The following is a 42561-nucleotide window of genomic DNA, read 5'->3' on the forward strand; positions in this document are numbered from 1 at the left end:
TTTGTATCTGTTGTTTTTGTACTTGAAGTACTTGTTCCAGTTGTTGGTGTAACAACTCCAGCTAATTCACGAGCTTCTTTCATAATTGCATCAACTTCAGCTCTAGATTTAGCATCTTTAGTTACTTGTTGTTTAAATTCTAAGAAATCTTTTTCTTTTAATTTACCAGTATTGTATAAATCTTCTAATTCTCTTACTGCAGATTTTCTAGCTTTTGGTAAATCTTTAGCAGTTTCAACGATACCATCAATTGTTTTTGCATCAGTAGCTTTATCAATTAATTCATTGAAGTGAGCTGTATCTGCAGGTGAAATTTTATGGTCGTTTAATAATTTAAGGACTTCTTTTTTAGCTTCAATACGTAATGAATTAATACTAGCTCTTTCTTTTGCATCTTTAACTAAAGCATTAACTTCATCAATTGATTTTGCAGCATCAATTTTAGCATCAATGTCTCTTGCTTCATTTGCACTTAAACCAGTTTTTTTCAATTCAGCAATTACTTTATGAGCTTCTTTTTTAGCAGTAATTAATTCATCTTCCGCTCTTGCTTCTGCAAGAAGTTTAGCAACTTTATCAAGAGTATCTACTCTTCCTTGATTTATTGCAGCTATGTATTCTCCTTTACGTCCAGAATTTAAACCTTCCATAGCATTGATTTCTGCAATTGCAGCTACTTTAGCTTCTGATAAGCTTACAGTTTCATTTAATGTTGCCATGATAGCATCAAGTTCTGCAGCTGATTTAGCTTTATTTAATTTTGTTGTAACTTCTGAATGTTTATTATCATCGATCATTCCTTTTGCTTTTAAAGAATCAACGAAAGCAATTTTTTCAAGTTTTGAAGGTCTGATTGCAGCATAAGTATCAGCTTGGGCAACCGCAGAATCAACATCCGCAATAGTTTTCGCTCTTGATAATCTTGTGTTTACATCATTGTATTCAGATTGGCTGATTTTTCCATTATTAAGTAAACTTAAGTTATGGTTAACAGCTTCTTGAACAGCTTCTTCTAAAGTACGTTTAGCAGATGCTTTCGCAACAATAGCACTAACTTCTTCTAATGATTTAGCTTTAGCAATTTCTTGATCAAGTTCAGCTTTAGTAAGACCAGCAGGTAATTTATTATCTGTATCTAACTTAGCAATTACTGCATAAGCATCAGTTTTTGCATCAGATAATGCGATTGCATAATCTACTTTTGCTTCAACAGCTTTTAAACCTGCCATTGTAGTCGCAGCACCAGCTTCAGCATATAGTGCATCGATTTCTGTTTGAGCTCCTAATTTAGCAGAATTAGAAACAATTTTAGCTTGTAATTTAGCTTTTGCAGCTACTAAGTCTTTATTTGCTTGTGCATCTGCTTCAACTTTATCTAACTCAGCCATAATTTCAACCATTCTAGGTTGACTAGCATATAGTGCTTCTGCAATCAATTCAGCTTTTTTTGGAACAGCAATTCCTTTTGCTTCAATTTGAGCAATTCTGTCAATAACATCTTGTTGAATTAAAGTTTTTTCTGGTGCAGCTGCTTTTTCAGCTTTTTCAGCTTTTTCAGCTTTTTCAGCTACTACTGAAACTTCTTCAGTTTTTGCAGTTGCTTCTTCTTTAACTACTGTAGAAGCTTCAGTTGCTTCAGTTGCAACAACTGGAGTTGCAGCTGCTGCTGGTAATACTGTTTCTTCACCTAATGGTGTTTTTGAATCTTCAGCGTTTACTGCTGGGGAAGCCACGATAGCACCTGCTAGTAATGCTAAAGTAACTGTTGTTAATTTAACGTTTTTCATTGTTAACATCTCTCCTTATAAAATATACGATTATTTTTAGATATCCTCATCTGTTGTTCTGATTATTCTTCATTTAAATACGAACCCACAAATAAGTATTTGGTCGAAAATTAATACCAACAACATAATCCGACATCCTTAGTTATATATTATACTATGGGTTATCTCATTGTCAATATTCTTAATAACGTTTTTTATTTAATATTTTTCGTCATTTGTAAGCGCTATAACGTTGATTTGTAACGTTTCTAACACTTTAAACACCCGTTTTTTTCATAATTTTTTTCTTTATTTTAATCTTTTTGAAACATTTATGTCATCTTTTTCTATATTTTATTACTTTTTTTATAATTATATTGCTTTTTTTTAGTCTTTTTTCATTTTACCCCTCTTTTTGATGAATTCCGTGTTCATTATTCTGTTATAAATTGACTTTAGTTTTTAGATGTAATAAAGTAATAAGTAATTAATATTATATTTTTTACTATTTTGTAAACACAGTAAAAGTGAGTCACTGTTTTTAGAAAGCTAAGGGTTGCTGAAACTTAGTACACACTCTTCCTTTGAATTACATTTACATTTTATTCATTATAATAGTAGAAACTGACTAATTAGTCGTAAGAGGCATTGTTTAGTGATGAATGATGCAATTTGGGTGGTACCGCGAAATCAATGATTCGTCCCAACAAACCATTTGGTTTGTTGGGACTTTTTTTATATTAAAGGAGGAAAAATAAATGAGTACTAATATTATTGATGAATTACTATGGCGTGATGCGATCAATCAGCAAACAGATGCTGAAGGTTTGAGAGATTACGTCGAAAACAACAAGATTTCTTTATATTGTGGGGTTGATCCCACTGGAGACAGTATGCATATTGGACACTTGATTCCATTCATGATGCTTAAAAGATTCCAACAATTTGGTCATCATCCTTATATCCTAATCGGTGGTGCAACAGGAACAATTGGTGACCCTAGTGGTCGGACGTCAGAACGTCAACTCCAAACAATGGAACAAGTCCAACATAATGTAGATTGTCTAACGCAACAAATGAAGAATTTATTCTTTGATGAAGCCAATGAACATGAACTAACTATGGTTAACAACTACGACTGGACTCATGATTTATCATTACTTGATTTTTTACGGGACTTTGGTAAAAGTTTCAATATCAATACGATGTTAGCTAAAGATATCGTTTCTAGCCGTTTAGACTCTGGTATTTCGTTTACTGAGTTTACTTACCAAATCTTACAATCAATGGACTTCTTACATCTCTTCACTGAACATGATGTTCGTCTTCAGATTGGCGGCGCTGATCAATGGGGAAACATTACAGCTGGTCTTGACTTGATTCGTAAGAAAGCAGGACATGAAGCAAAAGCTTTCGGTTTAACGATTCCGTTAATGTTGAAAGCAGATGGTACTAAGTTTGGTAAAACTGCTGGTGGTGCGATTTGGCTTGATCCTAAGAAAACGTCGCCTTACGAATTCTACCAATTTTGGTTGAATCAAGATGATCGTGATGTCATCAAATACTTAAAATTCTTTACTTTCCTATCACAGAAACAAATTAAAGTTTTGGAAGAAAAAGTAGCGAATGAACCACATAAACGTGAAGCTCAAAAAACATTAGCCAAAGAAATGACACTCTTCGTTCATGGCGAAGAAGCATTAGCAGATGCTCTTACAATCACTGATGCGCTCTTCTCAGGTGACGTGAAGCAATTAACTGCTAAACAAATTGAGGATGGCTTTAGCAACATGCCTTCTAGTGAGATTGGGAAAGCTGACATGAATTTGATCGATTGGTTAATCGAAACAAAAATCGAACCTTCTAAACGTCAAGCCCGTGAAGATGTGACGAATGGTGCAATTTACATTAATGGTGAACGTGTTCAAGACACTGACTTTGTTGTCACTTCACACAATTCATTCGAAGAACGTTTTATTATCGTTCGTAAAGGCAAGAAAAAATATACACTTGTCCATCTTGTCTAAATTAAATTTTACTATAAAAAAAAGTGATGATCCATTTCATCACTTTTTTTGTATTATACTATAGGTTTTATCCCCTCAGATTCTTTTTTTCGAATTGTATTAATAAAAGTTATTATATCTAATTTATGAACATAACCCTTAATTTTATTTATCAAAAACTAGTAATATTTCAAAATACCAGTTAAGATAGTTAATGACTATATATTAAAAGAGGTAACTATGAAAATATTAATTATCTTAGCGCTAAGCTTAACAATGATCACAACGATTCTCATCATTTTATTGCCTTTGAAAACAAAATGGCATTATTCTTTAAATAAAACTTATCGCCAAAAAGTCTCGATGATTTTTGGTACTTTTTTAGTCGACGGCAACTATCGTAAATTTATGCTAAAGTCGCGAATGATGATTGCATTACCGATGCGTAAAAGTATGCTTTATTATTTAGAAATGATTGATATCAATAAGCATCTCTTTTTCAAAAGATTACAAGAAGCAAACAGAAGCTATCAAGAGTTCTTCAAGGACACGCATCTTGATAAAAAAATTAGTCGCCAATTGAAAGCACGGAGTGAGTATGCCCTGTTTCAATCACTAGAAGTCATTGATCAACTTGACTTACTTAACTATAACCAAATATTACTTCATAATTTTGAGTCTTATACTAATCGGAGTCAGTTTTTTATTTCGACTATTTTTTCTGAGCAAGATGACCCAATTAATCCTTTGATTATTTCAAAAAGTGACGGTCATCATACCTCTGACAATTCTGCGATGATTGGAGACGCTCAATAATGCTAGAAGATATCTTTTTATTTTTTGCAATTATCGTCAATTGGTTTTTATTTCTATTATATTGCATGCAACTGTTTCTCTTCCGAGTTGAATTAAAAAAAACTGAGAAAACAAATATTGTTTTGAAGAATACGCTTCTGAAAAATCCTTCTGAAAAATTTGAAGCCTTACATCAACCACTAACAATTATCGTGCCTGCTTATAATGAAGAAAAAACAATTACTAAATCAATTGAAAGTTTATTAAAACAGTCGTATCAAAATTTAACAATCTATATTATCAACGATGGATCTGCTGACGATACATTATTAACTTGTCTCCAAAGATTCAACATGGCTGCTATTCCAGACCTTACTCAGAATACGATGATTCCGACCAAAGAAACCTACCAGTTCTATCAAAGTGTGAACTATCATAATCTTTATTTAATTGATAAAGAAAATGGTGGTAAGTCTGATGCGTTAAATGTCGGCATTAATTATACAAAAACATCTCATATTTCTTTTATTGATGCTGATACATTTTTAGAAGAAGATGCACTGATTAGCTTGATGTCTTCCTTCTACTTCGACCCCAAAATTGTGTCGATTGGTGGTTTGATTCGGCCAATGACAAATAATCGCGTCTTACATGACCCAAAAATTAGAACACTGAATTTACTGAAAGGATTTCAATATCTTGAATATCTACGGAGCGTACTTGTTTTTCGTTCCAGTTTAAGTAGTATCAACAGTACTGTTATTATTTCGGGTGCCTTTGGTGTTTATACAACGGAGATTGTGCGCCAAATTGCCGGCTTTGAGACAACCTCAATTGGCGAGGATTTTGATCTGACTTTAAAGATTCGAAAATATCTTAATGACAACAAGATTGATAAATCGCAAATCTTTTTATCAAATTCTGTCTGTTGGACCCAGCCACCTGCTAGAGTAATTGAATTTGTTAAACAGCGCTCTCGTTGGCAGATTGGCTTTTTACAAACGATTATCAAACAACGGAAAATGGTTTTCAGGCCGCGTTACCGTGGTGTTGGTATGTTTAGTTTGCCAGTCTTTATTTTTACTGAACTGATTAGTTTAATCATTGAAGTGACCGGAATTTTAATTGCGCTAGGTTTACTCATGTTTAATTTGATTACTTGGAAAAAACTATTACTTATTTTCCTACTCTCTAGTTCAATCAATTTATTCTTTTCTTTGATTGTCATTCTACAAAATTCTAAATTACAAAAACTAGCTTATCGTGATACGCTTTATTTAACTTTTCTTGCATACATTGAAGCTTTTTCATTTCATTGGCTCTCAAGCTACTGTAAATTAAAAGGCGCCATTCTATTTCTTAAAGCACCACGCAAGAAACATCAATGGGGCGATATGCAACGTGAGGAAGTTCGCTAATAAAAGCAACCACCCTTTTCAGCTTTCTCATTGAGAGCTTGGAAAAGGGTGGTTTTAATTTTTCATTAATAGATTTGATAAAACAATTGATACAGGTGTCCCAAACGATTCTTAATGACTTCCTCAATAAAAAGGAGGACATCCTCTAAAATTTGTGGTGCAAAAACTAAGAACAGGATTGTCTGTAAGATGACGCCTAATGTCAAAACAATCATCATTAAATACACACCATTAATTTTCCCTTGATGTCTTGGCGCCGTCCAAACATTCCCAACAAATGAAAACTTAACTAATGTCAAGGTTAGGATAATGAGGATTAAGTAAATAATAAAAATTAACTTACTCGTCTCGCCACCGAGATTGTGTGCCAACATTAAAAGTAAGACACTAAAATAAAATGTCACACTGATTGGATGAAATAGCTTACTAAAGGCATGCCAAATAGATAATTCTTCTTTTAACAAGATGCGATATAAAAAATAAATCAACACAACATCCACTAAAAAACCTAACGCAAGCCACAATAGAAACTCTTTAAGCAATGGAAACGAACGACCATGAATAATAAATCCAAGTCCTGTTAAACCACTACTCAAACCAAAACCTGTTAATAGTACCACCATCACGTAGGTAATAATACCGTAATATTTTTCGCCAAACACTCGTGTTGGTAAGACTGGATGCTTAGTATTTTGATACATAAAGATAAAATAATTAGTTAAACGATCTAGCCAATTCAGTGTTTTCTCATTTGTTTCGTTCATTATTACAACTTGCTTTTCACCACAATAGGGACAATATTCAAAATCAGTTTCAATTTCTCTTTGACACCCTTCACATTTTTTCATCCCAACACTCCTCAATATTTTCTAACGTAACTTATAGTAAGCAAAGCCCCCGACTAAACATAAAGTTAAAACCACGATCACAATGACTTTAAATGGACTCTTCCTTTGTAGCTCTTGTTGTTCCGCGCCAATTTCAATGGGTACAAACTGTGCTTCCAATGTCTCAATTTCCTCTTCAGAATAATTTATTTGCCGTAAGTGGCCAACGGCGACGTCAAATTCAATCTGTGTCCGAGCACGATTAGCTTGGAACCAAGCATCTTGGCGTTCATTTTCTTTCCTGACTTTTGCATAGCGGATTTCGGCTTGCTTGATTTGTTCTAACTTTTCAGGAACATCTAAGTAATAAGGTATTTTTGATAATAGTGTAATTGCTGCACCAAAGTCGCCTGAACTAAATGCTTCGAGACCTTCTTGATAGAGACTTTCTTGATCGCGTCCTTGATTTTGGGCAATGAAATTGGTTACCATTGTTAATTTTTCGGCTGCATCAGCATAATCGCCCAATGCTTTAAATTGATGTTGAGCTAAACTTAGTTTGCCATCTGACATATTTTCAATGGCTGCATGATAAATTTTTTCTTGCCGAACGATTGAATCCTTAACGCCCTGATTTGCCATCAATTCTTGAACTTGTGCTAGTTTTTCAGGAGCATCTTCAAAATCTTTTAATTGTGTCAAAAGCATCTCTGCTTCGGCAAATTGTTCATACCGCATTAAAACGATTGCTCGTTCATAATTTGCTTCCAAAAGACTGATTTGGGCTGCTTCTCTAGCTTCGTTTATTTTTCTCAGTTCTTCTTGCGCCTCTTCTTCATCACTATACTTTTGATATAATTTCTTAGCTTCGATTAATTGGCCTTTCTCAACTAACTGACGTCCCGTTTCAAAATCCGTTTGGCGGTCCGGGTCCGTTTCAGTTAGATCTTGTGTCATTTTTTCATTTAATGATGCATCACATGATTGACAAAACAAATTTTCTAATGGGTTTTGAGAGCCGCAATTTTCACATGTTTTTACTTGTGCCATCTCACTAACATCCTCTTCTTTTTTTATATCACACCGTTTTTTATATTATCTCAGATTAGTCTCATTATGAAAAGATGTTTTATTCAAAATATCACGATGTTGTTTTTTAAGTTTTAAAAAAGGAAATTAACTACGCATCGTTAATTTCCTTGTACTTAATTTTTATTTTACATTACCCATCAATTCTTGAATTGGTTTGCGGATAAAGAGCAACAAAATTCCGGCAACAACTGCGACCAGTCCAACAACACCGAAATACGCTGACTCGGTTGCTGGTGTATAGAACCTGGCAATTTGAGCGTTAATCACCTGACTAGTTGCGTCAGCAAGTAACCAGATTGCTAATGTTTGAGATTCAAACGCCCGTGGTGCTAATTTTGTTGTCACCGATAAACCAACTGGTGATAAACACATTTCCCCAATAATCATAATGAAGAAACTAATAATTAACCACCATGGACTCACGCGACCTTCTGTTCCATAAAGGATACCTGGTAGCATCATCATCACAAATGATAGGCCTGCTGTTACCAAACCGATTGAGAATTTGACAACAGTTGAAGGTTGACGTTTACCCATTTTCGTCCATAACCAAACAAAGAATGGTGTTAGGGCGACAATAAAGACTGGGTTTAAAACTTGATACCAACTTGCTGGAACGTGAAAACCGAAGAAAACATCTTTCGTTCGATTTTGGGCGAATACCGCAAGGATAGACGCACCTTGTTCTTCAAGTGACCAGAAAATAATACTCCCAAGAAACAATGGAATGTATGCTCGGACTTTCTTCCGTTCTTCCAAACTTACATCTGGTGAGGTTAACATTCTCCAGAAATAATAAACTGGTAAACCAATACCTAAAACACTAGTAAAGTTTATAAAGAAGTCAATATCTAATCGACCTGCAAAGCCGGCCCAAACGAAAATAATGGCTACAACAACTGCAAAACCTAATAATGATTTAACAATTTTGCTACCTTCGCCTTTTTTAATTGGATTACTTGGTTTAGTTCCAACTGATTTTAAGGTGCTTTTTCCTTGAATCACATAAACAATAAGTCCAAGCAACATCCCAACTGCAGCTAAGCCGAATCCTAAATGATAGTTTACTTTTTGACCGACTGTCCCAATGATAACTGGGGCTAATAAACTACCGATGTTGATTCCCATGTAAAAGATTGAGAATCCAGCATCACGTCGATCGTCTTCTTCAGCGTAAAGATTACCCACCATGCTTGACACGTTTGCTTTTAACATCCCTGTTCCGATAATAATCAGAATCATAGATACAAATAACGTTAAGATTCCTGATGGTATGCCTAAAACAATATGACCAAACATGATCAAAATACCACCATAAAGCACAGTTTGACGCGAACCTAACAAACGATCCGCAATCCAACCACCGACAATCGAAGACATAAATACAAGTGCACCATACACTGACATGATAGCAAGAGCTGTTGTTTCACTTAAACCTAACCCGCCATTCGCAATTTCGTCGTACATATAGTACAGCAAAATCGCTCGCATGCCATAATAACTAAATCTTTCCCACATTTCCGTAAAAAATAACGTTGCTAGTCCAAAAGGTTGACCAAAGAACGTCTTTTTCTGGGTTTCCATAATAAACCACCTTAACAGTTTTTTCATAGATTACTTGCTCTGAAAATCTACCCACACTGCTTTTAAATAGTATCCAACTGTTTATAAGTAACAAGAAAACTTGAATAAACTTACAAAACAAATAAAAAATGATTTTTTTAACACTCTATAGTTTATCAAGTTAATTTTTAAGATACAATAATTGCTTAAAAGAAGGTTAAGTTTATTAGAATTTAATTAGAGAGGTTCTTGTTGTGTGATACAGTGAATATTTCCACCTCCATAAACAACTTCTAGTGTATCGACACCTACTACTTCGTGTTTAGGAAATAAAGCTTGAATTTGCTTAAGTGCCAATCCATCATGTTCATCACGATATTGTGGCACAATTACCCCTTGGTTCGTGATTAAAAAATTCAAATAAGAGGCAATACAAATATCACCAGGAATTCTTGGCATAGTTCCCTCAATTTTATCGACTTCGATATCATCCGGCAACACGACTGGAATTTTAGGGCAGCAAATTTTATGGACTTTAAGATGACGCCCCTTAGCATCAACCATCGCTGATAATTCTTGATAAGTCGCTTGAGCGACTTGATAAAAGGGATGCGTCTGATCTTCAGTATAGAGACAAGCCACTTCGCCCGGACGAATGAAGCAAGCAATATCATCCACATGGCCACTTGTTTCTTCAGGATCAACCCCATCTTTAAGCCACAATACTTTTTCAACATTTAGAAAGTCTTTCAAATAAGTCTCGATTTCTCCCTTTGTTAAATGTGGATTACGATTTTCATTCAGTAAACACATCTCTGTTGTCAGAACTGTTCCCTCACCATCAACATGAAAAGCACCGCCTTCAAGAACAAAATCATCTGTTCGGTAGCGATCGGTTTCCGTTAATTCACAAATTTTTTGGGCAATTAAATCATCTTGATCCCAAGGAAAGTATAGTCCAGATAAAAGACCACCCCAGGCATTAAACTGCCAATCAACTGCTCTTTTTTCACCCTTTTGATTCACTAGAAAACTTGGGCCCACATCACGCATCCAGGCATCATTTGAAGACATTTCAACAACTTGAATTGTTTCAGGTAACTGCATGCGACAATTTTGGTATTGTTTTTTTGACACCACCATTGTAACAGGTGTGAATCGCTGAATGGCTTTGGCAACATTTACAAAAGCATGTTGGACGGGTTTAGCACCATTTCGCCAATTATCAGGACGCTCTGGCCAGATCATCCATATTCTTTTTTGGGCACTGTACTCTCCTGGCATCCAAAAACCGTCTTGTTTTGGTGTCGTTTCATTGTGTGTTTTTACCATTAATATCACTATCCTTTACTTAGATTTCAATATTCTTTAGCCCCATTCTAACTGAATTTCAAAAACACGTCATCTTTTCAGCTGATTCAAACTAAAATACATTGATAAAATTTACTAAATATTTTATAATTAATTTACTAAACATTTTAACGGAGGGTTCACATGGAAACTTTAGCAATTCATTTTAATGAACTATTTGGCACTGAGGCAACAGGACATTATTTTTCACCTGGACGAATAAATTTAATTGGTGAGCATACTGATTACAATGGCGGCCACGTCTTCCCTGCTTCCATTACATTAGGTACATTCGGCTACGCGAAAAAAAGAAACGACAAAATGGTGCGTCTTTATTCAGAAAACTTCCCTGACAAAGGTATTATTGAATTTTCAATTGAGGATTTAGCCTATAATGATGCGCACTCGTGGGCTAACTATCCCAAAGGTGTCATTAAGTATCTTTTGGATGAAGGACACACCATTGATAGTGGGCTTGAATTAATTATCGAAGGCACAATTCCAAATGGTGCAGGGTTATCTTCTTCTGCTTCTTTAGAATTGTTGACCGGTGTTGTTTTAGAAGATTTATTTAAGCTAAAAATCGAACGCTTAGACTTAATCCTGATTGGTAAACGTGTCGAAAATGAATTTATCGGTGTAAACTCAGGCATTATGGATCAATTTGCAATTGGTATGGGACAAAAGGACAAAGCCATCTTGCTTGATACAAATACGTTAAAATACGAACTGGTTTCAGCAGACTTCGGTGAATATGTGATTGCGATTATGAATACGAATAAACGACGTGAATTAGTTGATTCAAAATATAATGAACGCCGTGCCGAATGCGAAAAAGCTTTGACATTACTTCAAAAAGGATTAGATATTCAATCATTAGGTGATTTATCAACAGAAACATTTAATGCCCATCTTGATTTAATCAATGACCCGACACTCATTAAACGCGCAAAACATGCTGTAACTGAAAACGAAAGAACCTTAGTCGCTAAAAAAGCACTCGAAGACCATAATCTGGTTGAATTTGGACAACTCCTTAATGCTTCACACGATTCACTTCAAACTGATTACGAAGTCACTGGGATTGAACTTGATACACTAGTCAATGCAGCCCGCAAACAAGCTGGTGTCCTTGGCGCTCGGATGACTGGAGCTGGCTTCGGTGGCTGTGCGATTGCATTAGTTAAGGCAAGTGACTGGAAACAGTTTGTTGTCGGGGTCAAAAAAGAGTATCATGAGACTATTGGTTATAATACAGATATCTATCAAGCAAGCATCGGTTCAGGTGCAACTGTATTAACTTAAACTTAGGAGGAAAAAACTATGACAATTCTTGTATTAGGTGGCGCAGGTTATATCGGCTCTCATGCCGTAGATCAATTAATTTCAAAAGCTTCTGATGTTGTTGTTGTTGATAATTTACTAACAGGACACCGTGAAGCAATTCATCCAAAAGCACGTTTTTATGAAGGAGATATTCGCGATAAAGCCTTTTTAACAGATGTTTTTAACAAAGAAAAAATTGATAGTGTGATTCACTTTGCAGCTAGTTCACTTGTTGGTGAATCCGTTGAAAAACCGTTACTTTATTTCAACAATAATGTTTATGGTATGCAAATCTTACTTGAAGTGATGCAAGACTTCGATGTGAAACACATTGTCTTCTCTTCTTCTGCCGCAACATATGGTGATGTTAAAGATCCAATTATTAAAGAGACAACGCCAACAAATCCTGCCAGCCCTTATGGCGCAACCAAACTAATTATGGAAAACATGATGAAATGGTGTGACGGTGCTTATGGTATGAAATTTGTTGCCTTACGTTATTTCAACGTGGCTGGTGCTAAAAGTGATGCTTCAATTGGTGAAGATCATAATCCTGAATCACATCTAGTGCCGATTATCTTACAAGTTGCACTTGGTCAACGCCAAGAGTTAGCAATTTTTGGTGATGATTATGATACTGAGGATGGGACTTGTGTGCGTGACTACGTACATGTTGAAGATTTAATTCAAGCCCATATTCTAGCACTTAATTACTTAAAAGAAGGCAACGAAAGTAATGTCTTTAACTTAGGTAGTTCAACTGGTTATTCAGTTAAAGAAATGCTTGATGCAGCGCGCGAAGTGACTGGTAAAGAAATTCCTGCAAAAATTGCACCTCGTCGTGCAGGTGACCCTGGTACGCTCGTTGCTGCTAGTGATAAAGCTAAAGAAGTTTTAGGTTGGCAACCAAAATATACACAAGTTAAAGATATTATTAAAACTGCTTGGGACTGGCATGTGGGCCATCCAAATGGCTATGATGATTAATACTTAGGGGGAACAATTACATGTCAATCAGTCAAACAATCTATGACTTTACTTCATTTGCACTTAAGTATGGTGAATGGATGGAAATGGATCGCCTATATTTACAAAATCGCTTATTAGCATTGATTGGAGAAGATTCATTAGACGTTGTAACAGCAACTGAAAATTGGGAAAACTTGGATGTTTTAGACCTGTTGGATGCATTAACAAGTGTGGCTTTAGAAAATGAGGTCATCGCTGATTCTTTTTCCGAAAAAGAACAGCTTGAAGCTAAAATTATGGACTTTCTAACACCACCACCTTCAGTCTTAAACGCTTTATTTGCTCAACGTTACGATGATGATCCTGTCACTGCAACGGACTATTTTTATGAACTATCGCGGAAGAATAATTATATTAAAACGCGTGCCATCGCAAAAAATAAAGTTTTTACCGTCGACACAGAATATGGTGCTTTAGATATTACTATAAATTTATCCAAACCGGAAAAAGATCCTAAGCAAATTGCCTTAGAGAAGAGTACCAAAAAAAGTAACTATCCTGCTTGTATGTTATGTATGGAAAATGAAGGGCATGCTGGCAGGGCGAATCATCCAGCTCGTACTAACCACCGTATCATTCGTATGAATCTTAATACTGAAAGCTGGGGCTTACAATATTCACCTTATGCTTACTATAATGAACACTGTATCTTTTTAGCTGAAGAACACCGTCCGATGGTAATTCAACGTGAAGCTTTTGATCGTTTACTAAGTATTGTTGATATTTTCCCCCATTACTTTGTTGGTTCAAATGCAGACTTGCCTATTGTTGGTGGCTCGATTCTTTCTCATGACCATTATCAAGGAGGACGTTATGATTTTGCCATGGCGAAAGCTCCGATTGAAACGACTTTTGACTTGCCTATTTTTCCAAATGTTAACGCAGGAATTGTCAAATGGCCAATGTCTGTCATTCGTTTAAGTGGCAAGAAAAAAGAAGATTTGGTCAATGCAGCTGACTATATTTTGGCTAGTTGGAAAAACTTCTCACTTCCTGAACTAGAGATTGTTGCTGTTTCTGAAGGTGGTACACCGCATCACACAGTGACACCGATTGCGCGAAAAAATAATGGTTTATTCGAGCTTGATTTAGTCCTGCGTGATAATAATGTTTCAGAACAACATCCTGATGGTATTTTCCATCCCCATCAAAAACTTCATCACATCAAGAAAGAAAATATTGGTTTGATTGAAGTGATGGGCTTAGCAATTTTACCACCACGGTTAATTAGTGAAATGAACGAAGTTAAAAATTTCTTATTAGATCTTAGCACAGACGTTGCGCATTATCATTTAGACTGGGCAAAAGAAATCAAAGCAACGCATGACATCCAACCAGACACTGTTGACCAACTTTTAGAACAAGAAATTGGTTTAGTCTTTAAAGAAGTTTTAGAAAATGCGGGTGTCTTTAAGCGTGACGAACAAGGAAAACAAGCTTTTCTATCGTTTGTCGAAGGTCTTTAGAGAGGAGTTAGGGTATGGCAACAATCAAAGATATTGCTGAAAAAGCAGGTGTCTCACCTGCAACAGTATCGCGTGTTCTCAATTATGATGACAGCCTCTCTGTTGGTAAAGACACTAAAAAAAGAATTTTTGAAGTCGCAGAATCTTTAAACTATACAAAATATAAAACGAAACAAAAAGCTCAACAAAAAGCGATTCGCTTGATTCAATGGTATAACGATGAAGAAGAATTAGCGGATATTTATTATCTTGCGATTCGTTTGGGGATTGAACAAAAAGCTCAGGAATTAAATATTCAACTGATTAAAGAATCAATTGGTTCTATAACCGAAACAACAACGGATGGCACCATTGCCTTAGGTAAATTTGATGCTACCCATTTAGAGCAGTTAAAGAATACACCGCAACCATTATTAGTTGTCGACTCAGATGCTTTAGCGTTGGGCATTGATTCCCTAACCGTTGATTTTAACCAAGCCGTTGAACAAGTTCTTGATTTTCTGACACTTGAAGGTCATAGTGAAATTGGTATTCTTTCAGGGATTGAATATACAACTGAAAAACAAGAAATTATTGATCCTCGGTTAGTAGCTTTTCAACAAAGCATGCTCAGTCGTGATTTATATCAACCAAACTTGGTTTATGCTGCACCTTTTAATGTAGAAGCTGGATATGCTGCAACTAAAGCTTTTATAGCCAAAGCAGAAACTTTGCCTAGTGCCTTATTTGCAACCAGTGATGCTCTTGCAATTGGTGCCATGCGTGCTTTTCAAGAACATCAACTTACAGTACCAGATGATATTGCGATTATCGGTTTTAATGATATCAGCATCTCAAAATATGTGACACCGGCTTTAACAACTGTCAATATTCCAACTGAATGGATGGGTGAATTAGCAGTTAAGTTGCTCGTTGACTTAATTGAAGATCCCGCACCACAACCACGAAAAACAACGATTGGCACTAAATTGGTCTGTCGTGATTCAACACGTACAAAAGCATAATATATAGTTAAGAGCCCAACCTCAACAAATCGAGGTTGGGCTCTTATATTTAGATTAAAATTTTCTTATCTTCTGTGTTTTGATTCTTTGGATGAATTGCTTTATAACTTTGAATAAACGCTTGCGAAATCAACAGTCGTTTTGGATAAACCAAGTAACGCGGATACCAATTCGGTTTAAACTTGCTCTTATAGTTCCGCAGACCTTTGAACGAATAAAGACTGGAAGAATTCTGATAAACACTTGTAATGATCGTCGTTAAAAACGTATTGGTTTTTTCAAACGAACTTGATAATGGCGCCATCCCTAAATTAAAGACTACATATTTTTCCTCTTGTGCCCACAGAATAAGATTCAGATATAATAAATCCATCATTGGAATTGCGTCATGTTCTTCCCAACGAATTAAGTCGACAGACATTTTACCATCAATATAAGCGGGCATCAGTGACGCAAAGGCGATTGCGCGGCCTTCTTTTGTTCGAATAGTTGCGATATCTTGTTTCATCAGATAAGTTTCATTAAAATTACCGAGCGAGAAACTCATCTCTTTGCGACCACTTAACCACACATCAGAAATTGGGCGCAATTCTTCTATCAAATCATGTGTCGCTGGTTCAATTTGAAAACTTAATTCCTCATTGGTCTGTTTATTTAACAATTGACGGAATACCTTGCCTTTGTTTCCGGTAATTTTAAAGGCTTGGACATCGACTTCAGCTTCCTCTCCTAAGTTAAACAAACTATAATTTAATTCCGTATAAATATGAATATTTTCAGTTGTCGTTTGATAAACAATGATTTCCTTACCCACTTTAGTTGCATAGTCGTGGACTTCTTTAAAGAACGGGAAGAAATTTTCTACTTTTCCAATTGGGTCTCCCAAAACGAGAATATAATAGCTACATTCTAAGTAGATCAGACCTACTTCTAAATCTTGATCAACTAGAACAGCATTACTTGGTAAAAAACCTAAATTGGCTAGGTTACTGCCTGCATAATTAATCAACAATTCCTCAAAATCTTCACGTTTACCACTCATCTTATTCTCATCCGCTAAGGTCGCAAATGTATATTTATGACGCAAGCGATAACGATTACCCCAGAGATATAAGAACCAAACTAACGAAATGAGAACAAAGGAGATATAAAATGCTCTTACCATTTGCGGATCATATTCAGCCGAGGTTTCAATAATAATTAAATGAATCAAATAGACCATAAAAAATGTTAAGCCCCAGACAACTTTCTCACGCCGATATCTAATCGTCAGATATGTGGTAAAGTTTTTTCGTGAGAGAAAGAGGACTGACACAAAAATTCCCGATATAATAAAACCTTCAACGAAATAAAGATGATCAAATAAAACAATTTGGCAGAGAACACCAATCACAATTAAAATCAATAGATTACGAAACGCTTCCTTTGATTTATAAAACAAGCCAACATAATTTGGAATCATATAAAAAGTTGCCAAGACATACATCACATTAAAAAACACTAAGCGATAGCTGTTGTCTTCAGGGCCGATACTAAATAAACCAACCATGGCATCTTGTGTTAAGAAAAATGACCCAATCACAAAGACTGAAACCATGATCCATTGAATCATCTTTTGCACGCGACGTTTCGTCACATCAATAAAAATTGTTCCAAATTCTTTGGTAAAGATAATCACATTGTCTTTTTCATTTAGTTTTTCTTTTAAGATGAGTTGCATCTCACTAATTGATAAAATCAAACCTAAAAAGAATGGCAAAATGTAATACGTTAAACGATAAAATACTAATGCCAATAAAACGGGGCCACGTTCCAAGCCGAATTGATGGGTCATTCCGAGTAAGAAGACCACATCAAAAGCACCTAAACCACCTGGCACCATACTAATTAAACCAGCAATTGCAGCAATAATAAAGACACTTTCCATCTGCCAAAAATCAACATTTACATCAACAAAGCGAAGTGATAAAAACATCACCAATCCGACAAACATATAGTCAATGACAGACACACACGTATATTTAAAAGTTACCCACCGATCAGTCGGAACAGGTGCTTTAATCGTCGTAATAGCTAAGAAAATCGGTAATAGCCCTGCCAAAATATAAAGCCCAACTTTTAAAATAGGTTTCTTAGCTAAAAGATAGTCAGCTGAGAAAACATTGGCAACAACTAAGAATGACAGAACACCAATTCCTGTCAGCATCGACAATAGCAACAGTGAGATATTCTTTTTCAAGATTGATTTCTCTTCATCTGTTTCGGTAAAGCCTTGAAAATAGTTATAACGTATTGTTGAGCCAATCACACCTCCAAAACCAATGAGTGTGTTTAAAGAATTAATAATCCAACTCATTTTCATTGTTTTTAAGATTGGTACTTTTAATTTCTGTGACCTAATTAAAACCACATCATATAAACTCAAAATCCAGACGCCCAAAAAACTGACTAAAATCAAAGTTGCAATTGATGCTAGCGAACGGTTTTCAACAATTTGAAAGACATCTTTAAAATTAATGGCACTCAATTCTGATTTTAATTTCCAAGCAGATAGCAGAAAGATGCTAAAAGCCACGATAAACTTGATGAATTTTTTCACGCTGCTCACTCCCCCTATTCATGAATAAACGATTCAAATATAGTCTATCACTGTCTCTCAAACAGGCAAAGTAAAAAAAAAGAACTTAAACACGCTCATACAAGGAGTGCATAAAAGTCCTTTTAGTTAATTGCTTAATGATTTGTACATAAACGGTAAATGGCTTCAGCGTAAATTACCATTGTTTGTTCCATTTCAGCTAATTGCCATGTTTCATTTGGTTGGTGCATTGTATCCACAGTATTTTCAAACATTGCGCCAAATGCGACACAGTTATCCATTGTTCTGGCAAATGTTGCCCCACCTGAAACAAGTGGTTCACGCATGTCACCAGTAACATCACGGTAAGCACCTAATAATGATTGAACTAATTCAGAGTCAACTGGTACATAAAGTGATGCTAAGTAGTCAAATTCCGCATATGTTAAACCGTATTCAGCCACTTTTTTCTCTAAGCTAGCGACTACATCATCTTTAGAAACCGTTACTGGTAAACGTAAGTCCAAACCAATTTTTGTTTCTTTTTCATTTATTTCAACTGTTGCAACGTTGAATGTTAATTTTCCAGATGCTTCGTCACTTACTTCACCCACTACGCTCACGCCATTTGCATCAGCTTTGACAAGTTTTCCTAAGAAATCAAGTGCTGGATGATCAATGACTTCACACATTGCTTCAGCTAAACGAGTGTTGGCATTAATTCCTTCTGGTGCATCTTTCGAGTGAATTGATTTTCCGGCTACTACTAAGCCATCATTTGTTTCTTTAAAGTTATAGCCAAGTTTAGTCAACACAGCTTTAATTTCTTCTTGTTTGTCGCCTGTATAGGTTGCAGAATCAGGAACAACGTTTAAAGCACTACCACCTTTAATGGTAAAATCTTTACTACCTGGACCAGTCAAGTGAGCTTGTAATAAGCCTTTTTCCGCAAATGTTAATGGGAAATCTGAGTCAGGTGCAAAACCTAAATCGATTGGTGCTTCGTTCTTTTTATATTGGTCCATACAACGCCATAATGTTTCTTCGTCTGTTCCGAAAATAAAGCGAACTTTTTTATTTAAGGTTGCTCCACTATCTAAAACAGCTTTTAAAGCGTATAGAGACGCAATAGTAGGTCCTTTATCATCTTGAACACCACGTCCAACTAATTTTCCATCTGCATTTGTCGCAGAGAATGGTGGTACATCCCATAGGCTTTCATCACCAGGAGGTACAACGTCTAAGTGACAAAGGATACCGAAAATTTCTTCCCCTTCGCCAATTTCAGCATAACCATAATATCCTTCAGGATCAATGAAAGTTGTAAATCCTTCTTCTTCGAATAGTGTAAGTGTTTCTTTCAAGCAGTCGACAATATCTTGTCCAAATGGTGCACCAGGTACGCCATCTTTTAAATAAGAAGGTACTTTTACGACACGCTGTATCGCTTGAATAGCTTTCTCTTTATGTTGCTCTGTAATAAATTGTTTCATCTTATCACCTTTCTTCTTCGTTGTAGAATTCGTTTTCATCCACCTCTTATTATACACTACTCTTTCAAGTTTGAAAGAGACGAAACAAAAAATCCTAACAAAAAAAGACAATTGTTTCTTTCAAATTTGCAAATGATGACCATAAAAAATTGTTATTTTTGATATTTGACATTTTGAGGGATACGTTTTATTCTAAATGCAACAATTAAACAGTTAACTATGAAGAGTTGAGGTAGTGATACGACACAATGACCTCACGGCAACGTACCATCTTTGGCAACGTGCTCCCGTCGTAAACCATAGTGCGTCTCGGACAGCTCGCATTCATGGTGAGCTGTTTTTTTGTTTAATAAAAACAAAGGACGTGTCAAAATGTATTATTGGTATCAAGAAAAACTAATTAAATTAACGCCTGCAACAAACGAACAGATTGAAGGTAAATTTTATCAACTCCTAGAGAGTGCACAAGAATCCATTCTTTATGAATATGAAATGCGTGAGGCCAGAGAACTATTAGAAATAATCAAAGATCATCCATTATTTCCACAACTTCATTCAGCTTTTGTTGCAACTGAAAAAATTTGCATCGCCAAACGTGAAAAATCACCATATACAGGACCCAAAAATTATGTTGAAGCCATTGCTGCTAAACAAAAATAAACTAACCAAAATATAAATTCAACGTTTTGGTTAGCTTAATTTGTTAATAATAATTAAGATTGTGGACTACTGTTGATAGCTTTTAACATTTTTCGTTCATTCAATGTTTCGGTTCTTTTCATTGCAATTAATATCATTACGGTCATGATTAAGTAGATTGCCCAACTGATTGTACTAGAAAATAAATTCGCACTCCCTAAGAAAATCACTTGACCAATTGGACCTCCAATTAAGACGATTAATTGGAAAATACCACTTGAAATTGCAAGTTTATCCTGTGGAATAATTTTAATCATCATTGCTGAAATACGTGGATTGATTTTACCCATTAGATAACCTGACAATAAGACATTCGCAAAAAGTAACACTCTAGATTGGATGAACAAAATATTGATTGGAAAACACATCATGACGACCAACGCTAACATGATAATACGATGTGGTTCCCAATTTTTGAATAAACCATTAATGGTAAATGAGCCCACTAAAACTCCTACTGAAATGAAGACACTCACGAGTGAAATCGTTTGGGCAAAATTTTGAATCCACATATTTGATAGCGTTAGTAAACTAATATTTAACAAACTACCAAAGGATGACCCTAACAGATTAAAAAATAGGGCAACAATTAATAATAACTTCAAAGCAAAATTTTTATTAATCAATTTTCCAGTAAAGCGGAGACTTTCTTTAAAGCTTAATTTTTCAATCTCAGCGTCATTTGCCTGGGCGTCTTCAGCAACTCCTTTATTAAGGTAGAAATCTTTTTGATGCACAAAAACGACAAAGGCTGCTGCAAAGAAGAAGCAGGCATTAATTAGTCCAAACAGGCTATATTGATAATTCATTTGGACAATAGCCCACCCTGCAATACCTTGAAAAATAAGTTGGACCATGGTCCTTGCAGACATTTGAAATCCCATGACTCCATCTACCTCTTCAGTCGGAATCATAGCTTGAAAATAAGCTAAACACAAGCCGTTTCCGTATTCTCCTAAACAATCAGAGGCGACATTAATCACCAATAAAATTAAGAACAACATCATTGATGAAGGTAACATCACAATTGAAGCAAGGAGGACAAATAGTAGGCCTTGCAAGATGCGCGAATACACCATCCACTTATGTTTGCGAATTGTTTGGTCTGCGAGATGTCCGACCCATGGATCTAGAAAAGCTGGGATAAACATTGTCATTGACGCCAACGTGATGGCTAATTTATTAAAGGGTTGTTGACTTGCATACACGATAAATACGATATTAAATAAACTATTGCCAATGGCTGTTAACATCGTTGCATTGAATAATGCACGGTACCCTTTATTTTTTCGATATTGATTCATTTCACTCACTCCACTTTCTTTTTTAGTACGATTATTAGTGTTCCTCTATGAATTAACTTTACCAAAGGCTATAATTAAGCAAGAGAATTTTACACTATAGTGGAAAGGAATTGAGTGCATGATTCAAGATGGCCCTTTTTTTCGCAGTTTAAGAGAATCTAAAAACATGACCATTCAAAGTGTGGCTGATGATTTGAACAGTGTCTCGTTTATCAGTAAATTTGAAAAAGGCAATTCTAATATTAGTTTGACACGTTTTGAAAGATTATTGGAGAATATCAATGTGTCTCCAGAAGAGTATTTTTATCTAAGAGCAGTAAAAAATGATACGACAATTTCCGAAACTTTTACTGGGCAAGACATGAATTATTTGAGTTCTGATTTTATGGCAACTGTTGCTAAAATTTATCAAATCATGACTTTTCAAGACCTCCAAAGCAGTAATTATCCACAACTTATCGATCAACTAGAATCACTTAAACAAAATCTAATCCCCACTGTTCGCTGGCAACGATACTTAATAATTTACATAAATATCTTAATCTCAACCTGTCGTTCAAATCTCGAAAAGAATCCTAATGATCTAACCATTGATGAGTCAATGCAAATCTTTTATCAACAATCTAAACCCATTGCGACTTATCTTTATTCTGTTGATACATGGACTGCTTTTGAAATCACACTTTTTCGTATTTTCCTTTTTTCATTTCCACTTGATACAGCTTACCAACTTACCAAAACAGCGCTATCACGTTCTGAAAAGCAGCATTCTTTTGATGTGATTCATAAAATGAGAGTTGATATTATGTTTTCTAGTTTTTCGCTCTTTTGTAATTTTAATCAAAAAAAACGTGCCAAAGAAATGCTAGAAATCGCCACTCGTGCATTGGATAATGATCGTGATTTAGAAAATAGTACCGCGCTTCTTTTTTATCAGGGATGGTTCGATATTTATTTTGATAATCGTGAGAATGGCATCATGCAATGTAATCAAGCTATCTCAATTGCTCACATTTTAAAGCAATCCAGTCTTGAAAAAAATTTTCGTTCATCGCTCGAACTTTTAAAAAGTTACACACCTAATCAGCGAAACTTTCTTTTTTTTACCTAAATAAAAAACGCCACTCCTTTGTTTGAAGTGGCATTTTTTTATTTATTCTGTGATTAGTGGTATTAATTCAAAACCAGTATTAATTTTTGAGTAAATCGAACAGACAACGAATAATGATTTACCGGCAAATTCGGTTCTTTTAAAGCGGCTTGATGATGCTGGAATATGATGATGTCCATGAATGGCGCCGATAATATTATACTGTTTAAACAGCGCCTTAATCCGTTCATCTGAACAAACATAATCTTTTTGATAAGAACCGCTTTCTGGTGGTAATAAACTAAGCTCATTAAATAATGGCGCATGTGACACAATAACAGTCGGTATCTCAGTATCTTGGTTTAAAAGTTCTACTAAAGTGGTATAAATAAAACCTTGAACTTCTTTTCTACGTAAAACAAGTGCGACGGGTATTGTCAATCCGATATAGCGAATGCCTTCATGAATAATAGATTCATTATGCAACACAACGACTTTTGGAAAGCGTGTTGCGATTTCTGCCTCAACAACCTGATAAAATGGATGGTTGCCAACAGGCAAAAGCGGCCAAGCTTCGTCAGGATTATCAACTAAACACTTGAACCATTCATATTTCAAGAAAGGTTGCCATTGGGGTTGATTTAACTGGTCAGTCTCTGGGAGAATATCACTTAGCTCATGATTTCCCAAGATATAAATACCTCTAATCAGTGCATCACTCACTTTTGAATCTGAGACATCACCCACTAAAATATTGAAATTCAAATTTCTAAACGGCAGTTTTCCATCTAAGACATGACAATCAGAAATCACATTGACTAAGTTACTATTCTCAATCGTTAAAACATTTTCAAAGTATTGTTCTAATTCTTCTGGTCGACGGCTATGGGCAACATAATTTTTTCTAGTTGCTGTCAAACTTTCTTGCATCTCTGAACGTAACAACGGTCGTAATGCCGCAGCCGTTGCTTGTTCTGATATTGCGACCTCTAAATTAGAACGAACTGGGGCTGGTAACCACATTAATGCTTCACTTAAATCAGAATTTTTATTTAAAAGTAGATGTTTATTTTCTGCTAAAAAGCGCGCTTCACCATCATTTTCTGATAATAGTTGCACTTGTTTGCCATCTGTAAAAATTGGTAGTGCATGTGTCAATTGCACCACGAAATTGACGTACTCTGATAAATAACCAGAAATGCCTGTTTTTAGATTCTCACTATACAAAAATTTTCCAGCTAAATTCGCAGAAAGTGGTCCTGTTTCATCATGTTGTAACATGCGTCCTAAAATCTGCATCTCAAAGAGCGGGTCTTTAAAAATTTGTTGATATGCGGCTTGAACTTCCGCTGAATCTTTCCCGACCTTTTTACCCGTCACTTGAAAAATCGAAAGTGCCAAATACGTTTCTAAATTGGGTTTATGTCCTTCAATGTAGGCGTGTGTGGCATCCGGATGTAATAAGGTTTGCACAGCGGCACGTTGAATATAATTGCGAGCAGTATCATAAGGTATAGCCGAATAAACCAAATCCCCGCGACTTGAAATGACTAAACTTTCATTTCGCATATTTAATGTCAGCTGAAAATATTCATTGTTGAAGAGCGTTTTATTAACAGGACGACGCTTATTTTCAGGATAACTGTCCATACGACTAACAATCGCTGCCGGCAAAGTGCTTCCATTTTGAGCCATTTCATTATTTTGCTTATTCTCTATTTTAGCAACTTGATGCTGAACTTCTTCCTGAGTCACAATGATTCACTTCCTTTAAGACTTTGTTATCTGCATTTTAGCACAGGTCTTCAGAGAAACAAATTCTCAAAAAAACGAGACAGCTTTTGAAGCCGTCTCGTAAGATAAATAGATTATTTTTTATGCTTGGCGTTCCACTAAAGAATAGTAAACTTTAGATGTTTGCCAATACATGAAAAGATAGATGAGTAAGAAAATACCAATCGTCCCCAAACTAACGTATAAAAATAGTTGTGTATTACTTAATCCAAAGAGCATTAGCAATTTATCAATCATTGGAAAAGCAAAAACCAAGTGTATCGCAGCTAATGCGATTGGGAAAAAGAAAACCATGAGAATTTGACCATGAATTGTATTCTTCACTTCTTTATGACTCATACCCACGCGTTGCATAATGCTGAAGCGTTCTTGATCTTGGTACCCTTCCGAGATTTGTTTATAGTAAATAATAATCCCTGTAGCAAGTGTAAAGGTAATGCCAAAAATTAATCCTAAGAACAAGAAACCTCCAATAAACATTTGTGAATCTTTACGGTCAATATCCATTGAAGAAATCGGTTGACTTTGCTCTGTCTCGCGAATGGTACTTTTGAGTTCTTTTGCGGCTGCGAGGCGATTTTCGTCACTACCTTCAATATTCATGAAAACAGTTGTTTCGGCCACCGCTTCTTCTGCCGGAATCTTAAAGTCTTTCACTAATTGGGCAACATCTTCTTTATTCGCCATAACTAGAACATGCATATTCATGATCCCTTCCATTTTAGGTAAGAAATCAACATGCTTAATTTTATTTTGAACGTCGTACTGCAAATCTCCAAACTTGATGGTACTTTCTTCATAAGGGTCACTCATTGAATAAAGAGCAACTTTTGAAGGTGCTAAATTTATTTTTTCAGTCGCATTTTTTTCATATTCAGCTTGCGTCATGACTTCAAAATATTCTGCTTTGCTAAAATCACTCATATTAAAATTACCTTTTTCAAGTAATTCATAGTGTTCACCTTTTTTTATTGCCATGATATTTGCTTCAGTTGTATAATCTTTTAATTCTTTAATCTTCACATTGTGTTTTTTCATCACACTCTCGAATTTAACCCGCATCTCGTCAGAATTTTCTGTTACAGTCGCACTAAAATCATATGGGTTACGATTTCTTAATAAATTATCCATTCCCAAATACAAACTGCCCGTTGTTGATAAGGTCACTAAAACCATTGTACAAAGGATTGAAATACTTGCCAGTCCTGCGGCATTTTGTTTCATACGGTAAATCATGCTTGAAACTGAAATAAAATGATTAGGTTGATAGTAATAGCCCTTTTTATTTTTCAAGAATTTCAAGATCATAATACTACTCGACATGAAAAGTGAATACGTACCAACTATTACTAGAATTACCGCAATAAAGAATAAGTTAATCGCTTTAAGTGGTGACTCAATCGTTACCGAAATAATATAGCCTGCCACAATAAAACCTATACCCAAGATAGCTGAAATCCATTTTGTTTTTGGCTCTTTCTCTCCTTTTTGGCCCCCTTTTAATAAATCAATCGGGTTGACGCGACGAATATGAACCACATTTAATAGGAACAAAACCAAGAAAACACCTGCAAAAAGAAGCACAATTGTCAGGTAACTCTTTACACTGAATTCAAACTTAAAGACTTCTGCCGCTTGAATCATACGACCTAGAACTAAGAAACATAAGCGTGAAAAAATTGTCCCCACAACTAAACCACCCACTAACGTGATCACATATGATAGGAGACTTTCCCAAAATAGGACACGCGTCAATTCGGATTTACCCATCCCTAAAATATTATAGAGACCAAACTCTTTTTTACGTTGCTTCAATAAAAAACTGTTGGTATAAATCGAAAAGATTAACGTGAAAATAATAATCACACGACTACCTAAACCAAACATTACTTTTGCTGAATCAGCACCTTGTAGAGTATCCATCCCTTTATTTTCCAGCAGAACTTGCATGACGACATTCATCACAACTAGAAAAATTATTGATAAAAGAAAAGGGGTGTAGATACGACTATTTTTCTTTAAATTGGTTTTCGCTAATTTAAAATAAAACATGCTTATCGCTCCTCTGTTAATAAGACTGTCATAGTCTCAGAAATTGTCGTTAAAAATTGCTCATTGGTTTGATTACCACGGTATAGTTGATTAAAAACTTGACCATCTTTAATGAATAGAACGCGATTCGCATGACTTGCAGCAACCGTACTGTGAGTTACCATTAAAATCGTTTGACCTTCTTGATTTAGTTGCTGGAATAAAGCCAAAAGTTGTGCTGAAGTTTTGGAGTCTAAAGCTCCCGTTGGTTCGTCAGCTAAGATAAGTTCCGGTTCTGTGATAATCGCGCGGGCAGCTGCGACTCTTTGTTGTTGCCCACCTGAAATTTCATATGGATATTTTTCAAGTAATTCAACTAAACCTAGTTTTGGTGCTAATGCGTCTAATCTTTTTTCCATCTCTACTAATGGCTTTTTAGCCAAAACAAGTGGTAAGAAGATATTATCTTTAACTGAAAAATTATCTAATAAGTTAAAATCTTGGAAGACAAAACCTAGATGATTACGACGGAAAATCGCAGCATCTTGTTCTTTGACTTGATTTAAATCTTGTCCATTCAGTTTAATCGAACCTGATGTCGGTTGATCAAGCGTTGCTAAAAGATTAAGCAAGGTACTTTTTCCTGAACCAGATTCACCCATAATTGCAACATATTCGCCAGGTTCAACCGAAAAAGTAATTTCTTTTAAGGCATCAACTGATGTACCACCCAAACGAGTGTGATAAGTTTTCTTTATATTATTAACTTCTAAACGTTTCATTGTCATCGCTCCAGTTGTTTTTTGATAACTTAATGATACCTAACAAAAATAAAAATGCCTACTTACAATCAAAAAAGCAACCTTACAAAAATGTAAGATTGCCATTATTTACTCATCTCGATATTTGGTTTGACTAAAATCAATTTGGATTTTAGTTCCTTTGCCTACTTCAGAAAAGGCGGTCAAACTTAGATCTAATTTACAACCAATCTCCTGACACAGATGGAGTCCTAAACCTGTTGCTTTTTTATCTTCACGACCATTAAATCCTGTATAACCTTTTTCAAAAATTCGCGGTAAGTCTTGTGCTAAAATCCCAATTCCTGTATCCTCAATGCTCAACCGCTCACCCACTAAACGAACGCTTACACCGCCCTTTTGTGTGTACTTAATACTATTAAAAATAATTTGTTCCAACATAAAAGTAAGCCACTTCTCATCTGTTATCACTTCTTTTTCAAAGGGTTCAATTTTAACACTTAAATTTTTTTGAATAAAAAAGGTTGCATATTTCCGAATCACACTTTTCACGACTTCTCCAAGGTTAACTCGCGTAATCACAAAATCTGTTTCAACATGATTCAATTTTAAATAATGTAACATCATCCCTAAATAGTCATCTACCTTAAAAATTTCATTTTTCATTTGCGTTGTCAATTGTGTCTCAGATTGATTTTGAACTAATAAATCCAGTGCAGCTAAAGGTGTTTTAATTTGATGAGTCCACATACTATAGTAATCAAATAAATATTGATTTTGCTGAGTCAATTCCGTGCGCATTTTTTCCTTATCCGCAACAGCTTCTAAGAATAATTGCTGATAATCTTGTACTAGTAATTTTCCTGGTTGTGGTAATTGTGACACTTGATCAAAATAATAACTTTTTTGATGTAAGAGAAACAACAATTTTTGATGTTCATGATACAATTTAATTCCATCATAAAATGACCATCCAACTAAAATTGTACTCGTGAAAAGACAAGCATCCATTAACAAAGCAATGGGCAACTTATACAAGTAAATCGTTAAAAATAAAACAAACCAAATTAAGATAAAAAGAATATACAGCATCTTTTGGTCTTTCAAATAGCGCCAGACAAAACATATTTTACTTTCAGTCTTCATTTTGCGTCACCTCAAGTAAATAACCTCGACCTTTCACTGTCTGAATAACTTTATCCAAACCAATGACTGATAATTTTTTACGTAAACGCGTCATATTTACCGACAGCGTGTTACCATCGACAAATTCATCACTTTCCCAGAGTTTAGCCATCAGTGCTTCGCGACTGACAATTTGACCTGCTCCTTGAAACAGTAATAACAATAATTTTGTTTCGTTTGGTGTTAAATCAACGGTTCCTTCTGAGCTGCGTATTTGATTTTCATGAGCATCTAATTGATAGTCACCTACTGTTTCTAAATTAGACTGCCCAAACTGATAACTTCTCCTAAGTAGTGCTTGAATCTTAGCAATTAAGACTGAGAAATCAAAAGGTTTTGCAATAAAATCATCAGCCCCCATATTCATCGCCATAACCATATTCATATTTTCATCTGCTGACGATAAAAAAATAATGGGTACTTCCGATGATTTACGGATTGTTTGACACCAATAGAAGCCATTAAAAAAGGGTAAATAAATATCTAATAAAACAAGTTCTGCTTCAAAGATAAGCATCTCTTGTTCAACATTTTGGAAATCTTGAACGATTTGACATGTAAACCCCCACTGGGTTAAATGAGTCTCTAAAGATTGCGCAATTGATGCGTCATCTTCGACAATAAATATTCGCTTCGTCATCTCTTCGCCTCATTTCTATTTCTTTATTTAACTATACCAAGTTCAAAGAAAAATAGAAATTAAAAAAACAAGATACCGCATCCCCCCAGCGTGATATCTTGTTTAACTTGTATGTTACTCGATTAATAGGCCATCGCCCTTCCCCATCTCTTACTATACAGCTTTTTGAGCTTGGAAAATCTTGATGTTTGTCCGATTTCGCGACAATTTAGGAACATGATATAGTTTTTAAAATAGAAAAAAACAAGATATCATCATCCCCCCAACGTGATATCTTGTTTAACTTGTATGTTACTCGATTAATAGGCCATCGCCCTTCCCCATCTCTTACTATACGGCTTTTTGAGCTTGGAAAATCTTGATGTTTGTCCGATTTCGCGACAATTTAGGAACTTCAGTGGATTGGAAAAATGCTAACTTGATGTCTGCCTTTTTTAGATGATTTGGATTTGAGTGACTGATAGCTCGATTGGGTACTAAGCTGGGATTAACGGGATTTTGGGAGCAGAGGTTCGGTCACAAGCCAATCTTACGATTAAATAAAAAACCAATTTATTCGTAAGCTCGTCTTGCGACTCACCTCTAAACGCTCCAAAAATCACCTTGTTTTACAGGATTTTGGGAGCATGGGTTCAGCAACAAGCTCATCCTGGTAATAAATCAAAAACCGATTTTTTCTCAGGCTCATCTTGTTGTTCACCCATAAACGCTCCAAAAATCACCTTCAGCTCTGCGCCACCTTTATTCACGGAGCTCTGAAAGCTGGAGTTCAGCATTAAGCTAATCGTCTGATTCTGACACAAACCGTCAGTATCATACGCTTAGCTTACTCCTCACTCCAAACCGCTTTCTGCGCCACCTTTAGTTTCTGCATGATGTTTTGGTTTTCGCCGAATAGTTTTACGAGGTCTTGGTAGATTTCATATAGTTTATCGTATGTTGTTGCTGATTTTTCGTGATGTTTGTAGGTTTCTAAATACTCATCTAATTTCATTTCGTGTGCGACTTGGTGTAGGGTTAGGCTTGGATCGGTCGCTAAGATTGAGAAGATTGCGGCTCCTTTTGCTCCGGTTTCTAACTCATTTGAAATTGCGATTGGTTTCTTTAATACATCGGCATAGATTTGATTAAGTAACTTATTTTTATGTGGTAAGCCGCCACAAAAGACAAGTTGAGCGACCGCAACACCATTTTCTTCAAAATTCTCAATAATCATTCGTTTTCCAAATGCGGTTGCTTCAATTAAAGCACGATAGATTTCTTCTGGTTTTGTTTGTAAGGTCAGCCCAACAATTAAACCTGTTAAATCTGCATTCATAATCGGGGTACGGCTACCATTCCACCAATCTAAGGCTACTAAACCTGACTCACCTGGAGCTAATGGTGTTGCCAGCTCTTCTAAGTATTGATAAATCGACATATTTTTACTACGAGCTTTGACAAAATAATCTTCTGGAACTTGTGTGTCCACAAACCAACTAAAGATATCGCCAACAGCATTTTGTCCTGTTTCATAAGCGTGAAAGCCTCTAACAGCACCATCTTTAACTAAACCGGCTGTCCCTCTAATTAAATCCGTTTCCCTTGATAAAAGAATATCACAACTTGAGGTGCCAATAATATTTAACATTGTATTTGATTGTGCGACTCCTGTTGAAGCAACACAAACATGTGCATCAATATTATTAACTGCCACGACAACTTTTGAAGATAGCCCCAATTCTTGAGCGAATTCTGGTGTTATAAAGCCTGCAGCTGTCCCTAAATCATAGACTTCAGTCGCCAGTTTATCAGCCACGACTGTTTCAAATTCCGGGTGAACAGCTTTAAAATAATCTGTTGATGGATAGCCACCTAAATGTTCTTGATACATTGCTTTATATCCGGCACAAGATTTACTACGACGTTCTTCACCTGTCAATTGCCAAACTAACCAATCACCAGCTTCGATAAAGCGGTCCATCTCATGATAAAGCTCTGGATCTTCTTCAAGTATCTGTAATAATTTAGGAAACAACCATTCTGACGAGATAGCTTCACCATAATATGGGAACCAAGCTTCTTGCCGTTCACGTGCTACCTCGTTAATACGATTCGCTTGTTTTTGTGCCGCATGATGTTTCCACAACTTAACCCACGCATGAGGATGATCTTTATAGCTTTCTTTCTTTAAAATAGGTTGCCCTAATTTATCCACTGGGAGTACGGTACAACAAGTAAAATCAACACCAATACTCTCGATATTTTCAACAACGATATCAACATCAACTGCTTGCCTCACCAAACTTTTAACGACTGTTTTAAGTCCCGTCAAATAATCATCAGTATGTTGCAGACACCAATCAGTGCCTAATTTTTGTGTCGTTTCTGGCAGATAATCAGTAATGACACCATGTGGATAAGCAAAAGTATCAGATGCCACAACTTCGCCTTTCTTTGTATCGATCAACACACCTCGGACTGAAAGTGTGCCATAGTCTAAGCCAATTGCATATTTCGTCATATTTTTCTCCTTTAATTTGAAAGAAAGTCTAAGAAATGCTAGGGAACATTTCTTAGACTTTACTCTTTTATTCTTTATTTATATAGTGGTCCGAATGTTTCGCAGGCTTTAAAATCAACATACTCTTGATCTTTTGTACCAAAGCCAGTGAAAGCATGTGGTCGGAAAATACGTTCTTTTGGAATATTGTGAAGGGCTACTGGTATTCTTAACATACTTGCTAAAGTTAAGACTTCATCCCCAATATGACCATGGACAGTTGCACCATGATTAGCGCCCCAATTGTCCATTACGGTATAGACATCTTCAAACCCTGGCATGCCTACGCGTGGTGCAAACCAAGTTGTTGGCCATGTGCGGTCCGTACGTTTATCTAAGATATTATGAATGTCATCATCTAAGACACATGTGTAACCTTCTGCCACTTGTAGTGTTGGCCCAACGCCATCCACAATATTGACACGAATCATCGTGACAGGCATTTCAACATCTGTATAGAAGTGAGAAGAGAATCCACCACCACGGAAATATTCGTAGTTTGCACGACACCAATCTGTTTTATCTAAACAAGCTTGAATATCGCCATCTGTCATTTCCCAGAATGCTTTCATTGTTGGCTGGCCTGCTTCATCTTTAACCGCTCCACTCCAATCAAGTGCTGAAGCACCTGAATTGATTAAATGAAGGATGCCATTTTCAGCTTTACCTGTTAATTTTTTACCTGTCACACGTTCAACTGATTCAGGACCCCAATATGTTCTCACATCAGAGAAGATTGGTGACTTATTCGTTAATAATGTTCCGAAGAGCATTGAAACAGCATTCAACGTGTCATTTTCAGTCGCAAAAGCTGTCACTGGACGGGCACCACTCCAGTCAAATGTTGACGCCATGATAGCTTCAGTGAAGTCACCATTCGGTAACCAGTCTGTCCATTGACGTTGTCCTTGGAAACCACCAGAAATTGCATTACGTCCGCGCGCTTCTTCATGCCAACCTAAATCTTTTAAGTTTTCGTTTCCGAAAAGAATGTCGCGAATAACTAAAGCTTGTTTCGCAATAAATTCCCAATCTTCATTGGCAGGTACAACTTTTGATTTGGTAATAATTTCAGGGAAATCTTTACCCGCATTTGGATCAAGTCCTTCTTTACAGTGATCTTTAATCCATTGCAATGCTATTTCATATTCTTTTGGATCATAAATTTCTAAGGTAATACGACGTAGAATTTCTGTCATGTCCACATATTCTAAAGTCATACCTAAATATTTTGTGAACAATTGACTATCCGCTTGCGAACCTGCGATTCCCATACAAGATGAGCCTAAGTTCACGTAAGATTTACCTTTCATTTGACCAACTGCGAAAACGCCTTTGGCAAATGAAAGAATTTTTTGTTTTACATCTTCTGGAATGCTATTGTCATCTAATTCTTGAACTTCTTTACCATAAATTTTAAAAGCTGGATAACCTTTTTGAGCATAACCTGCCATTGCAGCAGCAAGATAGACCGCACCTGGTCGTTCTGTACCGTTAAAGCCCCAAATTGCTTTAATCGTTTGATTATTTAAATCTAGTGTTTCTGTTCCGTAACACCAACTTGGTGTCACAGAAAGCGTACCGATAATATTTTCACCTAAAAATTGATTGTCTACTTCACCAGCATCTCCACGTCCACCAATTGTGCGATCAGCAATCACACATTGTACAGGTGTTCCGTCAGCATAATGTAAGGATGATTCAATCAGCTCTTTGGCAGCTACTGCCATTGCCATTGTTTTTTCTTCTAAACTTTCTCGCACGCCGCCTTGACGTCCATCAATCACTGGTCGAATGCCTAATTTTGGATAATTGATTGCCATTCTCTTGTTCGCTCCTTCAAATTTATAATTGATAATTTATGCTTGATTATTTATAAATGATTAGTCATATAATAATTCTTGAATATCTTTATCGTCGATATTATCTTTTGTATACCATTCTACACCTGTATCGATATCTGCTACCTTTTCACCTTTAGATGCTTGAACAGCTAATTTAACTGCTTCATAACCAATTTTGACAGGGTTTTGTGTCACTGAACCTAAAAATTTACCGTTACGGATTGCATCTTGTTGAAGAGCACCTGAGTCAAAACCAACTGCTAAAATTTTATCTTTGTCAGAACCAATACGTCCGCCTAAACCTTCGTCAGCGTTAATGATTGATTTTGCACCATATTCGTTTGAACCGTAAATCGCCATTAAATCTTTTTTCTCTAATAAAGCTGAAGCTTCTGTTTTACCAGCTGCATCTGTGACTTCTGCCGGGACACGCAATTCAATAATTGCGACTGCATCTTTTTCAGCAACTTTGTTTTTGTATTTATCATGACCAGTTACAGCAACTTTACCTTTACCAACTTTTTCATTGCTTTCAAGTAAAGTTGTCATTTTTTCGATAAAACCGCCTGTACGCTCAGAAATTGATAGTGAGTTTACTTCTTGAGAAACAACACCAATACGCATTGGCTCACCGTCAACTCTTTCTTCCATTGCTTGGTATAATTTTTCAGCTGCAATGGCACCAGCTTTTTTGTTATCTGTTGATGCTGTTGCTTTAACCGCACCTTCAGGAGCACCTGGTACACCTGAGTCAAACCCAATAATTGGAATATCTTTCGATTTTGCTGAATCAATCGCATCAAGTTCAGCTTCTGTATCTAGTGCTGCTAGTGCAATCGCACTTGGTTTTTTATTGATCGCATTGTTTAACATTTCTAATTGCTCTGCGATAGCGGTTTCATCTTTTGGTCCAACAAAGTTCATTGTCACGCCTTCTTCTTTAGCCGCTTTTTTAGCGCCTGATTGAACAGCTTTCCAGAAGTCATGTTGGAATCCTTTGGCAACGACTTCAACTGTGCCATTTCCACCTTTTTCTCCGCTTGCTTCTTCTTTTTCTTTACTGCCACATCCTGTTAAAACTAATGTTGCAAGTGCTGATACAGCTAATAAACTCAATACTTTTTTCTTCATTCTCTTATTCTCCTCTATTTAACTAATTTTTTATTTCTATAAATATCAATATAGACAGCTAAAATCACGACAAAACCAGTAATGAAAATTTGGTAATGTGGTTGTAAATCAATATATGGTAAACCAACTTTAAGAACTGTCATGATAAAGACACCAATTACCGTTCCTAAAATTGAGCCAACTCCACCAGCAAGTGACGTACCACCTACGACAACAGCGGCAATTGCATCTAACTCAAATCCAGCTCCGCCACCAGGCATTACAGTTGTATACGTTGCAGCATAAGCAATGGCTGCTAAACCTGCAAAGAATCCTGCAATCACATACGTTGCAGCTTCGACACGCACGATATTAATTCCTGAAAGACGTGTTGCTTCGCGGTTACTACCAACTGCAAAAATGTAACGACCTAATTTCGTTTTTGTTAACACAATTGTTGCGAGTACCGCCATCACAATTAATAAAATAATCCCTGTTGGGAAATTACCTGTTGTTCTAAATAAACTTTTATACCAGCCATCAGCACTGTCACGAAGTGGAAATGTTTCGGTCTGGACATTTGAAACAATCGAACTTAGACCACGTGTAATCATCATTGTTCCTAATGTTGCAATAAACGCTGGTAATCTTAATTTAGCAACTAAAATACCATTGATAAAACCAAAGAACGTTGACATTGATAAAATTGCGATTAAAGCAACCCATAATGGTAAATGCAATTGATTATATAGCACACCACCAGTAATTGCGGCACACATCATGTTCGTTCCAATTGATAAATCAATTCCGCCTGTAATGATGACAAATGTGACACCTAACGCCAAGAAACCAACGTAATATGATGCATCTAAAATACTTGTTAAGGTTGATGAACTACGAAAGGCTGGACTCATTGCTGAGAAAAACCCATAGATTAAAAATAAAACAATTAAAATTATCAGCTGTTGTAAGCCAACTTTTGTTTTAATTTTAGAAAGTAAACCTTCTTTTGGCTGTGTGACTGCCTTCTTTTCTAATGTATTTTCCATTTATACAACCGCCTCTCTCATTGTGGCAAAGTGTAGAATTTTTTCTTGTGTTGCCTCAGAAATATCTAACTCACCTGTTTTACGACCTTCACACATCACCATGATCCGATCACTCATTCTTAAAATTTCCGTTAATTCAGAGGAAATCATAATAATCGATTTACCCATCTTCGTTAACTCTGTCATCAATTCATATATTTCACTTTTGGCACCAACATCAATTCCGCGTGTTGGTTCATCAAAAATTAAAATATCACTATTTTGTTCTAACCACTTGGCAATCACGACTTTCTGCTGATTTCCACCTGAAAGGTTACGAATCAATTGTTTACCAGATGGTGTCTTAATGCCTAAAGTATCGATAAATTTATCACTTGTTTGATGAATTTTTTGGTCATTAATCAAACCACCTTTAACATAGTTTTTCAGATTGGTCATAACAATATTATTTTCAACTGACATCCCAACGATGACACCATATTGTTTACGGTCTTCAGAAAGATAACCAATACCATGTTCAACTGCATCTTTTGGTTGCGTAATCTCTACTTTTTGTTGATGTACATAAATATCACCCGAATCCTTTTGATCGGCACCAAAAATCAAGCGAGCCATCTCGGTTCGACCAGCACCCATCAAACCAGAAACGCCAAGAATTTCACCGCGTTTTAATTCAAAGTTTAAGTCAACGACTTTCTTACCATAATTCAAATCTTTCACTGCTAAAACAACCTCAGCATCAGGCGCTACTTCAGAATGTTGTTTGGGTTCTTCAAAAATCACCCGACCAACCATCATATCAATGATTTCGTCTTTCGTTGATTTTTCAGTATCCAGTGTGCCAACATATTCGCCGTCACGCATAACCGTTACCCGGTCAGTAATTAATTTAATTTCATCCATTCGGTGAGAAATATAGACAATGCCTATATTCTCTTTCTTTAATTCGGCAATTATTTTGAAAAGTTCTTTAATTTCAGCTTCCGTTAATGCGGCAGTTGGTTCATCAAAAACAACAATTTTAGCGTTCATCGAAATCGCTTTGGCAATTTCGACCATTTGCATTTTACCTACTGTTAAATTTCCAACTTTTTCTTTAGGATTGACTTCCATATTTAATTTTGCGAAAAGTTGGCATGTTTTCTCATTAATGGCATGATCATCTGTAAAGAAACCTTTCATTGACTCACGGCCAATAAATATATTCTGAGCGACTGTTAGGTGCTGAATCATATTTAATTCTTGATGAACAATCACAATTCCCGCATCCATCGCTTCTTTGGGACTCTTAAATTCAACCGGTTGACCATCATAAATAATTTCGCCTTCGTCTTTTTCGTAAATACCAGTTAGAATTTTCATCAACGTTGATTTACCCGCTCCATTTTCACCCATCAGAGCGTGAACTTCGCCTGGACGCAAGTTGAGATTGGTCGCCTTAAGCGCTTGAACGGCACCAAATCTTTTAGAAATCCCTTTCATTTCTAAAATTGCTTCACTCATTCGTTATTGACCTCCTTGTTAATTCACAACACCTTTTTTAAGTAAGATGTTGGCATATATTTGTTCTTCACCTGTTGCGACAATTGCATAAGCCTGCTTGCCTTTTTCATAAAAAGCCTGACGCTCAATCATCTCTATCTTGTCATTTTCAGTTGCCGCTTCCTCAATAATTGTTTGATACGTTTCCCAAATGACTGGCACTGTATCATCACCAGGTGCAACTGCCATTAAACCAATCGCATATTCTTGATAGGTATCTAATGGTAAAAGTTCTAAAATGCTTTTAAGTAATTCTGGAACACCCAAACCATCACAGCGAACCAAACGTTTTGCATGTGATGCTGCTGGATAATTACCGTCTGCGATGACAATTTCATCACCGTGGCCCATCTCCAAAAGCACTTTTACGAGTTCTGGAGATAAATTTTTAGGTATATTTTTTAACATCATGAAACCTCCACTTTTGTTTGATTTAGTAACTGTTGATATCTTGAAAAATGTTGATCCCAATCATAGCGCTCTTCAGGATAAAAATAGCGCACATTGGCAAACTTTTTAATCCATTCGCGCGCTTCGTAAACGGATACCAAAGCGCCGTGGGTAATGAGTTGTTGTATTAAATTACCTAAGGCTGTTGCTTCAACTGGTCCAGCACAAACACGCATCCCTGAAGCATTAGCAACCATTTGACAAAGAATAGCCGATTTTGAACCGCCACCGACAATATTCACTGTATCAAACTCACGACCGACAGCATCTGTGATTTCAAAAAATGTATATTTGTATTTAAATGCCAAACTTTCATACACACAGCGAAAAAATTCTCCCGGGGTCTCAGGAATCGATTGCCCTGTTTGAGTGGCATAGTCTTGAATTTTTTGCTTCATAGCGCCTGGTTTTCCAAATCTGGCATCATCAGTATCAATCAAACATTTAAAATGTTCTGCAAGTTCGCTCATTTTACTGATTTCTTCATAGTTATAAGTTGTGCCTGCTAATTCATATTCACGCTTTAATTCTTGAATGATCCAAAGTCCGGTACAATTTTTTAAGAATCGAGTTGTGCGTTGATTGCCACTTTCGTTTGTTAAATTATACTCTTGTGCTTTTTCTGTCATCACTGGACTTGTTAGCTCAGTGCCAACTAATGACCATGTACCACAGGAAATAAATAAGAAATTTTGATTTGATGGTACGCTGAGAACAGCACTCGCCGTGTCATGCTCACAAACATTAATCACTTGAATCGGTGGGACACCTAATGCTGATTTAACTGTTCCTAAGAGATGTCCTTCTGGAACAAGTTCAGGAAATAGTGTCTCAGGAATACCCAAAACATGCATCAAGTCTGTATCCCATTCTTTATTTCGTGGATTCATTAGTTGTGTCGTTGAAGCAATACTTTGTTCCGCACGCATCTCACCTGTTAACAAATAATTAAGTAAGTCTGGCATTAGAAGAATTTTGGCAACCTGATTAAATTTCTTTGTTTCTTTCATTTTGACGGTCAACAATTGAAATAATGTATTTATTTCCATTATTTGATTACCCGTACGTTGATACAATTCATCAATTGAAATTCGCGGATAAATATAATCAACACTACCTTGTGTGCGTTTGTCACGATAATGAACTGGATTTTGAATAAGTTCTCCTTGTTCATTCAACATGCCAAAATCAACACCCCAAGTATCAATGCCTAAACTTTTAATTTCATATTTTGCGGTTGCTTTTTTAATACCTTCAATAATGTTGGCTAGCAAATAGTCAATATCCCAATAAAGAGTGCCGTCTTCTTCTAACACACGATTTTCAAAACGGTGGACTTCCTCCGTTACCAAATCATAATCATTAAACTTACCTACAATTGCTCGACCAGAAGACGCGCCAAAATCAAATGCTAAAACATTTAATTTCATCCATACTGCCTCCTTTTTAAGAATACTTTTTATAACCAGGATGCTTTCCTGTAACTTTATAACCTTCACGCATCGCAAATAATTTATCTAATGTATCACGATCAATTTCTTCCTCCGCTTTACCACCTAACAACATTCTGGCGTGAAAAACTGTATTAGCCACAAGTTCTAGCGTTTCCATACGGTAATAGGCTGTAATCACATCTGAACCAACTGATAAAGCACCGTGATTTTCTAACAGAATCACATCATGCTCAGGTAAAAATGTTGCGATACTTTCTGGTACTTCATCTGTCGAAGGAATACCAAACGGTGCAATTGGAATTGATCCGATAGCGATTGAATTTTCAATTAATGAATAACTATCTAAAGGCATTTTCGCTAATGCGAAAGCTGTCGCTACAGGCGGATGCGCATGTACCACACCATTTACATCATCACGATCTTGATACACTCGTAAATGCATCTTCACTTCACTAGAAGGACGATACCCCTCTTCAGCTTCAATGATTTCATAATCTTTGGTAATTCTGATTAATTTTTCTGGAGTGATAAATCCTTTACTAATACCAGTTGGTGTACAAAGAAATGTACCGTCTTCAAGTCGAACAGAAACATTTCCGTCGTTTGCAGCGACCCAACCTTTCTGCCACATTTTATTACAAACATCGCAAATTTGATTTTTTATTTCATCGAGATTCATCTTATTTCCTCATTTCCGATTGATTTTAACTCCAATTCATCATAATATAGAACTATGCTTTTGCATATATGTGACGTATTATTTGAACAATATGTCACATCATTAGCCAAAATTCTTCAAAATTTTTCATTTTTATTCAACAACTAGGGGAGGACCAACATGATTCAAGAAGAAAGAATGACTGATATTCTTAATATTTTGAAAAAAAGAAAAAAAATCTCGAATGATGAACTTGCATCAATTCTTTATTGTAGTCCATCAACTTTACGCCGAGATTTAATCAAACTAGAAAATCAAAAACTCATTAGACGCGTTGTAGGGGGATCAGTTTTAAATATTGCTTCAACAAATGAGCCTTCTTTTTACTACCGCGAAACAAATCAAATTCCAGAAAAGAAAATGATTTGCGAACTTGCCAAAGACTTCATTGGTGATGGTATGTGTATCTTTGTCGACTCAAGTAGTACAGTGCAACAATTGATTCCATTATTGGAAACGGTTTCTAATCTTGTGATTCTAACCAATGGATTACGTGTCGCACTAAGCATTAGTGATATGAACGACGAATCGATAAAAGCCTTTTTAATTGGTGGCGAGATCAAACGAAATTCTAGTTCTGTCGTGGGTACTGATTTTTCTAAATCCTTCACAGAACAATTTAATATTGATTTGGCTATTTTTTCTTGTCGGGGTATCGACCAAAAAGGTGTTTATGAAGCAAGCCTCAGTCAAGCACAGATCAAACAGAACTTTTTAAAGACAGCTCAAAAATCAATTTTGTTAGTCGACGATACCAAATTTGATTCAACTCATTTCTTTAAAGTTGCTGATCTTGATAAATTTTCAAATGTTATTACTAATAAAAAACCTGATGATTCCTATCTTGAAACTTTTGAAGAAAAAGGAATTGAATGTTTTTATGAAGACAAATAAAAAGAACTGAAATCACACAACGAATTGTGATTTCAGTTCTTTATTTGATTATTGATCAAGTTGTTTTAATGCTTCTTTTTTTGCGAATGGCGTTAGCTCAGTTTGCTTACAATAAGCAACAACCCAAACTGGATTAACTTTTGCATATTGACGTAATGACCAGCCAATTGCTTTTTGAATAAAAAATTCATCCGTCTTCAAATCATATTCAATGGCTTTAGTTAATAGTTCGACATTCGTTAATTCTTTTTCCATCAACTGTAAATTAATCGACACACGACGCATCCAAAAATCTTCATGTTGATAAAAATGATTGAAGACGATCTCTTTTTCATCTGGATGAGCTTTAATGTAAAGACCAAAAACTTTACGCCAGGCATCTACTGTATCCCACCATGCTTTTTCTTGAACAAAGCGACTATATGCTTTTAGATCAAACCACGTCAAACGTTTCACATTAGCTTCACACATTTCAATCGCAACATTTTGATATTCACGCTCGTCACGCATATACAATGACTCAACAGCTTGAAAAAGTTCAGCTAAACTTAATCGTTTACTTGCCACAATCAGTGTTTTGCTTTGTTTTCGACGTTCAGGTGCTTTGGTACCCACAAAAGGATAACGATTGCGCATGTAGGCAGACATCGCCACTGCATCTTCCTTTTTACCACTTAACACAAAGGTTTCAATCTTCATCTTATTCACTCTTTTCTTCTATAAATACAGGATCATTCTTAATCGGAATAAACTTTCCCGCAAATTTATATTTTTCCCGATTCTTCAAATAAAAGAAGCCAAAAACAGAAAAGATAATTGCTCCGATAAAGTTCACAATTAAATCTTTCATCGTATCAATGACGCCAACATCAAGGTAACCACCATCAATCGTGGTCATAATTTCTTGCCCCGATTCATCAAGTGAATAAATTTCTGTTCGCTTGATATTATCTACCACAACTGGTATATTTCGTCCCTCTGGTTCAAGCTCAACTGTTGAAATTTTTTGTACGACACGGTCTTTTTGCATATCTAAATTCAAAATTTGATCTGCACCAAACTCAATAAATTCCCACATGACGCCAATTGTCATCGAAAAGCAAAAACCAACTAGTACAACAAACAATGGTGAGAGTTTAAAAGTAAAACGTTTATTTTGATTCAAAATATCCACTAACGAAAAACCGATTGCCGCTGCTAAAAAACCATTCACAGTATGTAACATTGTATCCCAATGTGGGACAGTGCCATAAAAATTCATAATCTCCCCAAGAATCTCGGCTGCAAAAATAAAAAGTAATATAATTGCTTCTAAAACCTTAGGTAACGTAATTCCCATTCTTCTTTCAAAGATACTGGGAATGAAAAATAAAATTAAGGTTAAAATACAGATAAAAACACTACTCCAATTTTGAATCATTATCTGACGAATCATCGTCACAACGACAATAAATCTCAGGAGGAAGTAAATACTTAAATGAAACTTTTTCTTCTTAATCATAAACAACAATCTCCTAACTACACTATAAAACATTTGCTGCTAAATTCGTTCATTTTTTAGCATAGTTAAAACCTAACACAGTTAACAATTCCAGGCAATACTAAAGGATGATGTAAGCGTTTTGAGATGAATAATAAGACGATCCTTGAAATAAACTGGTTTTTAGTTTCTTTCAAGGAGGGCTTATTACTGAATCTCAGCTTACAGAATCCAGACACCACTAAAGGATGATGTAAGCGT

General features: G+C 35.9%; 33 protein-coding genes. 10 read left to right on the forward strand and 23 right to left on the reverse strand.

What is annotated here, in order from left to right; translation table 11 throughout:
* Positions 1-1787, reverse strand: a 1787-nt coding sequence (locus tag ESZ54_RS08925) for a GA module-containing protein (RefSeq protein WP_162615145.1), incomplete at its 3' end; no start/stop codon positions are given.
* A gap of 737 nt (positions 1788-2524) precedes the next feature.
* Here ESZ54_RS08925 and tyrS point away from each other — a divergent pair.
* The 3 genes from tyrS to ESZ54_RS08940 all read left to right on the forward strand — a co-directional run bounded on the left by tyrS (position 2525) and on the right by ESZ54_RS08940 (position 5985).
* On the forward strand, positions 2525-3793 hold the full coding sequence (tyrS, locus tag ESZ54_RS08930) for a tyrosine--tRNA ligase (protein WP_136137327.1): 1269 nt from the start codon (positions 2525-2527) through the stop codon (positions 3791-3793).
* 219 nt (positions 3794-4012) lie between these two features.
* Positions 4013-4588 carry a hypothetical protein gene (locus ESZ54_RS08935; protein ID WP_136137328.1) on the forward strand — a complete coding sequence of 192 codons (576 nt, stop codon included), beginning with the start codon at positions 4013-4015 and terminating at the stop codon, positions 4586-4588.
* The gene (locus ESZ54_RS08940) at positions 4588-5985 is read left to right on the forward strand and encodes a glycosyltransferase family 2 protein (protein ID WP_136137329.1); all 1398 of its coding nucleotides are present in this window, start codon (positions 4588-4590) and stop codon (positions 5983-5985) included. Before ESZ54_RS08935 ends, ESZ54_RS08940 begins: the two co-directional genes overlap by 1 nt.
* 65 nt (positions 5986-6050) lie before the next feature.
* Here ESZ54_RS08940 and ESZ54_RS08945 read toward each other — a convergent pair whose 3' ends face one another.
* The 4 genes from ESZ54_RS08945 to aguA form a co-directional block, all read right to left on the reverse strand.
* A complete protein-coding gene (locus ESZ54_RS08945) occupies positions 6051-6833 on the reverse strand; it encodes a zinc ribbon domain-containing protein (RefSeq protein WP_136137330.1) in 783 nt (260 codons plus the stop codon).
* A 21-nt stretch (positions 6834-6854) separates the two neighbouring features.
* Complete coding sequence (locus ESZ54_RS08950) at positions 6855-7862, reverse strand: zinc ribbon domain-containing protein (protein WP_136137331.1); 1008 nt, start codon at positions 7860-7862, stop codon at positions 6855-6857.
* A 162-nt stretch (positions 7863-8024) separates the two neighbouring features.
* Entirely contained in the window at positions 8025-9488 is a 1464-nt protein-coding gene (locus tag ESZ54_RS08955) for a peptide MFS transporter (protein WP_136137332.1), read from the reverse strand.
* Positions 9489-9704: 216 nt separating this feature from the next.
* Entirely contained in the window at positions 9705-10799 is a 1095-nt protein-coding gene (aguA, locus tag ESZ54_RS08960) for an agmatine deiminase (RefSeq protein ID WP_136137333.1), read from the reverse strand.
* A gap of 162 nt (positions 10800-10961) precedes the next feature.
* On the opposite strand from aguA, the gene ESZ54_RS08965 reads away from it, so the two are divergent.
* The 4 genes from ESZ54_RS08965 to ESZ54_RS08980 are packed head-to-tail and all read left to right on the forward strand — an operon-like array spanning position 10962 to position 15642.
* On the forward strand, positions 10962-12122 hold the full coding sequence (locus ESZ54_RS08965) for a galactokinase (protein WP_136137334.1): 1161 nt from the start codon (positions 10962-10964) through the stop codon (positions 12120-12122).
* Between the two features lie 18 nt (positions 12123-12140).
* Positions 12141-13130 (forward strand): UDP-glucose 4-epimerase GalE, encoded by a 990-nt coding sequence (gene galE / locus ESZ54_RS08970; protein WP_136137335.1) that lies wholly within the window; start codon positions 12141-12143, stop codon positions 13128-13130.
* 20 nt (positions 13131-13150) lie between these two features.
* Positions 13151-14638, forward strand: coding sequence for a UDP-glucose--hexose-1-phosphate uridylyltransferase (gene galT / locus ESZ54_RS08975; protein ID WP_136137336.1), 1488 nt, complete (start codon positions 13151-13153; stop codon positions 14636-14638).
* A gap of 14 nt (positions 14639-14652) precedes the next feature.
* Positions 14653-15642 carry a LacI family DNA-binding transcriptional regulator gene (locus ESZ54_RS08980; protein ID WP_136137337.1) on the forward strand — a complete coding sequence of 330 codons (990 nt, stop codon included), beginning with the start codon at positions 14653-14655 and terminating at the stop codon, positions 15640-15642.
* Between the two features lie 49 nt (positions 15643-15691).
* Here ESZ54_RS08980 and ESZ54_RS08985 read toward each other — a convergent pair whose 3' ends face one another.
* Positions 15692-18241 carry a phosphatidylglycerol lysyltransferase domain-containing protein gene (locus ESZ54_RS08985; protein ID WP_136137338.1) on the reverse strand — a complete coding sequence of 850 codons (2550 nt, stop codon included), beginning with the start codon at positions 18239-18241 and terminating at the stop codon, positions 15692-15694.
* A 134-nt stretch (positions 18242-18375) separates the two neighbouring features.
* Positions 18376-19713: a M20 family metallopeptidase gene (locus ESZ54_RS08990; RefSeq protein WP_136137390.1), complete on the reverse strand. Its 1338-nt coding sequence runs from the start codon at positions 19711-19713 to the stop codon at positions 18376-18378.
* Positions 19714-20055: 342 nt separating this feature from the next.
* On the opposite strand from ESZ54_RS08990, the gene ESZ54_RS08995 reads away from it, so the two are divergent.
* On the forward strand, positions 20056-20373 hold the full coding sequence (locus tag ESZ54_RS08995; protein ID WP_204249532.1) for a hypothetical protein: 318 nt from the start codon (positions 20056-20058) through the stop codon (positions 20371-20373).
* Between the two features lie 53 nt (positions 20374-20426).
* Here the strand turns inward: ESZ54_RS08995 and ESZ54_RS09000 are convergent, their stop codons facing one another.
* Entirely contained in the window at positions 20427-21716 is a 1290-nt protein-coding gene (locus tag ESZ54_RS09000; protein ID WP_136137340.1) for an MFS transporter, read from the reverse strand.
* Positions 21717-21834: 118 nt separating this feature from the next.
* On the opposite strand from ESZ54_RS09000, the gene ESZ54_RS09005 reads away from it, so the two are divergent.
* Positions 21835-22827, forward strand: coding sequence for an Rgg/GadR/MutR family transcriptional regulator (locus ESZ54_RS09005; RefSeq protein WP_136137341.1), 993 nt, complete (start codon positions 21835-21837; stop codon positions 22825-22827).
* Between the two features lie 42 nt (positions 22828-22869).
* Here ESZ54_RS09005 and ESZ54_RS09010 read toward each other — a convergent pair whose 3' ends face one another.
* The 13 genes from ESZ54_RS09010 to ESZ54_RS09070 form a co-directional block, all read right to left on the reverse strand.
* A complete protein-coding gene (locus ESZ54_RS09010; protein WP_136137391.1) occupies positions 22870-24501 on the reverse strand; it encodes a metallophosphoesterase family protein in 1632 nt (543 codons plus the stop codon).
* A 180-nt stretch (positions 24502-24681) separates the two neighbouring features.
* Entirely contained in the window at positions 24682-26652 is a 1971-nt protein-coding gene (locus ESZ54_RS09015; protein ID WP_136137342.1) for an ABC transporter permease, read from the reverse strand.
* A gap of 2 nt (positions 26653-26654) precedes the next feature.
* Positions 26655-27413, reverse strand: coding sequence for an ABC transporter ATP-binding protein (locus ESZ54_RS09020; RefSeq protein ID WP_204249533.1), 759 nt, complete (start codon positions 27411-27413; stop codon positions 26655-26657).
* Between the two features lie 108 nt (positions 27414-27521).
* Entirely contained in the window at positions 27522-28538 is a 1017-nt protein-coding gene (locus ESZ54_RS09025; protein WP_136137344.1) for a sensor histidine kinase, read from the reverse strand.
* Positions 28528-29217, reverse strand: coding sequence for a response regulator transcription factor (locus tag ESZ54_RS09030; protein WP_136137345.1), 690 nt, complete (start codon positions 29215-29217; stop codon positions 28528-28530). The genes ESZ54_RS09025 and ESZ54_RS09030 overlap by 11 nt, the downstream gene beginning before the upstream one ends.
* A gap of 826 nt (positions 29218-30043) precedes the next feature.
* Positions 30044-31720 carry a ribulokinase gene (locus tag ESZ54_RS09035; RefSeq protein WP_136137346.1) on the reverse strand — a complete coding sequence of 559 codons (1677 nt, stop codon included), beginning with the start codon at positions 31718-31720 and terminating at the stop codon, positions 30044-30046.
* A 74-nt stretch (positions 31721-31794) separates the two neighbouring features.
* Positions 31795-33582, reverse strand: coding sequence for an L-fucose isomerase (locus tag ESZ54_RS09040; protein WP_204249534.1), 1788 nt, complete (start codon positions 33580-33582; stop codon positions 31795-31797).
* Between the two features lie 60 nt (positions 33583-33642).
* The gene (locus ESZ54_RS09045; RefSeq protein WP_136137347.1) at positions 33643-34734 is read right to left on the reverse strand and encodes an ABC transporter substrate-binding protein; all 1092 of its coding nucleotides are present in this window, start codon (positions 34732-34734) and stop codon (positions 33643-33645) included.
* Positions 34735-34748: 14 nt separating this feature from the next.
* The gene (locus ESZ54_RS09050; RefSeq protein WP_136137348.1) at positions 34749-35762 is read right to left on the reverse strand and encodes an ABC transporter permease; all 1014 of its coding nucleotides are present in this window, start codon (positions 35760-35762) and stop codon (positions 34749-34751) included.
* A complete protein-coding gene (locus ESZ54_RS09055) occupies positions 35763-37265 on the reverse strand; it encodes a sugar ABC transporter ATP-binding protein (RefSeq protein WP_136137349.1) in 1503 nt (500 codons plus the stop codon). It abuts the gene before it with no gap.
* An 18-nt stretch (positions 37266-37283) separates the two neighbouring features.
* The gene (locus tag ESZ54_RS09060; RefSeq protein WP_136137350.1) at positions 37284-37712 is read right to left on the reverse strand and encodes an RbsD/FucU family protein; all 429 of its coding nucleotides are present in this window, start codon (positions 37710-37712) and stop codon (positions 37284-37286) included.
* Positions 37712-39184, reverse strand: coding sequence for a rhamnulokinase (locus ESZ54_RS09065; protein WP_136137351.1), 1473 nt, complete (start codon positions 39182-39184; stop codon positions 37712-37714). The genes ESZ54_RS09060 and ESZ54_RS09065 overlap by 1 nt, the downstream gene beginning before the upstream one ends.
* Before the next feature lie 16 nt (positions 39185-39200).
* Positions 39201-39887, reverse strand: a complete 687-nt coding sequence (locus ESZ54_RS09070; protein ID WP_136137352.1) for a class II aldolase/adducin family protein — start codon at positions 39885-39887, stop codon at positions 39201-39203.
* 159 nt (positions 39888-40046) lie between these two features.
* Between ESZ54_RS09070 and ESZ54_RS09075 the strand changes: the two genes are divergently transcribed.
* Positions 40047-40820 (forward strand): DeoR/GlpR family DNA-binding transcription regulator, encoded by a 774-nt coding sequence (locus ESZ54_RS09075; RefSeq protein ID WP_136137353.1) that lies wholly within the window; start codon positions 40047-40049, stop codon positions 40818-40820.
* Positions 40821-40868: 48 nt separating this feature from the next.
* Here ESZ54_RS09075 and ESZ54_RS09080 read toward each other — a convergent pair whose 3' ends face one another.
* Together ESZ54_RS09080 and ESZ54_RS09085 are read right to left on the reverse strand one after the other, a co-directional pair.
* Complete coding sequence (locus tag ESZ54_RS09080; protein ID WP_136137354.1) at positions 40869-41519, reverse strand: DNA alkylation repair protein; 651 nt, start codon at positions 41517-41519, stop codon at positions 40869-40871.
* Between the two features lies 1 nt (position 41520).
* Positions 41521-42321: a DUF2238 domain-containing protein gene (locus tag ESZ54_RS09085; RefSeq protein ID WP_136137355.1), complete on the reverse strand. Its 801-nt coding sequence runs from the start codon at positions 42319-42321 to the stop codon at positions 41521-41523.
* Positions 42322-42561: the final 240 nt, after the last annotated feature.

Origin of the sequence: Vagococcus silagei, assembly GCF_004795745.1 — a bacterium.
In the GTDB taxonomy this organism is placed as follows: domain Bacteria; phylum Bacillota; class Bacilli; order Lactobacillales; family Vagococcaceae; genus Vagococcus; species Vagococcus silagei.

Bases quoted from the DNA above. Each gene is read 5' to 3' on its own strand.
- tyrS (WP_136137327.1), top strand. From the start codon at position 2,525: ATGAGTACTAATATTATTGATGAATTACTATGGCGTGATGCGATCAAT.
- ESZ54_RS08935 (WP_136137328.1), top strand. From the start codon at position 4,013: ATGAAAATATTAATTATCTTAGCGCTAAGCTTAACAATGATCACAACG.
- ESZ54_RS08940 (WP_136137329.1), top strand. From the start codon at position 4,588: ATGCTAGAAGATATCTTTTTATTTTTTGCAATTATCGTCAATTGGTTT.
- ESZ54_RS08945 (WP_136137330.1), bottom strand. From the start codon at position 6,833: ATGAAAAAATGTGAAGGGTGTCAAAGAGAAATTGAAACTGATTTTGAA.
- ESZ54_RS08950 (WP_136137331.1), bottom strand. From the start codon at position 7,862: ATGGCACAAGTAAAAACATGTGAAAATTGCGGCTCTCAAAACCCATTA.
- ESZ54_RS08955 (WP_136137332.1), bottom strand. From the start codon at position 9,488: ATGGAAACCCAGAAAAAGACGTTCTTTGGTCAACCTTTTGGACTAGCA.
- aguA (WP_136137333.1), bottom strand. From the start codon at position 10,799: ATGGTAAAAACACACAATGAAACGACACCAAAACAAGACGGTTTTTGG.
- ESZ54_RS08965 (WP_136137334.1), top strand. From the start codon at position 10,962: ATGGAAACTTTAGCAATTCATTTTAATGAACTATTTGGCACTGAGGCA.
- galE (WP_136137335.1), top strand. From the start codon at position 12,141: ATGACAATTCTTGTATTAGGTGGCGCAGGTTATATCGGCTCTCATGCC.
- galT (WP_136137336.1), top strand. From the start codon at position 13,151: ATGTCAATCAGTCAAACAATCTATGACTTTACTTCATTTGCACTTAAG.
- ESZ54_RS08980 (WP_136137337.1), top strand. From the start codon at position 14,653: ATGGCAACAATCAAAGATATTGCTGAAAAAGCAGGTGTCTCACCTGCA.
- ESZ54_RS08990 (WP_136137390.1), bottom strand. From the start codon at position 19,713: ATGAAACAATTTATTACAGAGCAACATAAAGAGAAAGCTATTCAAGCG.
- ESZ54_RS09000 (WP_136137340.1), bottom strand. From the start codon at position 21,716: ATGAATCAATATCGAAAAAATAAAGGGTACCGTGCATTATTCAATGCA.
- ESZ54_RS09005 (WP_136137341.1), top strand. From the start codon at position 21,835: ATGATTCAAGATGGCCCTTTTTTTCGCAGTTTAAGAGAATCTAAAAAC.
- ESZ54_RS09010 (WP_136137391.1), bottom strand. From the start codon at position 24,501: ATGGCTCAAAATGGAAGCACTTTGCCGGCAGCGATTGTTAGTCGTATG.
- ESZ54_RS09015 (WP_136137342.1), bottom strand. From the start codon at position 26,652: ATGTTTTATTTTAAATTAGCGAAAACCAATTTAAAGAAAAATAGTCGT.
- ESZ54_RS09020 (WP_204249533.1), bottom strand. From the start codon at position 27,413: ATGAAACGTTTAGAAGTTAATAATATAAAGAAAACTTATCACACTCGT.
- ESZ54_RS09025 (WP_136137344.1), bottom strand. From the start codon at position 28,538: ATGAAGACTGAAAGTAAAATATGTTTTGTCTGGCGCTATTTGAAAGAC.
- ESZ54_RS09030 (WP_136137345.1), bottom strand. From the start codon at position 29,217: ATGACGAAGCGAATATTTATTGTCGAAGATGACGCATCAATTGCGCAA.
- ESZ54_RS09035 (WP_136137346.1), bottom strand. From the start codon at position 31,720: ATGACGAAATATGCAATTGGCTTAGACTATGGCACACTTTCAGTCCGA.
- ESZ54_RS09040 (WP_204249534.1), bottom strand. From the start codon at position 33,582: ATGGCAATCAATTATCCAAAATTAGGCATTCGACCAGTGATTGATGGA.
- ESZ54_RS09045 (WP_136137347.1), bottom strand. From the start codon at position 34,734: ATGAAGAAAAAAGTATTGAGTTTATTAGCTGTATCAGCACTTGCAACA.
- ESZ54_RS09050 (WP_136137348.1), bottom strand. From the start codon at position 35,762: ATGGAAAATACATTAGAAAAGAAGGCAGTCACACAGCCAAAAGAAGGT.
- ESZ54_RS09055 (WP_136137349.1), bottom strand. From the start codon at position 37,265: ATGAGTGAAGCAATTTTAGAAATGAAAGGGATTTCTAAAAGATTTGGT.
- ESZ54_RS09060 (WP_136137350.1), bottom strand. From the start codon at position 37,712: ATGTTAAAAAATATACCTAAAAATTTATCTCCAGAACTCGTAAAAGTG.
- ESZ54_RS09065 (WP_136137351.1), bottom strand. From the start codon at position 39,184: ATGAAATTAAATGTTTTAGCATTTGATTTTGGCGCGTCTTCTGGTCGA.
- ESZ54_RS09070 (WP_136137352.1), bottom strand. From the start codon at position 39,887: ATGAATCTCGATGAAATAAAAAATCAAATTTGCGATGTTTGTAATAAA.
- ESZ54_RS09075 (WP_136137353.1), top strand. From the start codon at position 40,047: ATGATTCAAGAAGAAAGAATGACTGATATTCTTAATATTTTGAAAAAA.
- ESZ54_RS09080 (WP_136137354.1), bottom strand. From the start codon at position 41,519: ATGAAGATTGAAACCTTTGTGTTAAGTGGTAAAAAGGAAGATGCAGTG.
- ESZ54_RS09085 (WP_136137355.1), bottom strand. From the start codon at position 42,321: ATGATTAAGAAGAAAAAGTTTCATTTAAGTATTTACTTCCTCCTGAGA.